The sequence below is a fragment of the Demequina litorisediminis genome, assembly GCF_030161615.1.
GTDB lineage: Bacteria > Actinomycetota > Actinomycetes > Actinomycetales > Demequinaceae > Demequina > Demequina litorisediminis.
The window spans coordinates 2,388,146-2,443,180 of record NZ_BSUN01000001.1; the positions used below are offsets into that span (position 1 = coordinate 2,388,146).

A 55,035-nucleotide genomic window follows, 5' to 3' on the forward strand; every position below is an offset into this window, starting at 1 on the left:
AGGGCATGGAGATGCCCGACGGTGAGGTGCCCACGGACATGCCGACCGCGATGCCCGAGGGTGGCGACATGTCGCAGGGCGGCTTCGGCGGCTCCTTCGTTTCCGGCACCGTCACCGCGGCCGCCGACGGCACTTTGACTGTCGAGGATTCTGACGGCGAGGCCACCGAGGTCGTGACCTCGGACGAAACCACGATCACCGGCACGGAGGAGACCGACACGAGCGCCATCGAGGTGGGGCTGTGCATGACCGCTAACGGCGAGTCGGACTCGTCTGGCGGCTATGACGCGACCACCATCGCCCTGTCCGAGGCGACCGACGAGGGCTGCACCAGCGGCTTCGGTGGCGGCGGCATGGGGATGGGCGGTCCCGGCGGCGGCATGAGCGACGAGCCTCGAGTCCCTCGATACGGCGGGCGAGTGATGGCGCGCTGGGGCTGGCGCATCGCCGTCGTGCCCGTCGCGGTCGGCGCCGTCGTGGGCGGTGTGACGCTCACGGGTGCCACCGACTCGTCCGCGACGTATCGCACCGCATCGGCCGCCACGGGCGACGTGACACAGACCCTGACCACCACCGGCGCTATCGAGTCCGCGAGCCGGTCCGATGTGGGCTTCCAGGTGGATGGCACGGTCGACGCGGTGAACGTGGCCGTGGGGGACACCGTGGAGGCGGGGGACACCCTCGCCACGCTTGACCTTACGGATCTCGAGGAGGCCGTCACCGAGGCGCAGGAAGCGCTCGCGGACGCGGAGGAGGTGTTGGCCGACGACCTTGAGGCTCAGGCCGATGACGACTCCGACGACTCCGCCTCCTCGGTGGCGTACCGCGAGTACGAGTCTGGCGACACCGTGACCGTGATGACGGTCGCCCACACGGTGTCGCAGGAGACCGCCGCGGTGGTCGCGGCGGCGTCGGCATCCGCCTCAACGTCCGTGGAGGACGCCCTTCAGGCGCTGCTCGACGCGCAGCAGGCGTTGCTCGACCAGTACGACATCGCCCAGGCCGCACTCGAGGCAGCCGACGACGCCTCCGCCTCCGCGCAGGAGATCTGTGCGGCCTTCACGGCCGCAACCTCCGACTCTGGTGACGCCGGCGACGGAGAAGACACGGGAGAGGGTGACGGCGAGTCGAGTGACGCAGTCACCACCTCCGCCGACACCGACGTGGCCGATGCTCTCGTTGCCTGCCAGGAGGCGACGGAGGCCGCGCTTGAGGCGTCTCAGACCTCGATCGACGAGCAGGCGACGCTGATGGAGCGTGCCACCGACGTGGATACCGCGCTCGCGGCCTACCAGCAGGCGGTGGCCGATGCCGCCGACTCCGGGGATGGCACCGATGGCACCGACGGTGGCGATGGCACGGACGGCGGCGGCACCGATGCGCCGACGGATGGCGGTGACGGCGGTGACGGCACGGACGATGGCGACCAGGGAACCGACGGCGGCGACATGTCTACTGGCGGTGACCAGGGCAGCGACGGCGGCGATCAGCCCACCGACGGTGATCAGTCCACGGGCGGCGATCAGCCCACCGACGGTGATCAGTCCACGGGTGGCGATCTGCCGGCCGGTGGCGACCAGGGAACCTACGGCGCGGACGCCTCGGGCGAGGTGCCGTCCGGCGGCAGCGCGTCCGGGGGTGCTTCGGGAATGGAGACGTCGGTGCCCACCGCCGCGGACATCCTCGCGGACAAGGCAGACATCACCGCCGCGGAGGCGGACCTCGAGGTCGCTCAGCAGCAGGCTCGAATACGCGTCACTCACCGCTCCCGTCGCGGGTGAGGTCGTGGCCGTTGGCCTCGCCGCGGGAGACAGCGTGACCGCGGGCGATACGGCCGCCGTCATCACACTGGTCGCGGACAACGCCTACGTCGTCAACCTGTCGGTCAGCCTGACCGAGGCTCAGTTGCTCGCCGTGGGACAGGACGCGGAACTGACAATCACCAGCACCGGCGAGGTGGTGGCGGGCTCCGTCGCGAGCGTGTCGAACGTGAACTCGGGCAACGCCTACCAGCAGTCCTACGCAGTGAGCATCGCGATCCCTGACCCCGGCTTCGACATCCGCATCGGCGCCGCGACCAGGATGACCATCACGGTGGCTGCGTCCACCGGTGTGCTCGTGGTGCCTACCTCGGCCATCACCGATGCGGCAGGCGACGCGACGGTGCAGGTGGTGGGCGCGGACGGCGCCGCGACGGAAACCCCGATCGTGACGGGCGCCATCGGCACCGAGTACACCGAAGTCACCTCGGGGATTGAGGAAGGCGCGGACGTGGTGCTCGCCGATCTCACTCAGGAGGTGACGACGGAGGACGAGGAGTCGGAGACGAGCGGCCTGCTCGGCGGGCTCGATTCAGAATCCGAGGACTCGGGCGAGTTCGAAATGCCCGAGGGCTTCAGCCCGCCCAGCGGTGGCGGCGGGGACTTCCAGCCTCCCACCATGAACGGGTAGGCCCCGTCCTTGCGCCCCGAGGTGCCCGGTAGGCTCGTCGACATGATCAACGTCGCCGTACTGGGCGCCTCGGGGCGCATGGGGTCCACCGTCGTCGAGGCGGTGACAGGCGCGGAGGACATGCAGGTGGTCGCTCGCCTGAACGCGGACGATGCCGTCGCTGACGCCGCTCGCGCGCGGGCCACCGTCGCCGTGGACTTCACTGTCCCGGAGGCCTCCGAGGCGAACGTCCACGCGCTCATCGACGCCGGCATTCACGCGGTCGTCGGAACCTCGGGCTGGACCCAGGACGCCGTCGCGCGCGTCGAGTCGCACCTGCGTGAGCGGCCCGAGATCGGCGTCTTGATCGCCCCCAACTTTGCTCTCGGCGCCGTGCTCGCCATGCGGTTCGCCGCGATGGCGGCGCCGTACTTCGAGTCGGTCGAGGTTGTCGAGCTTCACCACCCCGACAAGCCTGGATGCGCCCTCGGGCACCGCACACCACACCGCGGCAGGCATCGCCGCGGCGCGGGCCGCCGCGGGGGTCGGTGCCTCGCCCGACGCGACCCAGCACGACCCCGACGGCGCCCGCGGCGCCCTGGTCGAGGGTGTCCGCGTCCACGCGGTGCGCCTGCGCGGCCTCACCGCGCACGAGGAGGTGTTGCTGGGCAACCCCGGCGAGCAACTCACCGTGCGCCATGACTCCTTTGACCGCACCTCGTTCATGCCCGGCGTCCTGCTCGGCATCCGTGAGATCGACCGCCACCCCGGGCTCACCCTCGGGCTCGACGGGTACCTGAGCCTGTAGATGGGGATCTTCCGCAAGCCGGCGTTCCTCGCGGCCGTCGCGATGACGGTGCTGCTGAGCCTCTATCTGGTCTTCGTGGCGCAGTACGCCTTCGCGTTCCTTGCCGCCGAGTCGTGGGCCGCGAGGGCGCTTGGTGCTGCGCTCCTTGTCCTTCCGGCCATCGGCGCCTGGTACGTCATCGTCGAATGGCGGCTGGGAACCACGGTGCAGCGCATGGCCGACCAGTTGGAGGCCGAGGGCGGGCTGCCGCTGCACGACGGTGAGAGGCTGCCGAACGGGCAGGCTCACGGAGGACGCGGCGCAGGCCATTTTCGACAATGCGCGGGCGCAGGCGGAACTCAATGCGGGGGACTGGCGAGCCTGGTTCACCGTCGCGTGGGCGTACGACGCCAACAAGGACCGGTCGATGGCTCGGCGTTCACTGCGCCACGCTGCGGAACTGTTCCGCGCCCAGCGATAGGGCACGCCCGCTACTGACCGAGGTCGGCGCGCCACATCGGCTCGGCCATCTCGCCACCGGGGCCATCCATGCCGCGGCGAATCCCGCCCTCGGCGAAGCCAGCCGACGTCAGGAACGCCTCGCGCACGGTGTCGCCCTCGATCGCCCAGGTGCGCACGGGCGAGGTGCCGAGGATGCGTAGTGTGTCGACGCACGCGGCGAGCAGGCGGGAGCCGTGCCCGTAGCGACGGTGCTCGGGTGCGACCTCGAGAGCGATGATCTCGCCCTGCGCGAGCGCGGCGAAGCCCACGACGTGAGGGCCGTCTGTCGCCACAAACATGCGGTGCTCGCGCGAGGGGGAGCCTCGATCGCGGAGCCCCACTGCGCGACGATCTGGTCGCGGGGAAGGTCGGCCACCGCATCGACACCCAGGGTGGTGCGCCACGCCGCGAGCCTGGATGTCGGCGATCGCCTCCTCGTCACCGGGGACGGCGGGGCGGGCGGAGACATCGGCGGTAGGCATGGAGTCAAGCGTAGACGCGCCGCGCAGCCCTCAGCCCCAGCCGAGCAGCCGCAGGCCCGCGGCGACCGCGGCCGCAGCGATCACCACGACGATGAAGGGCGCACGCCTCCACAGCAGGACCGCCGCGACTGCCACGGCCGCGACCCGTGCATCGAGCACGATCGCCGAGCCGGAGCCGAATGCCTGTGTCGCGAACAGCGCCGCCAAGAGTCCCACGGTGACGAACCCCGAGACGCGATGCACGCGGGGGTTCTCCAGCCACGCCTCGGGCACCACGTGGCCCGCGTACTTGGTGAGGAAGGCGAGTGCCGCCGCGGCGACGACGGCGACCCACGTCCACGCGTAGGGCGTCACTGGGGCACCTCCTCGCCTGGGGCGCGCCAGCCGGCGGCGATCGCGACGGCCGCCGCGGCGAGGATGGGCAGCCCCGCGGGCAGCAGGGGAGTGAGGGCAAGGGCCACCACGGCCGATGCCGCTGCCACCGCCTGCGCGCGCCTGCTTGCCAGGCGCGGCCACAGCAGGCCAAGGAACGCGGCGGCAGCGGCGGCGTCGAGGCCCCAGTCGGTGGGGTCGCCGATCGCGGAGCCCAGGAGCGCGCCCGCCAGGGTGATGGCGTTCCAGGCGACGAAGACGCCAAGCCCCGTCCACCAGAAGGCGACCCGACGAGCGGCGACGTCTTCGGCGGGCTGGGCGAGTGCGACGGCCGTCGACTCATCGATGGTGACCTGGGCGGCGGCCGCCCGGGTGAGCGGGCGCATCGGCCGCATGAAGGGCGCGAGCGCGATGCCGTAGAAGCCGTTGCGCACTCCCAGGAGGGTCGACGTCGCGACCGCAGCCGCGCCGGAGCCGCCGCCTGCGATCACGCCGATGAACGCGAACTGGGATCCGCCCGAGAACAACAGCAAGCCGAGCGCCATGGTCTGCCACACGTCGAGGCCGGCCGCCACCGACAGGGCGCCGAAGGCGAGGCCGTACGCGCCGGTCGCGAGCGAGACCGACACGGCCTGCTGGCGGGTGGCGTCGAGGCGGGGCATGCTCGGCATTGTGGCAGGCAGTCAGCGTCCCAGGAGGCGTTCAGCGCCCGAATCCACAGACAATTGGGCAGTCAACGACTCGTGGGGCGCGGCCAGGACGCGAGGGGCTCACGCGTGAGGGTCGCGGCATCGGCCACCCACTCGACGGCGGGCGCCATCTCTCCCGCGTCGAAGCACTCCTTGCCGCCGAGGTCGCGCTGCGTGTAGCCGAGTCGGCGCGGGATCGCTGCGCTGCGGGCGTTCGTGGGGGCATGGCCGATGGTCACTACCTCGGCGCCTGCCACCTCGAGCGCGACGAGCGTGAGGGCCGCAGCCGCCTCGGTCGCGAGCCCCGTGTCCTCGTGCGCGGCGTCGATCCAGTACCCGATCTCCAGGCCGTCGGGGTCGGTGCGGGCATGAAACCCCGTGCCGCCCACGAGCGCGCCGGCGGCGTCGAACATGCCCATCGTGAACTCCGTCCCGGCCGCGGTCTTCGCGGCCTCGCCCGCGATCCACTCGCGGCGCTGCTCCACGGTCTGCGGCTCGAAGCGCGTCCACTCCATGTACGGGCTCAGGTGGTCGAGGTTGCGAGGGATGACGTCGACGAGTTGCTCGGCATCGGCCGCCACGTACGGCCGCAGCACCAGGCGCGCGGTCTCGACGCGGGAGGGGACGCGCCAGGAAGTCATCGCCGTGACTTCCGCGCGTAGGTGAGGAAGCGGTGGCGGGGGCCGGTGGCGGAGTCGCGCCAGCCGGAGTCCTTGACTTGCTCCCACATCGCAGGGTCCACGGCGGGGGCAAACGTGTCGCCGTCCACCTTGAGATCGATCTCGGTAACTTCGAGCCGGTCCACTGCCTCGAGCGCGGCGCCGTAGATGCGGCCGCCGCCGATCACCCACACCTCGCCGTTCGGCGTCAGGCGAGCGGCGGTCTCAAGGGCCGCCGCGAGCGAGCCGACCACGGCATCGGCCCCTGGCAGTGACGAGGCGGACGTGACGACTACGTTGACGCGGCCGGGCAGCGGCCTGAACTTCTCGGGGAATGACTCCCATGTGCGCCTGCCCATGACCACGGCCCCGCCGCGGGTGAGCGACGAGAAGCGCCCCAGGTCCTCCGGGAGGTGCCAGGGCATGTCGCCGCCGGCGCCGATCACAGGGCGGCCGTCGCCGTCGCGTGCCTGCGCCCAGATCGCGGTGATCGCCATCAGACGGCGACCGGCGCCTTGATGCCGGGGTGGTGCTGGTAGCCCTCGATCACCACGTCGTCGATGTCGTAGTCGAACAGCGAGTCCTTGGCCGGAAGCCGCAGCGTCGGGTACGGGTACGGCTCGCGGCTGGTGCAGGCTCGACCTGCTCGAGGTGGTTGCCGTAGATGTGGCAGTCGCCGCCGGTCCACACGAAGTCGCCCACCTCGAGCCCCGTCTGCGTGGCGATCATGTGGGTGAGCAGCGCGTACGACGCGATGTTGAACGGTACGCCGAGGAACAGGTCGGCGGAGCGTTGATAGAGCCTGGCACGAGAGCTTGCCGTCGGCCACATAAAACTGGAACATCGCGTGGCATGGAGGCAGTGCCATCTCGTCCACCAGCGCGGGGTTCCAGGCGGAGACGATGTGGCGTCGGGAGTCGGGGTTGGTCCTGATCGACTCGATGACCTGCGCGATCTGGTCGACGTGCGTACCGTCCGGCGCAGGCCACGACCGCCACTGGTAGCCGTAGACGGGGCCCAGGCTCGCCGTCGGCGTCGGCCCACTCGTCCCAGATCGAGATGCCGCGCTCCTGCAGCCACCGCACGTTGGTGTCGCCGCGCAGGAACCACAGCAGGCTCACCCACGACCGACCTCACGTGCACGCGCTTGGTGGTGATGAGAGGGAACCCCTGCGAGAGGTCGTAGCGCAACTGGCGGCCGAACACGGACAGGGTCCCCGTTCCCGTGCGGTCGTCCTTGCGGGTGCCGGTGGCGAGCACGTCGCGCAGCAGGTCCTCGTACGGGGTGGGGATCGCGGCCATGGCCACAGGGTACGCCGGGCCGATGCCGGGGCAGGGACGCCTGGCGGGCGCGGCTCTGGTGCGGTTGACTGGCTGCACGGCACCGATGCGCGAGGGAGAGTGGACATGTTCAAGGTGGTTGACCTGGAGACGCTCGTCGACGAGCAGGCGGCTCTCGCGTACGAGGCCTCGAGCGGGCGGCACTCCGTGACGTTGAAGGGCGACCACCACGAAGACCTGCGCCAGACCCTCATCGCCATCGCGGGCGGCAACGCGCTCCATGAGCACGACAGCCCCGGGGAGGCCACCCTTCAGGTGCTGCGCGGCGAGATCACCTTCACCGTGGGGGAGGGGCAGATGGCGCTCGGGGCGGGCGATCTACTCGTGATTCCGCCCGCGCGCCACGGCGTTCAGGCGGTCACCGACTGCGCGCTGCTGCTGACCGTCGCCACCCGCGGAGAGCGCTGACGCACACCCCGGCATCGGCCGTCTGGGAGCGCCGGACACGATAGGTTTGGCCCCATGACGACCTCGCGCCCGTTCGGGACGGTGCTCACCGCCATGGTGACGCCCATGCATGCCGATGGAACCCTCGACATCGACGGCGCGGTCACCCTGGCGAAGCACCTCGTGGAGCACGGGTCGGACGGCCTGGTGATCTCCGGCACCACGGGCGAGGCGCCCACGACTCACGCCCCCGAGAAGGCCGAGTTGACGGCCGCGCTCGTCGAGGCCGTGGGTGGCAGGGCCACCCTCATCGCCGGTGCGGGCTCCAATGACACCGCGCACGCGGTGATGATGGCCGAGCAGGCCGCGGAGGCCGGCGTCAACGGTGTCCTCGCGCTCGTGCCGTACTACTCGAAGCCCTCTCAGAAGGGCATCGTCGCGCACCTCTCTGCCATCGCAGGCGCGACGGACCTCCCGGTGATGTTGTACGACATCCCGGGCCGCACGGGCGTCGCCCTGAGCGATGAGTCGTTCGACTCACTTGCGCAAATTGAGACGATCGTCGCCAACAAGGACGCCACCGGTGACGTCGCCGCCGCGAAGGACCGCATTGCCCGCACCGGCCTCGCCTGGTACTCGGGCGATGACCCGCTGACCCTTGAGTTCCTGCGTGAGGGCGCCGCGGGCGTCGTCTCCGTGAGCGCACACGTCGCGGGCGAGCGGATCGCCGCCATGATCGCCGCGCATGACGCGGGTGACACCGCGACCGCCGACCGTCTCCACGAGGAGCCTGCTCCCCGTGCACGACGCCATCTTTTCCGGCCCCGGGGCCGCCAACGCCAAGGCTGCGATGCAGTTGCTCGGCGTCATCCCGGGGCGCCACATGCGCCTGCCGCTGCTGCCGCTTGACGACGACGAGTACGCCTCGCTCGGGTCCGCGCTGCGCGCCGCAGGCGTGCCCATCCCCTAAGGAGTGACGTGACTTTCCACCCCGAGCCTGACCGAGCCCCCGCCCTCGAACCCGGGACCCTGCGCATCGTGCCGCTGGGCGGCCTGGGCGAGGTGGGCCGCAACATGACGGTCTTCGAGATCGATGGCCGTCTTCTCATCGTCGACTGCGGCGTGCTGTTCCCCGAGGACCACCAGCCCGGCGTCGACCTGATCCTTCCGGACTTCGCCTACATCGAGGACCGCGTCGACGACATCGAGGGCATCGTCCTCACCCACGGCCACGAGGACCACATCGGTGCCGTGCCCTACCTGCTGCGCCTGCGCCAGGACATCCCGATCATCGGCTCGCAGCTGACCCTCGCGTTCATCGAGGCAAAGTTGCAGGAGCACCGCATCAAGCCGCTCACCCTCGCCGTCAAGGAGGGCCAGGAGGAGCAGGCTCGGGAAGTTCGGCCTCGAGTTCGTCGCCGTGAACCACTCGATCCCGGATGCGCTCGCGGTGTTCATCACCACGTCCGCTGGCACGGTGCTCGGCACGGGCGACTTCAAGATGGACCAGCCTGCCGCTCGACGGGCGCATCACCGACCTACGCGCGTTCGCGAAGCCTAGGCGAGCGAGGCGTGGACCTGTTCATGACGGACTCGACCAACGCCGAGTCGCCCGGCTTCACCGCGTCCGAGGTGGAGATCACCCCGGTCCTGGACCAGACGTTCGCTCAGGCCACCGGCCGGATCGTGGTCGCGAGCTTCTCGAGCCACGTGCACCGCGTCCAGCAGGTCATCAACGCCGCCCACGCACACGGACGTCGGGTGGCCTTTGTGGGCCGCTCGATGGTGCGCAACATGAACATCGCCGCCGACCTCGGCTACCTCAAGGTGCCGGCGAACATCCTCATCGATGCCAAGAAGGCCGATGACCTCCCGCCCGAGAAGATCGTGTACATGTGCACCGGTTCCCAGGGCGAGCCGATGGCGGCGCTCAGCCGCATCGCCAGCCTCGATCACAAGGCTCCGCGTGGGGCCCGGCGACCTCGTGGTGCTCGCCTCGTCGCTCATCCCCGGCAACGAGAATGCCGTGTTCCGCGTCATCAACGGCCTGATGCGCCTGGGCGCGACGGTGGTGCACCAGGGCAGCGCGCGCGTGCACGTGTCCGGCCACGCGAGCGCCGGCGAGCCTGCTGTACTGCTACAACATCGTGCGCCCCAAGAACGTCATGCCCATCCACGGCGAGGTGCGTCACCTGTTGGCCAACGGCAAGCTCGCGATGAAGACCGGCGTGCCCGAGGCGAACGTCATGTTCGCCGAGAACGGCGTGGCGGTGGACCTGAAGGACGGCGTCGCGAAGGTGGTGGGCGCTGTCGAGGTGCACAACGTGTACGTCGATGGCTCGTCGGTGGGTGAGATCACCGACACCGAGCCTGAAGGACCGCCGCATCCTGTCGGAGGAGGGCTTCGTGTCCGTCTTCGCGGTGGTCGACTCGTCCAACGGCACGGTCGTGTCCGGCCCCGAGGTTCATGCCCGCGGCCTCGCGGAAGACGATTCGGTGTTCGACGCGATCCTGCCCAAGATTAAGAGCGCGCTCGAGGAGGCCGCGGCTACCGGCACCGCCGACAACCACCAGTTGCAGCAGGTGATGCGACGCGTGCTCGGCCGCTACGTGGGGACCAAGCCTGCGTCGGCGCCCGATGATCATCCCGATCGTCATCGAGTCCTGAGAGCGATCCGCGCACGCGCGGGGTGGCAACACCCCGCGCGGCGGATGCGGCGGTATGGTCCGGGACCATGGCACCTTCACGCCCTGCGAGCGCCGGCAGTAAGCCTGCGGCCAAGCGTGCCCCCGCAAAGGGCGGCTCGGCCAAGAATGCACCTCAGCAGCCGCCTGCCATTTTGCGTGGCATCGCGGCGCTCGGCAGAGGCGTCTCCGGCGCCGTCGGGTCGGGAGTCAGGTCCATCGGCCATGGAGCGCGTGAAGTGAGCCCCGAGGTGCGCCGCGACGGCCAGGCCATCCTCCTCATCATCGCGTCGATCCTCATCGCCGCTCGCGAATGGTTCGGGATGCCCAGGCCTGGGCCGGGACCGCCATCCACTTCCTTGTCGCCGGTGCCGTGGGCATCGTCGCGATCCTGCTGCCCATCCCGCTCACGGCACTCGCGATTCGCCTGTTCCGTGCGCCCCAGGAGGAACAGGCGAACCACCGCCTGACGCTGGGCGCGTTCATCCTGGTCCTCACCGTGACCGGCCTCATCGCCATCGCCGAGGGCACGCCGAGCCCGTCCGGAGGCTGGGACGCGATGCGCGACGCCGGCGGCCTGCTGGGTTGGATCATCGGCAACGGACTTGCGAACCTGCTCTCGACGCCGCTGGCGGTGATCGTGCTCATCCTGCTCACGCTGTTGGGTGTCCTCGTCGTGGTCGGCATGCCGATCCGTGACCTGGTGGCCCTGGTGCGCGAGCGTTTCGGCTCCCACCACGATGCGCAGGACGACACCCTTGACCTGCCCGAGCATCGGACCCTCGCCCGCGGCCCCGAGCCCAAGGCCCCCAAGAAGCGTCGCAGCCTGCTGCCCGGAAGGCGAGCGGACGACGTCGCGGAACCCGATCTCGACGCCTATGAGGCGGACCACGCCTTCGACACCTCGGTGGACCGTGCCGCTCGCGCCGATGCGCCGACGGCCGTCTACGACGTCGACGGATACGACGACGAGGACGCGCCGCCCACGCAGGCGACGGAGGTCCTCACCACGACCACCGGCCCCGTCTCGCCCTATGCGGACGACGAGGAGCCTCCCCGAGGACGTGCTCGACGGCGAGGACATCGCCACGCAGGAGCATCCCGCGCCCCGCACCACCAGCCTGGTGCCCGCTGGGCAGCAGGGTGAACTCGAGAACTCCCGCCCCTACGTCCTGCCCAGCATGGACGCGCTGGTTCAGGGCGCGCCGCACAAGGCGCGCTCGGCAGCGAACGACCGCGTGGTCGAGGCTTTGACCGCGGTGCTGGACGACTTCGGTGTCGACGCCACGGTCACCGGCTTCACCCGTGGACCGACCGTCACCCGCTACGAGGTAGAGCCTCGGACAGGGCGTGAAAGTTGAGCGCATCACCAACCTGTCGAAGAACATCGCCTACGCCGTGGCGAGCCCCGATGTGCGCATCCTTTCGCCGATTCCTGGCAAGAAGGCGATCGGTATCGAGATCCCCAACGTGGACCGCGAGACGGTCGCGCTGGGCGACGTGCTCCGTTCCACCGCGGCTCAGAAGAACGATCACCCGATGGCGATCGGCATCGGCAAGGACGTCGAGGGTGGCTACGTGCTCGCCAACCTCGCCAAGATGCCTCACCTCCTGGTCGCGGGTGCGACGGGCGCCGGTAAGTCGTCCTTCGTGAACTCCATGATCACGTCCATCCTGATGCGTGCGACGCCCGATGAGGTGCGCATGGTGCTCGTGGACCCCAAGCGCGTCGAGCCTCACCATTTACGAGGGCATCCCGCATCTCATCACCCCCATCATCACCGACCCCAAGAAGGCCGCGCAGGCCCTGGAGTGGGTGGTGAAGGAGATGGACATGCGCTACGACGACCTGGCGATGTTCGGCTTCAAGCACGTGGACGACTTCAACAAGGCGGTGCGCTCGGGCAAGGTGAAGCCCCTGCCCGGTTCCAACCGCGTGCTCACCACCTACCCGTACCTCCTGGTCATCGTTGACGAGTTGGCGGACCTCATGATGGTGGCGCCTCGCGACGTGGACGAGTCGATCCAGCGCATCACGCAGGCGGCGCGCGCGGCGGGCATCCACCTGGTGCTTGCCACGCAGCGTCCGTCGGTGGACATCATCACGGGCACCATCAAGGCCAACGTGCCCAGCCGTCTTGCGTTTGCGACGTCGTCGCTCGCGGACTCGCGCGTGGTGCTCGACATGCCGGGCGCGGAGAAGGCTCATCGGCCAGGGAGACGCCCTGTTCCTGCCGATGGGGGAGTCCAAGCCGATGCGTGTGCAGGGCTCGTGGGTGTCCGAGACGGAGATCCACGCGGCCGTGGAGCACACCAAGCGCCAGGCCGACCCGGAGTATCGCGACGACGTCACCCAGGCGGCAGCGTCCGCCGTTGTCGCGGAGGACATCGGCGACGATCTCGACGACCTCATCGCCGCCGCTGAACTAGTCATCACGACTCAGGCTCGGTTCCACCTCGATGCTGCAGCGCAAGGCTCAAGATGGGCTTCGCCAAGGCCGGCCGCCTGATGGACCTGCTGGAGACCCGCGAGATCGTGGGACCGTCGCAGGGCTCGAAGGCTCGCGACGTCTTGGTGCGTCCTGACGACCTCGCCGGAACTCTCGCTATCCTTCGGGGAGAAGCCCGCGTCCGCGGGCGACCCGGGCATCGACGAGGAGGCTGAGGACGCACCGTGGGAGGACTCGTAGAGCCTGTTCCAGCGGCCAGCCGTGGCCGTGACGGTCACCGTTTTGGTCCTCGTCCTCGCGGCGCTCGCGCTCTACTTCTTCTGGCGTTCTCACCGCGCCCGCCTTGCTCGCGATCAGGTGGTGGCGCGGGAGCGCCGCCTCCAGCGGCAGTTCGAGGCGGTGATGTCCTCCACGCGCGACGGCATTCTCATCGTCACCCAGAGTGATGAGATCGCGTTGCTGTCGGACGTGGCCGCGTCGGTCCTTGGCGTTTCGCGGGCCGATGCCGTGGGACGGCCGCTATCGCGCCTGGCCCTGAAGGCCGTGGACGACCGTGTGGTGCCTATCCTTCTGCGCCAGGCGTTCGGCATCGGGACCAACGACGTGGCGCCTCGCATCGTGGGCGTGCCGGGCAGGCGCGGGGCCGAGGACATCCGGTGGGTGCAGGTGCGCGCCCGGCTGGTGCCCGAGGGTCTCGACGACGGCCCCGTGACCGTGGTGACCATCATGGACACCTCCGGCCTGCGGGAGGCCGCGGAGGCGATCAGCCGCTCGGATGCCCAGTTCCGCAAGGCGATGGAGAACGCGCCGGTGGGGATGGCGCTGGTCGATCTTGAGTGGCGCCTCATGGAGGTCAACCGCGCGTTCGCCGAAATGATGGGCTCGACAGTTGCCTCGCTGCGCGGCACGCCGTTCAGTGCCCTCAGCCACCCCCAGGACCTCCGTGCTGAGGCCGATCACCTCCAGCGTCTATATGAGGGACACCAGAACCGGTTCAGCGTCGAGAAGCGCTACGTGCGTGCCGACGGCAATGTGGTGTGGGCCGTCCTCGACGTGGGTCTCGTGCGGTACGCCGGTGGGGCTCCGGACCACTACGTGGTGCAGGTGCGCGACTCGACCGACGACCGCATGCACACCGAGCCTGATGGCTCACCGCGCGATGCACGATCCGCTGACGGGACTCGCGAACCGCACGCTGCTGCACGAGGTGCTGCAGGAAGTGCTGGACCAGCCCGACCCTGACAAGCGCGTGGGGGCCATGGCGGTGGACCTCGACGGCTTCAAGGCGCTCAACGACCGCTTCGGACACGCCACGGGCGACAGCGCGCTCGCGCATGTGGCGGGCGTGCTGCGCGCCGCCACGGGTGGGCATGGCACCGTGGCCCGCATCGGCGGGGACGAGTTCGTCATCGTGGTGCAGGACGCGGACTGTTCCAAGACCATGTATTCGATCGCGTCGGCCATCCACGACGGACTCAAGCGGCCGATGCCGGTCAAGCGTCACCAGTTGACGCTGCACGCGTCGATCGGCATCGCGTTGGCCGATGAGGAGACGGTCGCGGGCGGCGCCTCGACGCTGCTGAGCGCCGCCGATGCCGCGATGTACCGGGCCAAGCAGACCGGCAAGTCGCGGACCGAGGTGTTCGATTCGTCGATGCACACGGCGTCGGACACGTCGACCGCGATCATGGCCGAGCTCGCCGATGGCATCGAGCGCGGCGAGCCTGGTGCTCCACTATCAGCCGATTCTCGAGCCTCGCGACCAGGACGGTCGTGGGCTACGAGGCCCTGGTGCGGTGGCAGCACCCGACGCGCGGCATGCTCCTGCCGGGGGCGTTCCTGCCGCACCTGAACGACCGCTCGCTGTCGACGCGGCTCGGCGCCGCGCTCGTGGATCAGGCCGCACGGTTCCTTGCGGAGGGGCCGAGCCAGCACACGTGGGTCTCGCTGAACGTGTCTGCCGATCAGTTGGGCGACTCCGAGTTCGCGGACCGGGTCCTGTCCGCCATCGGGAGGCATCACCTGAGCCCGCAGCGGCTCGTGGTCGAACTCACCGAGGCATCCCTCGTCGCTCCGAACACACGTATCCGTCACGAATTGACCGAGCTTCGCAACGCGGGCGTCCCCATCCTGCTCGACGATTTCGGCACGGGCGTCTCGCCGCTGAGTTACCTGCGCGATCTTCCCGTCTCGGGGGTGAAACTCGACATGTCGTTCGTCGCGGGCATCCCCGAGGACCCTGCGGGCGCGCGCGTGTCGAGGGCTCTTGGTGCCCTCGCCCGTGAACTTGGGTTGGCGACCATTGCCGAGGGCATCGAAACCGAGGCGCAGGCCGAGTTTTTGGCGCAGTGTGGGTGGCGCTATGGCCAGGGCTGGCTGTTTGGTGTCGCGCAGCACGCGCAGGCGATCATCGACCACGGCACGCCCGTGGTGTCCAGCCTGATCGATCCGCGCCCCTACGACGCGGCGACGCCGCTCGACTTCGGGGCCACCGAGCCCACGCCCTGACAGTCGGCGCCGCGCCTCGGCGTTGCAGCAGGTAGGGCGTCGGGGTGGCAGAAGCCGATGCCGACTCAGCGAGGGCATCGGCCGTCCGTGCCCGCACGGTGACGGTGTCGGCGAGCGCGGTCGGCACGGCATCGAGCCGGGGGCGTCGTCACCCACGGCCTCGGCGACCCTGGCGTGACGGACCTTGGCCTCCTCGGCGCTCAGCGTGCCCGCGCCGTCGTCCAGGATGTCGCCGAGGACATACATCCGGTGGCCGCCGAGGCGATCGACGGTGACCCCTGCCCACGAGGCGTCCACGCTGACGTCGCCATCGGGGTCGACGGCGAAGGTGGCCTCGAGGAGCACGCCGGAGTTGGTGTTGGCCACGCAACACTGCGAGTCCTGGTTTGAGACGAAATTGCCCAGGCCAAACGCGGTCCACATCCCGTCCCCGCCGGGTCCGCCGTCGAGCAGTTCGATGGGCTGCGGCACGTGGGCGTGGTGGCCGATGTACAGATCGACCTCGCCCGAGTCCGCGATCTGCTGAGCGATGGAGCGTTGCGCCTCGGTGGGTTCCGTCATGTATTCGACACAGCAGTGGACGGAGGCGAGCACCACGTCCGCGCCCTGGTCGCGCGCCGTCTCGGCCGCGTCAATGATGGGGGCGACGTCGGTGGCGTTCGCGTCAAAGGTGTTGACCGACCACGGCTTGCCCTCGGGCACGGGAAGCCCGTTCAGGCCATACGTGTACGAGATGTGCGCCACCGTGACGGTGCGGTCGGACGCCGTGACGTCGTACAGCCTGAGTCACGGCCGCTTCGTCCTCGGTACGGGCGGTGCCCGCGAAGCCCATACCCGCCGCTTCGAGGCCGTCGTCGGTCACGACCAGGCCGTCGAAGCCGCGGTCGACCGAATGGTTGGACGCCGTCGAGCAGCCGTCAAAGCCCGCGTCATCGAGGTCGCCGACGAGTTCCTCAGGGGCGGCGAACACGGGATAGCCCGAGGCCACGCCGTCAGGCGAGATCGGCGTCTCGAGGTGGCACAGCCCGAGATCCGCACCCGCGATCCACGGCGAGATCCCCTCAAAGAGCGGCGAAAAGTCGATGCCGCTGTCCGTGGTTGCCGAGCGCACCACCGGCATATGGGGCAGCACGTCTCCGCCGGCCACCAGGCTGAAGGTGACGGTGGGTGCCGTGGTCGGGGTGGGGCTCGGAGAGGCGGCCGATGCGCTGGGCACTGGGCTCGGCGAGGGGGACTCGGTCGCGACGCTGGGGGCAGCCGCGGGAGCATCATCTGGCCTGGTGGAGCCGCCCGCCACGGTGCCGACGGCCACGCCAAGGATGGCGCACAGGGCGATCGCGACGGAGGGCAGGAGGAGCGAGCGGTGAGTGCTATGGGACGGGCGCGAACGCATGCGGGCCATTATGGTGCCCGCGTCGACATGGTGTGAGGGACGCCCCGCTGCGACTAGGGTGGGGCGGGTGACCGCCAGCCTCCCCAACGCGATCACCGCGCTGCGTCTGCTCGTGGTGCCGATCGCCGTGGTGCTCCTCGTCGCCGATGACGGCGCTGAGGGAGCCGCGCGTTGGTGGGCCCTGGTGCTGGTGGCGTTCGCCGCCGCCACCGACTGGCTCGATGGTTACCTTGCCCGTCGTTGGGAAGTGGTGTCGCCCTTCGGGAAGCCTGGCCGACCCGATCGCGGACAAGGCGCTTGTCCTTGGCGTGCTTGCCTGCCTCGTCGTCGTCGACGGGATCCCGTGGTGGCCGCTGGCGATTCTCGTCGTCCGCGAGGTGGGGGTGACGGTGGGAAGGCTCGCCGTCGCGTCCGAAGTCGTCATTCCGGCATCGCGCGGCGGCAAGATCAAGACCACTCTTCAGTTGGTCTCGCTGCTGATGTTCCTGGTACCCGGTGCGCCGGCGTGGTTCGACGCCATCGCCTGGTGGGTGCTGGTCGCCGCAGCGATCGTCGCGGTGGTGACGGGCATCGACTACGCGCGCACCATTGCCGCTGCGGTGAAGGCGCACCGTAGGCACACCGATGCCCGCGCCTGACGCGGCATCGGTCCTCGACGCCGCGCGCGCCGCGGGCGCGACGCTCGCCTGTGCGGAATCCCTGACAGGTGGAGCATTGTGCGCCGCGCTGGTGGAGGTTCCCGGAGCCTCGGACACGGTGCGGGGCGGGGTCGTCGCGTATGCCATCGACGTGAAGCGCGCCGTTCTCGGTGTGCCGCAGACGCTCCTTGACGAACAGGGCCCCGTGAGTGAGGCCGTGGCGGTCGCGATGGCGCGAGGCGTGCGGGACGCTCTCTCGGCGACCCTCGGGGTCGCCACCACCGGCGTGGCGGGCCCCGAAGGGCACGGTGGGCGCGAGCCCGGCACGGTGTGCCTTGCGGTGGCGTGGGACGAGGGCGCACGCGCGCTGACGGTCCGCCTCCCGGGGGACAGGACACGCGTGAGGTCCGGTGCGGTGGTCGCGGGGCTGGCGCTCCTGCACGCGGTGCTTGAGGGCCGCGCTGACGAGGGCTCCTGGAATCGGGGAACACAACTGAGGTAGTCTGCGTTGAATCGGCGTGACCACCCATGTCATTGCTGCATCGACCACGAGGAGGGGACGCATGCCCGTGCTGCGCACCGAGATCGGAGATGTCCTTCGCGACGCTCGCCTGACCCAGGGCAAGACGCTGCGCGACATCTCGTCGGGTGCCCGGGTGTCCCTTGGCTACCTGTCGGAAGTGGAGCGCGGCCAGAAGGAAGCGTCCTCCGAACTGCTTGCCTCCATCTGCGAGGCGCTCGACGTGCCCATGTCCGCGATTCTTCGCGAGGTGTCCGACCGCTTCGAGACAGCCGAGGCCCTCGAGGGTGTCGCGGTCATGCCGTCGATTCCGGACACCGTTCCCGAGGCTCCTCGGCGAGCCTGCGCTCCCGCTAAGTGCGCCTCAGCGAGTTCTGGGCCCTCGCGGATGACGTGTTCGGGCCCACCTATGCCCGAAGCCTTGCCCGCGATCTCGCGCTGGACCGCTTTCACTCGCGCACCGTCACCGAGGTGCTCGAGGACGGAGTGCCCGTGCGCGATGTGTGGCACGCCTGGTGTGAGCAGATGGATGTGCCCTCGCGTCTGCGCGACGGGGGAGACCGCACGAGGATGATCCCTCCGCCTCGCTGACGGCGTGTCGCGCGCCATCGAACAGATGTTCGATTACTGTGGTGCACGGGAAACCGCGAGGACGCGCCTGTGCACAGGTGGCATGGCTTGCCCCCGCCCGATGTCACAGGCGCGTCGTAGCGTCTCACTCGTACCGCACCACACGGCAGCGATGCCACGAAGGACAAGGACAGGACATGGCACAGGCAGCAGACCGCGCGAAGGCACTTGAGGCTGCGCTCGGACAGATCGACCGTCAGTTCGGCAAGGGATCCGCGATGCGCCTGGGCGAGCGCAAGGCGGTCGCCATCGAGGCGATCCCCACCAGTTCCATCGCCCTCGACATCGCCTTGGGTATCGGCGGCCTCCCGCGTGGCCGCATTGTCGAGATCTATGGCCCCGAGTCCTCCGGTAAGACCACCGTTGCACTCCACGCGGTCGCGAACATGCAGCGCCAGGGTGGCACCGCGGCGTTCATCGACGCCGAGCACGCGCTTGATCCCGAGTACGCCAGGAAGCTTGGCGTGGACACCGACAACCTGATCATCTCGCAGCCCGACACGGGTGAGCAGGCGCTCGAGATTGCGGACATCCTGGTGCGTTCCGGCGGTGTCGACATCCTCGTGATCGACTCCGTCGCGGCGCTCGTGCCGAAGGCGGAGATCGAGGGCGAGATGGGAGACAGCCATGTCGGCCTCCAGGCCCGCCTCATGTCGCAGGCCCTGCGCAAGATCACCGGTGCCCTGAACAACACGGGTACCACCGCCATCTTCATCAACCAGCCTGCGCGAGAAGATCGGCGTCTTCTTCGGTTCGCCCGAGACCACCACCGGTGGAAAGGCGCTGAAGTTCTACGCCTCGGTGCGACTCGACGTGCGACGCATCGAGACCCTCAAGGAGGGCACCAACCCCGTGGGCAACCGCACCCGCGTCAAGGTGGTCAAGAACAAGATGGCTCCGCCCTTCAAGCAGGCCGAGTTCGACATTCTCTACGGCCAGGGCATCTCCAAGGAGGGTGGCATCATCGACCTCGGCGTGGAGCACGGCTTCGTTAAGAAGTCCGGTGCCTGGTACACCTACGAGGGCGATCAGGCTCGGTCAGGGCAAGGAGAACTCACGTAACTTCCTGAAGGACAACCCGCAGGCTCGCCGACGAGATTGAGCTCAAGATCAAGCGCAAGCCTGGTGTCGGATCCACTCCCGAGGAGATCGCCGCGGAGGCGGCCGCTGACGCCGAGCAGGAGAGCCTCGACCTTCTGATGCCGCGAGGCGAGCGCCGTGCTCCCGAGCCCACCGATCCCGCGGAGCGTGCCCGCGAGATCGCCCTTCGCCTGCTGACGCACTCGGCTCGTTCCAGTGCCCGCCTGCGTGAGGGGATGATCTCGCGGGACGTTCCCGAGGATGTCGCCGACCAGGTGGTCGCGCGCTACATCGAGGTGGGCCTTCTGGACGACGCGGCGCTTGCCTCGACCATCGCCCGCACCCGTCACGCGGAACGCGGCCGCTCCCGCCGTGCGATCCAGCAAGAACTGGCGCGCAAGGGCTTCGACGCCACCGATGTGGGAGAGGCGCTCGAGCAGATCTCGGATGATGACGAACGCGAGGCGGCAGCCTCGCTGGCGCGTCGCCGCTGGGACCAGGCTCGCCGCCGTTGACACGGACGCGCGCGTGCGGCGCGTCGTGGCGATGCTCGGCAGGCGTGGGTATGCGCCATCGTTGGCCTTCGCGCTCGTGAAAGAATTGCAACGTGCCGATGAAGTGGGCACGTAGTGTGTTCTGACCGACCGTGAGAGGGGTGGCCGCGTGCCGCAGGCGATTGCCACCGTTGCCACCCTCGTGTTGCTGCTGGCGTCCTTGTTGCTCGTGTTCTATGCGCGTCGCGAGGCCGAGGCGATCCGCAAGTCGGTGTCGGAGGAGACGCGAGGCATGCGCGAAGAGGCCCGGGACATGGTGTCCGAGGCTCAGCGGCGTGAGGAGCGGGTCGCGCAGCGGGAGAAGGAACTCTCCGCTGACCAGCGCTCCGCACAGACCTACTCCCGCGCCCTCGAAGAGCGCTCCGCGGTGGTGGCGCGGGACGAGCGTCGTCTCGCGGGCGCCCGCGATGAGGTGGCCGCGGAGAAGCGTCGTGCCGTCGCCGAAGCGGCGGGACTGAGCGCCGAGGATGCCAAAGCCCGCCTACGCGCGGAGCCTCCTCATCGAAGCCAAGGACGACGCGCGCGCCGAAACGCGTCGCATCGAACGCCAAGCCAAGAGTTCGTCCGAGCGGCGGGTACGGGAGATTCTCGTCAGCGCGATGCAGCGGCAGGCCGCGCGCACGTCCGCGGATGCCGCCGCCACCTGGGTCGATCTCCCCAGCGACGACATGAAGGGCCGCATCATCGGCCGCGAGGGGCGCAACATTCGCGCCTTCGAGTCGATCACCGGCGTGAACGTCATCGTCGAGGAAGGCGTGAACGCCGTCCAGCCTGTCCTCATTCGACGTCGAGCGCCGCGAGGTGGCCGAGGTGATGCTCCGTGACCTGGTCGAGGACGGCCGTATTCACCCCCACCGCATCGAGTCCGCGTATCACGAGGCGGTGTCTGCGACCGAGTCGAGGCACCTCGAGGCGGGACTCGACGCGGTCGAGGCCGCGGGCGTCAGGGGAGTGCCCGAGGAGATGGTGGTCACGCTCGGCCGCCTGCGGCTACGTACGTCCTACGGACAGAATGTGCTCGCGCACCTCGTGGAAGCCGCGCAGATCGCCGCGGACATCGCACGCGAACTCGGCGCGGACGTGGACCTTGCGCGGCGCGGGACGTTTCTGCATGACATCGGCAAGGCGTTCACGCACGAGCGCCCGGGCACCCACGCCACTCTTGGCGCCGCATACGCGCGTGAGATGGGCGAGGCGGACGAGGTGGTGAATGCGATCGCCGCGCACCATGACGAAGTGGCGCCCGAGACCCTCGAGGCGCTCATCGTGCAGGTGGCGGACGCCATCTCGGCCTCCCGCCCTGGTGCGCGCCGTGACGACGCGGATGCGTACATCGAACGCATGGGCAACCTGGAGCACCTCGTCGCAGAGCACCACGGCGTCTCGAAGGTGCTGGCGATGGCCGCGGGTCGTGAGGTACGTGTGGTCGTGGAGCCCGACGAGGTTGACGACGCGGGCGTCGCGGAGCCTGGCGCGTACAATTGCCGAGCACATCAGCAAGGACTTCGCCTTCGCTGGAGAGATCAGAGTGACCGTGGTCCGTGAACTTCGCGCGGACGCCGTCGCAGGGTAGGCATGACTGACACCATCACCGCACCGACGTACCTCGTTCGTACGCTCGGGTGCCAAATGAACGCTCACGACTCGGAGCACATGGCCGGTCTCCTCGAGGGTGCCGGCTACACGTCCGCGCCCCAGGGGGCCGAGGTCGCGGACGTCGTGGTCATCAACACGTGCGCGGTGCGAGAGAACGCCGCCACGCGTCTGTATGGCAACCTCGGACAGGCTCGCGTCGGTCAAGGCGAAGCGTCCAGGGATGCAGATCGCCGTCGGCGGCTGCCTTGCACAGAAGGACCGCGGCGAGATCGTCGAGAAGGCGCCGTGGGTCGACGTGGTCTTCGGCACGCACAACCTCGACGTCCTCCCCGCCCTGCTCGATCGCGCGCGCCACAACGCCGAGGCGCAGGTGGAGATCGAGGAGTCGCTGCAGGTCTTCCCGTCGACGCTGCCCAGCAGGCGAGACGCGATCGCCTCCGGCTGGGTGTCGATCTCGGTGGGCTGCAACAACACGTGCACCTTCTGCATCGTGCCGTCGCTGCGCGGCAAGGAACGCGACCGGCGACCGGGCGAAATCCTCGCCGAGGTTGAGGCGCTTGTCGCCCAAGGCGTCGTCGAGGTCACGCTCCTGGGCCAGAACGTCAACTCCTACGGTGTGGAGTTTGGCGACAGGGGCGCCTTTGCCAGGCTCCTGCGGGCCTGCGGCGAGATCGAGGGACTCGAGCGCGTGCGCTTCACGTCTCCGCACCCCGCGGCGTTCACCGATGACGTCATCGACGCCATGGCGGAGACCCCCAACGTCATGCCCAGCCTGCACATGCCGCTTCAGTCGGGGTCGGACGCCGTCCTGCGTGCCATGCGTCGCTCGTACCGCTCGGCAAAGTTCCTTGGCATTCTCGACAGGGTCCGCGAGCGCATGCCCGATGCCGCCATCACCACCGACATCATCGTCGGCTTCCCCGGCGAGACCGAGGAGGACTTCCTCGAGACGCTGCGGGTCGTCGAGGCGTCGCGCTTCGCCTCGGCCTTCACGTTCCAGTACTCGCCTCGTCCGGGCACGCCTGCGTTCGACCTTGAGCCGTTGCCGAAGGCGGTGGTCCAGGAGCGATTCGAGCGCCTGCACGCGCTCCAGGAGCGCGTCTCGCTCGCCGAGAACGAGGCCCAGGTGGGCCGGAGCGTCGAACTGCTGGTCCTCGATAGCGCGGGCAAGGAGGCAGGCGGCCGCAAGGACGCCGCGACCGCTCGTCTGTCCGGGCGCTCACCCGACAACCGGCTCGTCCACTTCGCCGTTCCGGACGGCGCCGAGCGACCGCGTCCCGGTGACCTCGTCACCGTCGACGTCACGCGTGGCGCGCCGCACTACCTGATTGCCGATTCGGGCATCGATGGTGGCATGTATGCCGTGCGGCGCACCCGCGCTGGCGACGCGTGGGATGCGGTGCAGTCCGGCGAGCACGACCACAGCCACGGCGGCTGCGGCGACTCCTGCGGCACCGGCGCACCGACCGGTGGTCCGGTGGGGCTCGGCATGCCGAGCCTGCGACGCGTCGACGCGTAATCCATGACCCACCAGGCCACCGCAGCATCGGCCGATGGCGCTCCGGGCGTCATCGCCGTCGTCGGCTCCACCGCCACCGGTAAGTCGGCGATCTCACTCGCGCTCGCCGAGGCCTTGGGCGGAGAGATCGTCAACGCCGATGCCATGCAGTTCTACCGGGGGATGGACATCGGGACCGCGAAGGCTCAGCGTGGCTGAGCGTCTCGGGATCCCGCACCATCGGCTCGACACGCTCGCGGTCGACGAGGACGCCTCGGTCGCACGCTTCCAACGCGAGGCACGCGCCGACATCGCCGCGATCACGGCGCGGGGGCTCCACGCCATCGTGGTCGGCGGCTCTGGCCTGTATCACCGGGCCCTGCTGGACCGCTTCGAGTTCCCTCCTACCGATCCTGCGGTGCGGGCGGCGCTGGAGGCGCGCGGCGAAGACGAGGGCCCCGGCGTGCTGTACCGCGAACTTGCCGCGGCGGACCCCGAGGCCGCGTCCAGCATCGGCCCCGCGAACACCAAGCGCCTCGTGCGTGCCCTCGAGGTCATTCACCTGACGGGCAAGCCATTCTCGTCGGGCCTGCCCCGTCACGAGTATGAGGTGCCCGCGATCCAGATCGGGCTCGACGTGGACCACGCCATCCTCGACCCCCGCATCGACGCACGCGTCGAGGCCATGTGGGAGCAGGGCCTCGTGGACGAGGTGCGCACGCTCGAGGGCCACGGACTCCGCGACGGAGTGACCGCGCGCCGCGCGGTGGGCTACGCGGAGACCCTGCGCTACCTCGACGGCGAACTCGACGCTGAAGCGACGCGAGCGCTCATCGCGCAACACACACGGCGGCTGGCCAGGAAGCAACGGCAATGGTTCCGCCCCGATCCCCGGGTTGCGTGGATCGCCGGTCCCGTGGACCCCTCCGACGTGGCGCGCGCCGCCGCCGACGCCATCGCGGTCGCCACGGGGCACGCCCGGTAGCCTGGGCGCATGACGACGCTGCGCTTTACCAAGGGACACGGCACGGAGAACGGCTTCGTGCTGTTGCTGGACGAGCACGGCGACCTCGACCTCACGCCAGAGACGGTGCGGTTCCTCGCCGACAGGCGCGCAGGGCTGGGCGGCGACGGAGTCATCCGTGCGGTGCGTTCCGGCGCGCTCGGCGCGGGCGCGGGCGCGGACCCTCACGCCTGGTTCATGGACTACTGGAACTCGGACGGTTCCACCTCGGAGATGTGCGGTAACGGCGCCCGAGTCTTCGGGGCCTTCCTCGAAGCCGAGGCGGGGGAGGACCTCGCCGGTGGCCTCGAGTTCGCCACGCGCGGCGGCCCCCGCTCGCTCGTGAGTCTCGGCGGAGGCCGCTATGCCATCGGGATGGGCGGCTACATCCTCGGCGAGGGCGGATTCGATTCCGCGGTGGAGGCGCGGGGCCTCACGCCGCCACGCCCCGCGCTGTCGGTGGACGTGGGCAACCCGCACCACGTGGTCGCGCTGGCCTCCGTCGAGGAGTTGGAGGCGCTCGACCTGACGGTGGCGCCTGCGGTCACGCCGCACCCGCGCGCAGGCTCCAATGTCGAGTTCGTGGTGGCGCTTGGCGAGCGAGTGGTCGACGGCGAGCGCCGCGGCCTTGCTCGGATGCGGGTGCATGAGCGTGGCTCGGGTGAGACGCGCTCGTGCGGTACCGGGGCGTGCGCGGTGGCCCTTGCGGTGCGTTCCTGGGCCGGGGATGGTGCCCCCGACGTGTGGGACGTCGAGGTCCCTGGCGGCGTCGTGACGGTGCGCATCGCCCCCGATCACACCGTGCTTGAGGGGCCCGCCGTGCTGGTCGCGACAGGCGAGGTCACCCTTCCCTGAGGGCGGCCGATGCCGCAGGCTACTCGGCCGCGCGGGTGACCTTGAGCACGCGGAAGCCCTTGGCGGAGCCCACCTTCTCGATGTCGCCCCAGCCCTGATCGGCGATCCATCCCGCCAGCGAGTCCGCGCCAAGGTTCTTCTGCACCACGAGGTGCGCCTCACCCTCGGGCTTGAGGCGCGGGAGCCACGCCGTGAGCAGGGCATGCAGTTGCGGCTTGCCGATGCGGATGGGCGGGTTGGACCAGATGGCGTCGAACCGGCGCTTGGCGGGAACCTCGTCCGGCTCGCGCGCCTCGATGGAGGCCGTGGCCCCCAGTCGCGCGGCATTGCGGGCCAGAAGATCCAGCGCACGGCGGTTCACGTCGACCGCCGTGACCTTGACCCCGGGTCGCTGCAGCGCTGCCGTCAGCGCCAACGGACCCCAACCGCACCCCAGGTCGAGCAGGCGTCCGTCCGGTGGCGGTGGGAGGTGGCGCAGCAACACCTGGGTGCCGAGGTCGAGGTGTCCGGGCGAGAACACGCCAGCGGCGGTCTCGAGGTCAACCTCGCGCCCGGCGAGGGCCACGCGAATCAGGCGGCGCTCGTCCGCGGAGGCGGGCTCGGCCGAAAAGTAGTGATCGGTCATATCCCTGCGAGGGTACGCGAAGCCTGTGCTGGCTCGCGTGCGGACCTGGTGAGACAATGGGATGAGAATGAGCGACCCTACCGACGACATCACTGACGAGATCACCCCTTCGCGCGCCGATGCGACCATCGAGCGCGTCCTGTCGCGCGCCGGCACGGCCGTGGCCGAGGAGGCACGGCCCGCACCGACTACGACGGCGACCAGTTCGAACGCGAGGAACGCGCCGCGCTGCGCCGCGTCGACAACCTCTCGACCGAACTCGAGGACATCACCGAGGTCGAGTACCGCCGCCTACGCCTCGAGAAGGTCGTGTTGGCGGGCCAGTTCTCGAGGGGCACGTACGAGGAGGCGGAGATCGGCCTGCGCGAGCTCGCCGCGCTCGCCGAGACGGCAGGATCTGAGGTGCTCGACGGTCTCCTGCAGCGACGCGCCCACCCTGACCCCGCCACCTACCTTGGCCAGGGAAAGGCGAAGGAACTCGCCGACGTCGTCAAGGCGGTGGGAGCCGACACCGTGGTGGTCAACGACGACCTCGCTCCGTCGCAGCGCCGCGCCTTGGAAGACGTCGTCAAGGTCAAGGTGATTGACCGCACCGCGCTGATTCTCGATATTTTCGCCCAGCACGCGAAGTCCCGCGAAGGCAAGGCGCAGGTGGAACTCGCACAGCCTGGAGTACCTCCTGCCGCGCCTTCGTGGCTGGGGTGAGTCGATGTCCCGTCAGGCCGGTGGACGCGTCGCCGCGGGTGCTGGCATCGGCTCGCGTGGACCCGGTGAGACGAAGATCGAGGCTCGATCGTCGTCGCATTCGTACCCGGATGGCGCAGCCTGCGCCGTCAGATCAAGGCCATGGCCCCTGCTCGCGAGGTGCGCCGTGCCAATCGCATTGCGCTGCCCAACGTCGCCATCGTTGGCTATACCAACGCAGGTAAGTCGTCACTCCTCAACAGGGTGACCGGCGCGGGCGTGCTGGTCGAAAACGCCCTCTTCGCGACGCTGGACCCCACGGTGCGACGCTCGGCGACGCCCGATGGCCGTGCCTTCACCGTCTCGGACACCGTCGGGTTCGTCCGCGACCTTCCTCACCAACTGGTGGCTGCCTTCGCGTCCACGCTCGAGGAAGTCGCGCACGCGGACCTGATGCTTCACGTCGTCGACGCCTCGCACCCGGACCCGGAGAGCCAGATCTCCGCCGTGCGCGAGGTGCTCTCCGACGTCCCCGGCGCCGACCAGGTCAAGGAGGTGCTCGTCCTCAACAAGGCCGACATCGCCGAGCCCGAGACGCTGATGCGGTTGCGCGCGCGCCGAGAGCCCACCATCGAGGTGTCCGCGCTGACCGGTGAGGGTATCGACGCCCTGATGGACCTCATCGCACGCGAGCCTGCCGCGTCCCGCGGTGAGAGTCGACGTGATGGTGCCGTACACCCGCGGCGACCTCGTCAGCGAGGCCCACCGCAATGGCGAGATCCTCACCGAGACCCACGAGGCTGAGGGAACTCGCCTCGTCGCGCTCGTCGACGAGGCACTCGCGGCTCGTCTCCAGGCCGCCGCAGCAGCGTGAGTGAGGACTCGGCCCCCGCATCGGCCGACGAGACCGAGGCGGTCCGCTTCCTCGGCCTCGCCGTCGGCGCGCTCGGCGGCTCGCCGCGCGAGGGCCAGGAACGGATGGTCGCCGCCGTCGAGCGGGCGCTCACCAATGGCGAGCATGCCCTGATTCAGGCCGGCACCGGTACCGGTAAGTCGCTCGGCTACCTCGTGCCCGCCATCGTTCATGCGGCACGGGCAGGGGAACGGATCGTGGTGTCGACCGCCACGCTGGCCTTGCAACGCCAGGTCTTCTCTAAAGATCTGCCGATGGTGCTTGATGCACTCGAGGGTGAGCCTCGGCTCGCGTCCGGCGGCGGCGCTGTTCAAGGGCCGCTCCAACTACCTGTGCGTCCACAAGATGGCGGGAGGCTACGGCGAACCCGACGAGGACATGCTGCCCATCTCGACAGGCCCCACGAGCGCGCTCGGCGCCGAGGTGGCCCGCCTCCATGAGTGGGCCGACGAGACGGAGACGGGGGACAGGGACGACCTCGTGCCTGGCGTGTCCCATCGGGCGTGGGCGCAGGTGAGCGTGAGCGGCCGCGAATGCCTCGAGTCCAAGTGTCCGATGCTCAAGGAGTGCTTCTCGCAGCGCGTGCGCGACCATGCGGCCCAATCGAAGATCGTCGTCACGAACCACGCGGTCCTCGGGGTACAGGCGGCGAGCCACGACATGCTCGGCGAGCATCAGGCGCTCATCGTCGACGAGGCCCACGAACTCGTGTCGCGCATCACCGGTGCCGCCACCCACGAACTCACCGTCGCCAGGGTGGATAGGGCAGCATCGGCCGCGCGCCGCGTGGGGGTGTCGAGCGAGGACATCGACCGTGCGGCACGTGCGCTCGACGCCGCACTCGGTGACGAGCGACCCACGCGCCTGCGCTCGGGGCTCGGCGAGGAACTCGCCGCCGCGATCGAACTGGTCCGCGGCGCGGCACGTACCGCGCTCAGCGCCGTGCAGAGGGCCACCAAGACCACGGCCGAACTCAGCGGCCCGGGCGACAGCGCATCGGCCACCGCCAAGGTCGCCTCCGCCGCCTTGCAAGAGATCCACGACGTGTGCGAGGAACTGCAGGGCGAGCACGGGAGGTACGTCATCTGGCTCGCTCCCGCCGACGGCGACTACGACTCTCAGGTGGCCGAACGCATCGTCGCCGCGCCTCTCGACGTCGCGAGCCTTATCCGCGATCGACTCATCGGCGAGCGGGCATCGGTCTTCACGTCGGCAACCCTGGCGCTGGGAGGCAACTTCGACGCGATGGCACGCCACCTCGGCCTCGACGAGCCCGAATGCCTCGACGCCGGAAGCCCCTTCGACTACGGTCGCCAGGGAATTCTTTACGTCGCCAAGCACCTCGACAGGCCAGGGCAGGGCGGCATCTCGGAGGAGGCGCTGGACGAACTCGCGGCGCTGATTGAGGCCGCAGGCGGGCGCACGCTTGGCCTGTTCTCTTCCCACCGCGCAGGCCAGGCTGCCGCGGAGGCCATGCGAGCGCGTCTCGACGTGCCGATCCTGTATCAGGCTCGACGATCAATTGCCGACGCTCGTCGAGCGATTCCGTGAGGATCCTCGCGCGTGCCTGTTCGGCTCCACCTCGCTGTGGCAGGGCATCGACGTTCCTGGGCCCACGGCGTCTCTCGTCGTGATCGACAGGATTCCCTTCCCGCGTCCCGATGAGCCGGTGGCGCAGGCGCGCACGGAGGCTGTCGCCCAACGTGGCGGCAACGGCTTCATGGCGGTGTCCGCGACACACGCCGCGCTGCTCATGGCGCAGGGAGCGGGCCGCCTCATCCGGTCCAAGGACGATCGTGGCGTGGTCGCCGTTCTCGATTCCCGCTTGGCGACCGCCCGCTATGGGGGCTTCCTGGCACGATCCATGCCGGACCTGTGGCCCACCACGGACCGCGCCACGGTACTGGAGGCGCTCAGGCGCCTCGATTCGACCGCCAGTGGCGAGGGCCGCTAACGACGACTGCTAGCGACGGCCGCGCGAAGGGTGTGAGAGGGCGCTCAGCCCTCGCGGCGGAGCCGTCAGATGCGGCGCATCACCGACACGACCTTGCCCATGATTGACGCATGTGTGCCGTCGATCGGCGTGTAGGCCGGATTGTGAGGCATGAGCCACACCTGGCCGTCGCGACGACGGAACGTCTTGACCGTTGCCTCGTCGTCGAGGAGAGCGGCCACGATGTCGCCGTTCTCGGCACTGTTCTGGCGGCGCACCACCACCCAGTCGCCGTCGCAGATCGCGGCGTCGATCATGGAGTCTCCCGTGACGTTGAGCATGAAAAGGCTCACCGTCTCCCGTGAGTTGGCGCGGTAGAGCGAAGACGTCCTCGACGGCCTGGTCGGCAAGCACGGGTCCACCGGCCGCGATGCGACCGACGAGCGGCACCATCGACACGTCCTCGGTGCCATCCGGGTGTTGCGCGTAGCGCGTGACGGAGTCAGTGTCCTGGGCCGCGGGAGTGCTCTCCGGCATGACGACCTCGATCGCGCGCGGGCGGTGCGGGTCCCTGCGCAGGTAGCCCTTGACCTCGAGCGCGGTGAGCCTGGTGCTTGACCGACGATGTCGAGGTGAGCCCCACCGCCTGCCCGATCTCGCGCATCGACGGGGGATAGCCACGCGACTCCACGGAGTCGCGAATGGTGACGAGGATGCTGCGCTGACGCTCGGTGAGGACGTCCGATGCCATGTCGGGGAACTCGTGGATGGTCGCATCCGTCTCGGTCGGCTCGGCCATGTCTCCTCCTTGGCGGGCGCACCGCCCACGGTCAATGTCAGACCCCTGCGATGGACTGACACCCATGACGCTAGAGCAGACAGACGCAGGAATCAAACATATGTTCGAGCGTGTCTTGCCAGTGTTGGTCCACGATGCTAGAAATAGAACATGTGTTCGACGAACACATGTTCGAATGGAGGATGAGATGACCGCCTACGCCGCACCCGTCACCGCTTACCAGCGCGCCTCGTTCGAGCGCCCCGTCGCCCGGCGGGCCTCCCGTCCAGCGCGCCGACTGCACGCCATCGACACTCCCGAGGCCCGCCGCCGCAGGCGCACGCTGGCGGCCGTGATCGTGGCCATCGCCGTGGCGATCGTGGGTCCTCAGGCGGTGGCGGGCGATGAGCCCACGGTGCCCGTCGCGTTCGACACCTACACGGTCGCCGCAGGCGAGACCCTGTGGTCCATCGCCGCCGCGCTGACTCCCACCGGCGACGACGTCAACGAGACCATCGGCGAGATCCAAGCGCTGAATGCCAAGGAGTCGTCGGCACTCCAGGCGGGGGAGCAGATCCTCATCCCGTCCCTCGACTAGGGGTTCCGGGCCGGCGGACCGGCCCGGAGGACAGCGAGACCGCCGTGAGGACGCGTGCTGGCGTGTATGGCGATCCGTGGGAAGGTAGTGCCATGCACTGCCCGTTCTGCAGGAACCCTGACTCGCGTGTTGTGGACTCACGTACGGCCGATGACGGTTCGTCGATTCGCCGGCGCCGTGAATGCCAGGAGTGTGGCCGCCGCTTCTCCACCGTCGAGACGTCGAGCCTCACGGTCCTGAAGCGCAACGGCGTCGCCGAGCCGTTCAGTAGGGAGAAGGTCGCTTCAGGCGTCCGCAAGGCGTGCCAGGGCCGTCCGGTGTCCGACGACGACCTCGCGCTCCTCGCGCAGCGGGTCGAGGAGGCGATTCGCGCCCAGGGTGTCGCGGAGATCGATGCGACCGACATTGGGCTAGAGATCCTGACGCCGTTGCGCGACCTCGACGAGATCGCCTACCTGCGTTTCGCCAGCGTGTACCAGGGCTTCAAGACGCTCGAGGACTTCGAAGCCGCGATCGCGCGCCTGCGTAGCGAGGATGCCGCGGAGACGGACGCCGAGGCCGCGTCGCTCTGACGCGCCTCGACCCCTAGCCCTTCTTCTTGGGCCGCGGCTTTCCCTTGCGTCCACGCGTCGTCAACGACGACCGCTTGGTGCCCTTGGGCTTCTTGCGAGGGTTCGGGTTGTCCTGACGCTGACGCCCGCCTGTGCCAGGAGCCTCGCGAGCCCTCGGGGGCCTCGCGCCGGGTACCGGAAGTCTCTCGTCGGGCTCCTCGGGCATCACGACCGGTGGTCGAGGCGTCGTCCCGTGAGCGCCGTGGGGCACCGTCCTCGCGTTCACGCTTCGCGGCAGCACCCTTGCGCGTCTCCGAGGTGCCACCCTTGCGAGCACCGGTGGCAGCGCCCCGCTCGCGAACGTTCTCATCGCGTTCGCCGCGTCCGCCGCGTCTGCCGTGCTCACCGCGTCCGTCGCGCTCGCCGCCTGGACGGTGACGCGAGGGCCGCTTGCCCTCCGCCCGTCCGCCGTCGCGCGAGGACCTCTCGCCGGAAGCCTTGTGGTGGCGCCCCCGGTCACCGCGCTCGGGAGTGTCACGACCTCCCGCGGTAGCGCGAGGTTCACGAGTGGGAACCCCCGAGGGCTCACGCGAGCCCGTCAGGGCATCCACCATGGCAAGCGTCTCGGCATCGGCCTCGCGCACCTTGCGGAACAAGAGGTCGAGACCCGTGGCGTCCACCACCCTGTCCATCGCCTTGCGCTGATGCGGCAGCGCAAGAGTGACCACCAGGCCTGAGGCGCCAGCACGCGCCGTGCGCCCTGCCCTGTGGGTGTAGTCCTTGGGGTCGGCGGGCGGGTCAGGCGCAGCACCAGGTCCACGTCGTCGACGTGAATGCCGCGCGCCGCGACGTCCGTCGCCACCAGCACAGGCACGCGGCCCGAACGGAAGGCGTCGATCGCGACATTGCGCGCGTTCTGGTCCATGTCTCCGTGGAGTGCCGTGGCCCGGACTCCTGCCGCACGCATCTGCTCCGCGACCCTGTCGCACGCCATCTTGGTGCGGACAAAGACGATGGTGCGTCCCTCACGCGACGCGATGCGGATACTCATGTCGTACTTCAGGTGCGGCGAGATGTTGAGCACCACGTGGCGCATCGCGCTGGCCTCGTCGGCGTCGGTCACGTCGTGAAGCACGGGGGAGTGCATGTGCTCGGTGACGAGCCTGTCGACGTCGCCGTCGAGTGTCGCCGAGAAGAGCAGGTGCTGGGCGTCGCTCGGCACCTCAGCGAGGATCTCCTCGATCTCGGTCATGAAGCCCATCTCGGCCATGTGGTCGGCCTCGTCCAGGACCACCACCTGCACCGCAGACATGTCGGCATGGCCCCTGCGCACCAGGTCGGCGAGCCGTCCGGGAGTCGCCACCACCAGGTGAACGCCGCGTTCGAGTGCGGCGATCTGCTTAGGCATCGAAAGGCCGCCGGCCACGAGGCGCAACGAGACGTCGAGGGTGTGCGCGAGGGGTTCCAGGGCATCGTGCACCTGCATCGCCGGCTCGCGCGTGGGCACGAGCACCACGGCGTGGGGCCGGTGTGCCCGCGGACGGCCGCTGTCGGCGAGGCGTGCCAGCGTGGGCAGGCCAAAGCCCAGGGTCTTGCCCGAACCCGTCCTGGCCTTGCCGAGGACATCGGACCCGGCCAGGGCATCGGCGATGGTGGCCGCCTGGATGGGGAAGGGCGTGGTGATACCTGCCTGCGCCAGGGCGCGCACGAGCGCCGTGGGAAGGCCGAGGTCCTCGAAGGACTCGGCACCGGAGGCAGGGGAAGACGTCAGGAGAGCACCCGCAGTCGCACGGTGCCGTCCATGGCGCCGAGCGCTTCGACGGCTTCGCGAGTGAGACCGGCAGCAATATCCGTCACCACGTAGCCCAGTTCGCCACGGGTCGCGAGCATCTGGCCGTCAATGTTGACGTGGTGCTCCGCAAACACGCGGTTGACGGCCGCGAGGACACCGGGGATGTTGGCGTGCAGGTGCGCGATGCGGTGCGAGCCCGACTGCTGGTCGAGCCTGCAGGTTCGGCAGGTTCACGCTCAGCGACGTCGAGCCCTTGCCCACGTAGTCGCGCAGGCGCGTGGCGACGAAGATACCGATATCGCGCTGCGCCTCCTCGGTAGAGCCACCAATGTGGGGCGTGAGGATGACGTTGGGGACGTTCTGAAGGCCCGACTCGAACGGGTCGCCCTTCTTCTTGGGCTCCTCGGGGAACACGTCTATGGCGGCACCGCCAATCGCGCCGGACTCGAGGCCCTCGCGCAGCGCATCCACGTCGACGATGAAGCCGCGCGAAAGGTTGAGGAAGTGTGCGCCGTGCTTCATGGCCTCGAACTGCTCGCGGCCAAAGAACCCCTGGTTGCCCGCGCGGCCGTCGACGTGAAGCGTGACGACATCGGCCTCGGCAAGCAGCGCCTCAAGGGTGGGCATGCGCGTGGCATTGCCCAGGGCGAGCTTCTCGGCGCTGTCGTAAAAGATGACGTTCATGCCGAGAGCCTCGGCCACGACGGACAAGCTGCGAACCGATGTTGCCGTAGCCCACGATGCCGAGCGTGCGGCCACGGATTTCGTGGGCGCCGTCCGCGGACTTGTTCCACACGCCCTCGTGCATGAGCCTGGTGCACGGGAAGGCGGCGGGTCAGCGAGATCATCTCGGACACTGCCATCTCCACGACCGAGCGCGTGTTCGAGAAGGGAGCGTTGAACGCGGCGATACCGCGCTTGGCGGCGGCCTCGAGGTCGATCTGGTTAGTGCCGATCGAGAAGGCGCCCACGGCGATCAGCGACGGCGACGCGTCCATGACGCGCTCGGTGAGCATCGTCTTCGAGCGGATGCCGAGCAGTTCGACGCCCTGGAGCGCCTCGATCAGGCTCGTCCTCGTCCATGGCGCCGCCATGGTTGATGACCTCAATGCCCGCGGCTTCGAGGATCTCGGTGGCGGTGTGGGACAGGTTCTCAAGAAGGAGTGCTCGCACGGCGCCCATCTTGGCGCAACCGGGGCCGTGTTACCAACTCCACACGCGTGATCGCTCCGCGAGCAGGGCATCCGTCGCGGCGCCGTGGGAGGCTGTCCGCCATGACTCTGACGGCGCGACTCGCGCTCCTGTGCGGCGCGGGCGTCGTCGCTGTCGGGGTGATGGCCTGGAGCTCGGGGCTGGGGTGGGACGAAATCACCCACCTGGGACAGCCGCGGAACGTCGTAGAGGTTGCGGGCGTGGACGTGCGTGTGCCCGCCTCCAACAGTGACGGCGAGCGGCTGGCCGCGCAGATCCCGGTGAGCACCTCGGGGGAGCACTCATTCCTCTTCGAGGACAACGGGGAGCCCGTTCGTCTGGATCCGTGCCGGCCCGTGTCGTGGGTGCTGAATCCCGAGGGAATGCCGGCAGGGGCCGAGGACCTCATCCATGCCGCGACCGCCGACGTGGGGACGTACTCCGGGCTCGACTTCGCGTACGAGGGCGAGACCGACGAGGTTGCCGCCTTCGACCGTGCCATCGTGCAGGCGCGGTACGGAGACAGGCTTGCCCCGGTCGTCATCGGATGGTCCGATGCGACGGCGACGCCAGATCTCGAGGGCTCCACGGCGGGCCTGGGCGGATCTACCTCGATCACTGGCGCATTCGGCGACCAGCGCTTCCTCGCGGCTGGTGTGGTGGTGCTCGACGGGGAGGACTTCACTGACCTGCTCGACAGCACAGCGGGCACGGCGCTCGCCGAGGCCGTCATCCGTCACGAGCTCGCGCACGTGCTGGGGCTCGGCCACGTCGCCGAGCCGACTGAACTCATGCACGGCGAGAACACCGCCATCACGACCTGGGGCCCCGGCGATCGCGAGGGCCTCGCGATCGCCGGGGCCGGTCCGTGCGAGGACTGACCGCGCTCAGACCGAACGCAGGTGCTCGAGTCCTGCAGGCAACGGCCCCGCGTGCACGATGTCGAGGCGCCGGGTGGGTCGGGTGAGGGCCACGTACAGGTCGCCAGGGCGCTCGCCGATGGCGGCAGGGTCCACGACGATCGCCACGTCGAATTCCAGGCCCTTCGACTGACGCGCGGTCATCACGCTCAGCCCTTCGACGCCAGACCCGACCTCGCGCGCGATGTCTCTGGCAAGTGCCGGGGGAGCGATCACGGCGACGAGCCCGCCGTCGGCATCGGCCATGCGGTGCGCGTGGTCGAGCGCCAGCCTCGCCGCAGCGGCCACGAGGTCGTGCCCGGCCACGGCCGTCGCATCGACCGCATCGTCGAGCCTCGCGCGCCGCCGAGAGGTCACTGACGGGCGCCTGCACCGCCTTCGCATAGGACTGGGCCGCGTGCGCCACGGCCGAGGGGATGCGGTACGACACGGTGAGCCTCGCGCAGCCAGGAGGATCCAAAGATCGGGTCCATCGCCTCCGGCCACCAGCGGGTCCCTGCGGCCGAGGCGACCTGCGCCACGTCACCCACGATCGTGAACGAGCGGGTGGGGCACCGTCGCAACAGCATCCGCCAGGCCATCGGCGACAACTCCTGTGCCTCGTCGACCACCACGTGACCGTAGGTCCAGCGCCGGTCCGCGGCCGCCCGTTCGGCGACGGACATGCGAGACGTGCCTCCCCGCATGCGGGCGGCGAGGTCCTCGGCGGACACCATGCCGTCTCCGCCAAACGTCTCGAGCACCTCGCGGGCGTAGTCGAGTTCTTCCTCGGTGGCCTCCTGGGCTGCACGCGGTGCGCCGCCTGGCATGTCTCCCAGGAGCCTCCGCGGCCTCATCGAGCAGTGGAACGTCCGCCTCCGTGAAGGGCGCGGTGGTGGGGCGCAACAGCAGGTCCCTGTCGGCGCGGGAGAATCCGCGCGCCGCGTGATCGAGCAGGTGCGCCTTGGAGAAAAGGTCCCTCAGCAGCCTGCACGGGCGTGACCGGGAGCCAACAGAGGTTGAGCGCAATGCGGATGGTCTTCGAGTCGCGCACGTCGCGCTCGAGCTCGACCCTGTCGTCCGCATCGAGGTGCGTCTCGAGCCTGCTCAAGGAGCCTGCGTCGTGAGGCGACTGATCATGTCCTTGGCGAAGCCTGCCCGCGCCTCATTGTGGGGCCGTCCGTCGCGCCGCGCGCGCGCCTGAGCGTCCCGGATATCGGCACGCCGAATCACGACCGTGCGGCCGTCGATGCGCACCTCCTGGTCGCGCCGGGGAAGGCGCTGGCGCTCGCGGACCGCTGACGCGATCACGTCGGCCATCTCGGTGCGTCCCTTGATGGCGGCGACCGCATCGGCCTCGACCGTGGACGTGTCGACGCCGCGCACCAGGCCACCCAGCGTCGTGGAGACGGCGCCCGTCTCACCCAGCGACGGGAGCACATGGTCGATGTAGCGCAGGAACTGGCCCGAGGGGCCGATGAGCAGGACACCGCGTCGCTCGAGTCGCTCGCGGTGGTGGTACAGCAGGAAGGCGGCGCGGTGTAGCGCGACGGCGGTCTTGCCGGTGCCGGGGCCGCCCTGAACCACCAGCGCGCCGTCGAGTTCCGCGCGGATCACCGCATCCTGCTCGGCCTGAATGGTGGCGACGATGTCGCCCATGCGCCCCGTGCGGCGCGCGTCGAGCGCGGCGAGCAGGGCGCCTTCGCCGGCGAGCGAGCCGTCGAGGCCCGCCTCGCGGAGCGCCTCCACGTCGAGGACGTCGTCCTCGATCGCCGCGACGGTGCGTCCGCGCGTGGTGAGGTGACGACGGCTCATGACGCCGCCGGGATCGGCGGCGGTCGCGGAGTAGAAGGCGCGAGCCGCGGGGGCGCGCCAGTCGGTCAGCAGGGGAGCGTGCTCGGCATCGGACAAGCCGATGCGTCCCACGTACAGGCGGTCGCCGTCGCGCATGTCGAGGCGGCCGAAACACAGCCGGTCCTCGACGGCGTCGAGTTGCGCGATGCGGTCCTCGTACAGCGTGGCAAACGCGTCGCGCTCCGAGCGGTTCTGTGGCGACCCGGAGGGGCCATCACGGCGCACGTGAGCGAGCCTCTGCTCGGTTTCCCCCGCAGTTCGTCGAGACGTGCGTACAGCCCGTCCACGACCTTCTGCTCGGCATCCAGGCCCTCCTTGAGAGCGGTCCGGGTGCTGTCGTCCTGCATGCGCCTGCCCTTCATCGCCTCGCGCCGGGTATGCCGAGGCAGTCGTCCATTATCCCCATAGCGCGACCGTTGCGCTACTGCCTGAGCCGAGGGAATACGGCGGGCTCTGCGCCCGTTGACGCCCGGAGCGCATCGGCCGATGCGTGGTAGTGGGACAATGACAGGACTATGACTTCTCCTCTGATCGCCTGGGACGCCGAGGGCGTTCAGGCGTGGGCCGCAGTCGCGCCGCAGGAAGGCGCCGTCCTGGTGCACTCCCTGCGCGGTTTTATCGACGCGGGCAAGGCCGGCGCGCTTGTGGCGCAGCAGATTCTGGACGCCGGCGACGCGCAGCGTGTCGCCACCTTCGACATCGACCAACTTCTTGACTACCGCTCGCGGCGCCCGGAGATGACGTTCTCCGTCAACGAGTGGACCGACTACGACGAGCCTCACCTGCACCTTGACCTGGTGCACGACAAGGAATCGACGCCCTTCCTGCTCCTCCACGGTTTCGAACCAGACATCCGCTGGGAGCAGTACATTCGTACCGTCAAGGAGATCGTCACGCGCACCGGCGTGGGTCTCACCCTCGGCGCGTACGGCATCCCGATGGCGGCGCCACACACTCGGCCCCTGACGGCGACGGTCCATGGCACCCCGCAGGACCTGCTGCCCGACGCGCAGGCGTTCTTTGGCACCGTAACGGTGCCCGCCAGTGCGCAAAACCTCATGGAGTACCGCTTTAGTCAGTGGGACCTGCCTGCGATCAACATCGCCGTGCACGTGCCTCACTACCTTGCGCAGAGCCTCCTACCCGCAGGCCGCCGAGCGCGCGATCCAGAGCATCGAGGACATCTCGGGACTGTTGATCGACACGTCGGGGCTCGACGCTGAGGCGGAGCGCGCGAGCGAGGAGATCGCTCGTCAGGCGGCCGAGTCGGAAGAGGTGCAGGCACTCGTGACGGGCCTGGAACGCCAATACGACGCCTACATGGAGTCCCGTGAGGAGGGCCTGGATCTGCAGGGCCCGCTGCCCTCGGCCGACGAACTTGGTGCCGAATTCGAGCGTTTCCTGCAGCAACAGCGAGGAGACACTCCCCCTCACGGGTAATTCATGGCATGCTGGTAGTGGTTGCAAGAACGTAGTGCGCAAGAACCGGCCTTTCCTAGTCCGGAGCAAGCCATTGCGGCGACAGCCGGGGGCAGGTCGTCCTCGGCTCCCGTCTGCGGGCAGTGATAGACAAGGAAAGATGCATGGCACAGGGTTCTGTGAAGTGGTTCAACGCTGAGAAGGGCTACGGCTTCATCGCTCAGGACGGCGGCGGCGCCGACGTCTTCGTGCACTACTCGGCAATCGAGTCGGACGGCTACAAGTCGCTCGAAGAGGCGCAGCGCGTCGAGTTCGAGGTGACCGATGGCCCCAAGGGTCCGCAGGCCGCTCAGGTCCGCCCCCTCTAAGGCTTCTCCGATCGCATGATCGGATCGGGCCGTCGTCCTCCTTCTGGGGGACGGCGGCCCTTCTTTGCCCCGGTGGCCGATGTGGCGGCCGGGTCACGCTCCCCAGTGCGGGTCGACCCCGGTGGGCAAGGGCGCCGACGCGGCGTAGCGGCGGAGGGCGTCCACGTCGACGGCGCCCGCGACCAACACCACATTCCCGCGCCGCCGACCCTTCATGACGGCGTGCTCGCCCACCGCGACCACGGAGTCAAACGCGCCACGTGCGGCCGCCGCGTCGGCGAGATGGGTCGTGGTGCCAGGGACGGTTCCCACATTGGCCACGACCAGTCCGCCGCCGCGCGTCACTCGCCGGGCATGACTCCACCACGTCGCATCTGCGAGCGAGGAGGGAGTGAGAGCCTCGGAGAATGCGTCCCTGAGCACCAGGTCGAGGCTGTCGTCGTGGCGCTGCGCGACAGCATCGAGTCCGTCCTGGGCGCGAATGCGCAACTGTGGAGCGCGGGGGAGATCCCACCACTGGCGCGCGAGCTCGGGCAGGGTGGCGTCGATGTCGACGGCGATGTGACGCGAGGAGGGGTAGCGGTGCACCAGATGGCGAGCCATGGTGCACACCCCCGCTCCGACGTGCAGTGCGAGCATGCGCTCGGGTGGGTTCCACGCGTCGACGGCCGCCGAGAAGTGGCGCATGTACTCGAAGTCAAGGACCGCTGGGTCGACTCTCATCGAGGAACTGGGAACACCACGCACCCACACAGTCGTTGAACCATCAGGCTCGTCCGTGAGCCGCACAGCACCGGTAGCGATAGGCATATCGACGCCGCGAGGTACTCCCGCCGCGATCCCGTCAGGGGAGTGGATCGGCGTGCCACAGGCGTCCTCGTTTCGTGTAGTGGTGCAAGCGGGCGGTGCTGACTAGACTAGGTGTCTACTGCGCACCCGCACGTAAGGAGGGCATGATGCCGCTGTCGGAGTACGAGCAGCGCGTGCTGGACCAGGCTCGAGCACGATCTCGGGCAGGACGCCTCCCTGCACCGCGCCATGAATCGGGGCCCCAAGACCCCCGCACGGATCGTTGCCGGCGCCGCCGGCGTGGTCATCGGTCTCGGTGTGGTCGTGCTGGGCGTGGCCACTCAACTCCCGGTTCTTGGTGTCTTCGGCTTCCTCATCATGGCCGGAGTGGCCATGTGGGCCCTGCTGACCCCGAAGCAGGACAAGAAGGGCGCCTCCCCGGCTGCCAAGCCCGCGTCGGGCCCGCAGGCCCCGAAGCAGCGCAAGGACTTCATGCAGACCTTCGAAGAGCGCTTCGACCGTCGTCGCGAGAGCGGCGACCTGTAACTCTCAGCGTCGCTCGCTGACTCGGCTGGCCGCCTCGGCCACCGATCGCGACCAGGCGTCGAGCGTCGTCGGCGCTGTGGTGCACCCTTGAGGCGCATACCGGTGATCGGCGACCGCGTCGCCTAGCGCCCTCAGGTCTGTCGTCCCGTCGCGTCCCAGCGGCGTCCCGAGTTCCGTGAGCGCTCGCTCCACGGACGAGGTTGCCTCGTGCGGGGTGAGCGAGTCGGGCCAGCGCGCCTCGAGGGGCAGCGCCTCACGCAGCCCGAGCCACGCCGCCTCTGCAGGGGCGAGCGTGGCAGTGTCGGAGCTCCGGCGCTTGCGCCACACCGCGAGGATCACCGCGGCGATCACGACCAAGGCGACGCCGACCGCGACCCACCACCACCAGGCGCTGCCGCCCGCGACGTCTCCCGCACCTGCAGTTTCGGGAGCGTCGCCCGTGTCGGGGCGCTCCGGTTGCTGCGGTGCGGCGGTGGGGAACTGGGCCTGGCTTTCTGGGATCGCGGGAGTCACATTGGTGCCGTTTCCCGCGTAGCGAGGGGCGGATCCCGTCTGGACCGACGGCGTCGGCTCGAACCGCACCCAGCCCACCTCGGGGAACCACAACTCCGGCCAGGCGTGCGCGTCGCCGCCTTGCACGATGTAGGTGTCGCCGTCTCCCGCATTTCCGGGCAGGAAGCCCACAGCGAGGCGAGCCGGAATGCCGAGGGTGCGCGACATCATGACCATCGTGGTCGCGAACTGCACGCAGTACCCCGCGCGCGAGTCGAGGAACGCACTGACCGCATCTCCGCTGGTGGGGCTGACGGAGGTGTCGTAGTCAAACTCTGACGGATCGCGCAGGTAGTCCTGGATCAGGACCGCCTGACCGAACCGGGTGGTCGCCTCCGTGGTCAGGCTCGTCGCGAGATCGGCAACGCGAGCCGCGTCCATCGCAGGCGGAATCTCCAGGTACTGGGCGCCCACGGCGGCATCGGCCTCGCTGCCGGCCTCCGCGGGGAGGCGGCGAGCCGTTCCGCCGTCAGGTACCCGGTGTCAGCCGTCACGGTGTAGGTGAGTCCGAGGGTCGATTCGTCGTCGCCGACCACCTCATCGACGGAGGGGTCGTAGGACCACGCGCCCTCGGCCTCCACCGTGCGCGGTGCGGCGGGCACCGGGAGATTCGTCTCCGCCAGGCCGACGGTCTCGATGGTGTACGTCGCCGAGGTGCTTGACGGCTCGCCCGAATCCACGGGCCAGAGCACCCCGTCGGTCGGCTCGAGCGCATCCACGTCGGTCTCGGCACGCGCCCAGGCTCACACCGTCGAACTCGCCGAGCGCATAGAGGCGGAACACCTCGGGCCGCGCGCCGTCGGCCGAGTAGACGATGGCCGGCGCCGTCGAGTTTGTCGTCAGCGAGGTGCGCAGGTCGAGGTCGAGGTTCAGCCTGGTGGTCGAGTCGAGGGAGGACGGCGCGTTGAACCGGGGAATCATTCCCCAGCCATTGCCGCCGAGGGCGCTGGGGACCACGAGGAGGGCAAGGCCGAGAGTTGCGGTGGTCGCCGCCACCGCACCCATCGTGGAGCCTCGGCGGAGCAGAAGGCTCGCCGCGGCGGCTCACCGCGAGGGACAGGAGCCATGCGCCGAGCGCGACGAAGAGCCAAACGATGGGCACGCGCTGCTGGAAGATCGCGGCGGGTAGCCAAGGCAGCATCAGCACCAGTCCGGCGCTCGCGGCGGCACGCCACGAGGCGGCGATGTGTTCGGTGACCAGGAACATCAGCAGCAGGCACGCGCAGATGATGCTCAGCAGCGCCTCAGTCACCTCCGCGGGCGCCACGGTGGTGGCCGCGTAGTCGACACCCGCGCGCAGGGTGGAGCCGAGGTCCGCAAGCGCTCGCGGCGTCGGCAGCAGGTGGCGCGCGCCCGACGCGTCGCGAGAGAACAGCGCGACCATGCCCAGGAGCGCGGCGACGAGACCCACGACGGTGGGCAGAAAACGTGAACGGCTGAGCAGCCGCGCCGCGACGACGACGGCGCACACGCCTGCGAGCACGGCGGCGAGCGTCCACAGCCACGATCCGGTGACCACCATCGGCTCGAGCGCAAAGACGCCGGCATAGGTGGCGACGGCGACGATGGGCGTCACCGCCCACGGCGTGGGCCCAGCCTGGCGGCTCACGCGACGTCCTGCATGGCGAGAAGGGTGTCCCACACGGCGGGGATGTCGTCCCCGGCGCGGACCACCGTGGCGCGCCAACCCGCGCGGCTGAGCCGTGCCGCGGTGGCGGCTGCCTCGTCGGCCGTGCGGTCGTCGGCGCGGACGATCGCCCACGCGCGGCCCGTGGCGCCGATGGGCGCGAGCGCCTCGAGCACGTCGTCGGTGGCGGGATCGATGATGGCCACGGTGACCTCACCCTCGAGCGCGCCCTCGGCGGCGGCCGCGGCGCTGCGGCGCAGGTGGGCATCGCCCGCGGCGCGCGTGACGGGCGAGGCGAGGTCCACGGTCAGGTCCAGCAGTTCGGCGCGCGCGATGTCTCCGCCGCGCTGGCCGAGGTGTGAGGCGACCGCAGGGTCGGCGCCGTCGAGCAGACGCACCGGGTGGCCCGTGTCGAGCACGGAGACCGCGATCGATGCGGCGGCGGAGATCGACCACTCGAGCGCCTGGCGCCCGAGCGGGAGGTCGAGGATCACGGTCGCGGGCCGCCGCCCCGCGTGCTCGTCCGAACGCACCAGCATGGTCCCGCGGCGTGCGGAACTCGCCCAGTGCACCCGCCGCAGGTCGTCGCCCTCGCGGTACTCGCGCAGGGCGGCATCGTCCGCGGAGGGCGTCCTGGCGCCCAGCACCACCCGATCCGCCTGGCCCATCATGGCGCCCGCGGTGCCCGTGAGGTCGTGCACGCGTGGCCACACGGAGACCTTCTCGGCGGAGCCAAACGACGTGTCGGAAAGCAGCATGCCGAAGGGGTCCGAGGTGTGGAGCAGGGCAGGGCCCACGTCCCAGCGACCGCGTTGCACGGGCGTCAGCGCGTATTCCAGGCTCAACTCGTCGGCGGTGCGGGTGACGGCGGCGCGGGTGGTCGCCCCGCCCGTGAGTTCGTTGGCGGCCTGCTCACGCACCTGAAGGCGGGCGAGGAGTCCGCGGGCGTGCCCGTGGCGGCTATGCCTGGCGCGGATGGACACGCGCACGGTGCCGGGAGCGCCCACCGTGAGCGGACGCGGCTGGATGGTGCGTTCCGCGTACGGGAATCGTCGCAGAAAGTTGCCCAGTGCGAGGGTCATCCAGACCCAGGCCAGCACCACGGCGCAAGTCATCGCGACGCCCACGTAGACCATGACCGGTGCGGACAGGCCGACGCCTAAGGCGCCGATGACGATTCCGCACGCCAGTACTCCCACGCCACGAGCCGTCAGGCTCATGCGCGCCGTGGCGCCCCCGCTCGCCTCCATGCGTTAGGCGCCGGCGGCCGATGCCCCCGCGGTCGCCATCCGCGGTGCGGCGTCGCGCGCCTCGGTGGGGACCGCGGTGCGCTCGACGATGGTACGGACGACGTCCTGGGTGGAGCGACCGGCGAGGCGCGCCTCGGTGGAGGGCACCAGCCGATGCGACAAGACGGCGCCTGCCAGCGCCTTGACGTCGTCGGGAAGCACGTGGTTCCTGCCCGCCATGGCGGCACGAGCCTTCGCCGCGGCGAGCAGGCGCAGGGAGGCGCGGGGCGAGGCGCCCAGGCGCAGCGACGAGTCGGAGCGCGTCTGGGTGACGAGGTCGACGATGTGCTGCTTCACCGCGGGAGCCGCGTAGATCCGCCGGGCTGTGTCGATGAGTCTGGCAAGCGTCGCGGTGTCCGTGACGGCGCGGACGGCCTCGAGAGGATCGACGCCGTCGTGGCTGTCGAGCATCGCCATCTCGTCGCGCGGCTGCGGGTATCCCACGGAGACCTGCGCCATGAAGCGGTCGCGCTGGGCCTCGGGCAGGGGATAGGTGCCCTCCATGTCGATGGGGTTCTGGGTGGCAACAACAAGGAACGGCTCGGGCAGCGGTCGCGTCACGCCGTCCACGGTGACGGCGCGCTCCTGCATCGCCTCCAGCAACGCGGACTGGGTCTTGGGGGAGGCGCGGTTGATCTCGTCGGCGATGACGACCTGAGCGAAGATCGGCCCCGGCCGGAACTCGAACCGGTGATCGTCCGAGCGGAAGATGCTGACGCCGGTGACGTCGGCGGGCATGAGGTCGGGCGTGAACTGGATGCGGCCAACGGAGCAGTCCACGGACGCCGCGAACGCCCGCGCCAGCGTGGTCTTGCCGACGCCGGGGACGTCCTCCATGAGCAGGTGCCCGCCGGCGAGCACCGTCGCCAGCGTTGCCGTGATGGCCGAGTCGAGACCGGACAGGACCGAGCCGATCGACTCGCGGATGGCGGCGGTGACCTCCGCCACCTCGGCCAGGTCATCGGGAGACGGCAGGGAATGCGTCATGGGTGCTCCTTCGCGCTTAGGAGCCGAGCCTAGGCGATCGGCGTCCGACGGAACAGGCCTCAGTGGGCCGATGCGGTCACGGTACCGTGAAATCCCTCCACTTGAATGAACGGCAAGTTACCTGGAACTTTAGGGATCAACTTGGCAGAAACTCGCTCGAAAGCCTCGCTTGGTGGTGGGAAGTGGAGTAAAGTGGGGGCATCGGGCGGGTCGTGGCGCACGGGAGGTGATCGAGTGTCGGATGTACTGACGCACGGTCTTGGCCCCACAGGGGTCTTCCTGGGTACGTTCACGCCCCGACTCGACGACAAGGGCCGGCTGATCCTTCCCGCGAAGTTCCGCGGCAGGTTGGCATCGGGCCTTGTGGCCACGCGCGGGCTGGACCGCTGCGTGTTCCTGTTCCCCCTGGACGAGTTCGCGGTCATCCACGACCGACTGCGCCGCGCGCCCCTGGAGAACAAGAACGCCCGCGACTACCTGCGCAACTTCCTCGGCCATGCCTCGGACGACATCCCGGACAAGCAGGGGCGCATCCTCATCAGCGCGCCGCTGCGCAAGTACGCGGGGCTCGAACGGGATGTGGCCGTGGTCGGTATGGGCTCCCGGGTGGAGATCTGGGACGCCCAGGCGTGGGAGGACTACCTCGAACGCGGCGAGGACGACTACGCGGCCACGGCCGCGGAGGTCTTCGACGCCATGTGATGTGCCCCTGCCTCGCGGCCTCCTCCCGTGCGGCTCTGACGGACTTCCCCCGCCAGAGAGCCGGAGGGAGACCGGGACGCAGGGGCAAAGCGAACGCAGGACAGCAGAAGGGAGCAGGACATGACGGATGCGGCCTCGCGTCACCAGCCGGTGATGCTCGACCGTTGCGTCGACCTGCTTGCTCCCGCGCTCAACCACGAGGGCGCCCTGGTGGTGGACGGCACCCTCGGCATGGGCGGTCACACGGAGGCGATCCTCGAGCGGTGCCAGCTCGCCACCGTGGTGGGGATCGACCGCGACCCCCAGGCCATCGCCTTGGCCTCCGCTCGCCTCGCCCGCTTCGGCGACCGGTTCATCGCTCACCACGCCGAGTACGACGACATCGCCGGCGCCGTGGCGGCGGCTGGCGCCGACCTGGCCGACGGAGTGCTGCTCGATCTCGGCGTGAGCTCGCTGCAGATCGACGAGGCCGACCGCGGCTTCTCCTATGCGCAGGACGCGCCGCTGGACATGCGGATGAACCCCGAGGACCCGGTCACCGCCGCCGACTTGTTGCGCGATGCCGACCAGCGCGAACTGGCGCGGATCCTCAGGGTGTACGGCGAGGAGAGGTTCGCCTCGCGGATCGCGGAGTCGATCGTGAAGAGGCGAGAGACCGCGCCGTTGACACGCTCGGCAGAGCCTCGTCGACCTGGTGCGCGCGTGTATCCCCGCCGCCAGCAGGACGCCCGGCTCGAACCCCGCCAAGCGGACCTTCCAGGCTCTGCGCATCGCGGTGAACCGCGAGGCTCGAGGTCCTCGAGGACGCCCTGCCTGCCGCGATCGAGGGCGTACGGGTCGGCGGACGCGTGGTCGTGGAGTCGTATCACTCGCTCGAGGACAAGCTCGTCAAGGCAGCCTTCGCCGCGGGCACCACGTCGTCGGCGCCTCCTGGACTGCCCGTAGTTCCCGAGGAGCACCAGCCGTATCTGCGCGCGCTCACTCGCGGCGCAGAGAAGGCCTCGGCCGAAGAGGCCGAGGTCAACCCCCGTTCCAAGCCGGTCCGCTTGCGGGCCGTGGAACGGATCCGCGTCACCCCGCCGTCGCGCCTGAGGAGGCCCGCATGAGCGCCGCTCCCGTCCGCCAGCACCGTCCCGTCGCTGTGGGAGCGACCGCCCGTCGCGCAAACGCCTCGAGCCCGGCCCCGGAGCCGCGGCGCCACCTGCACGCCGTTGCGGCGCCCGAGCAGGCGCGCTCGATTGCTCCGTTCGCGTGGACGTGTATCGCGATCGTGCTCACCTCGCTGCTCGCCGTCCTTCTGATCAACACCCAGATGACGAAGGGTGCGTACGAGCGGCGCGACCTCAAGATCGAGATCGCGTCGCTGCACCAGCAGTCGGCGACCCTGACGGACCAGTTGGAGCGCAACGACTCGCCCACTTATCTCGCGCAGCGCGCCTCCGACCTCGGGATGGAGCCCGCGTCTACCCTCGGCTCAGTGTCCATCGCCGACGGGGCGGTGCTGGAGCAGGGGGAATGATGGACGAGCGTCGCAACGCCCGGCCCACCTCGCCGCGCAGCGCGCCTCAGGGCGCACGCCGGGTTCCTGGCGCGGCTGGTGGCCCGCGACCCGGCAAGGGCCGCGCGGCACGGGCGCGGGGTATGCGCATCGGCCGCCCGCAGATGCGTCAGCAGGTCATCACGCTCGGCGCCCTGGGCATCCTGACCCTGTTCGCCGGCCGGCTGGTGATGATCCAGGTGGTCGACCCCGACGACCTGGCCACGCAGGCGCTCCAAAGCAGGCTCGCGACCACCACGGTGACCACCGAGCGCGCCGACATCGTCGATCGCAACGGTGAGGTGCTTGCCACGTCGGTGAGCCGGTATCACGTGTTCGTGAACCAGACCAAGATCGCAGACTTCAAGCGCGTCGAGAACGGCGAGACGGTCGCCGAGGGGCGCTCGACGCCGCCGAGATCCTCGCGCCCATCCTGGACATGGACGAGGACGAGCCTCGCGGCCAGCCTAGTGGGAGACGACACCTTCGTCTACCTTGCGAAGTACGTCACGCCCGAGACGTGGGACCTCATCAACGACGAGAAGATCACGGGTATCGAGGCCGAGGCCGTCTCCGAGCGGGTCTATCCCAACGGAGACCTCGCCGGCAACATCGTGGGCTTCGTGGGCGGTGTCGACGACAAGCAGGGCGTCAACTGGGGCCTCGCGGGCATCGAGAAGTCCCAGGAAGAGACCCTGCTGGGCACCGATGGCTCGTACACCTATGAGCGTGGCGGCAACGGCACGGCGATCCCCACCGGCGAGTTCGATGAGACGCCGGCGGAGCCCGGCCAGGACGTGGTCCTCACCATCGATCGCGACATCCAGTACTACGCACAGAACCGCCTCGAGGAGGCCCTCGACGAGACCGGTGCCACGCACGGCTTCATCACCGTCCAGGACCCCACCACGGGCGAGATTCTGGCGATGGCGGACTCCGGCACCGTCGACCCCAACGACCCCGGGGCGACGGACGGCTCGAGCCGAACGTCGCGCGCCATCGAGGACGTCTTCGAGCCCGGCTCGACGGCGAAGGCCATCACCATGGCCGCCGCGATCGAGGAGGGTGTGATCACGCCCACCAGCCGGTTCGAGGTGCCGTACAAGTACACGACCTCCAATGGCCAGGAGTTCAAGGACTCCCACGAACACGGCCTGGAGAAGTTCACCGCGGCAGGCATCCTGACGGAGTCCTCCAACACGGGCACCGTGATGATCGGTGAAAAGCTCACCGAGGAACAGCGCTACGAGTACCTCACGAAGTTTGGCTTCGGCACGGCCACCGGCGTCGGGATGCCCGTCGAGTCGGCGGGTCTGCTGGCGAACTGGGACGACTGGGACGGCCGCACCAAGTACGCGGTCCTCTACGGCCAGGGCGTCGCCGTGACGGCGCTGCAGACGACGCAGGTGTACCAGACTCTCGCCAACGGTGGCGAGCGGCTGTCGCCCACGCTCATCAAGGGCTATCGCAACGAGGACGGCACTATCACCGACGCGGAGGCCTCCGAGCCCGTCCGCGTGGTCTCGGAGGACACCGCCGACCAGGTCATGCTGATGCTGGAGGACGTCACCGAGGGTGGCACGGGAACCCTGGCACAGGTGGACGGGTATCGTGTAGCGGGTAAGACGGGCACAGCGCAGGCCGTCGGCTCGGACGGCAAGCTCGGCTCGATCGTCGCGTCCTTCGTGGGCGTCGCCCCGGCCGATGACCCGGCCGTCGTGGTGTCCGTCAGCCTCTTCGACCCGCAGACGAGCATCTATGGCGGTGTGGTGGCGGCGCCCGTGTTCTCGGACGTCACCGCGTTCGCACTGCAGACGCTCCGCGTCGCGCCGTCGGGAGAGGCCGAGGAGCCTGTACCCGACCACCTGGGAGTGACCCGTGACCCATATGGAACTTCGGCCCGACCACGCTCGGACCGCCACGCTGGCGGCCGTCGCGGCACGCATCGGCGCTCCGACCCCCGACGTTGACCTCACCCTGACGGGTGCGACGGTCGACTCGCGCGACGTGCGCGCAGGCGACCTGTTCGGCGCCTTCGCGGGCTTCACGGTCCACGGCGCCCGGTTCGCGGCCGATGCCGTGGCAGCCGGGGCATCGGCCCTCCTCACCGATGGCGAGGGTGAGGCCATGGCCCGCGAGGCTGGCCTGACGGTGCCGATCCTCGTCGTCGAGGAGCCGCGCGCCGCCATGGGTGAGGCGGCCGCGGAGATCTACGGTGACCCCAGCCGCGACCTGGTGTTTGTCGGCGTGACCGGCACCAACGGCAAGACCACCACGAGTTACTTCATCGAGAACGCGCTGGCCAGCGTGCACGCCCACACGGGCATCATGGGCACCGTCGAACTGCGCCTTGGCGCCGACACCATCGAGTCGCCGCGCACCACCGTCGAGTCGCCCGTGCTGCACGGGTTGCTCGCCCGCATGCTCGAACAGCGCGTGACGGCAGCCGTGACCGAGGTCGCCTCCCACGCCGCATCGCTGGACCGGATCTCGGGTGTCGACTTCGCCGTCGCCGTCTTCACCAACCTGCAGTGGGACCACCTCGACTTCCACGGCACCATGGAGGCCTACCTCGACGCGAAGGCACGGCTGTTCGAGCCCGGCCGGGCCCGGTTCGGCGTCATCAACGTCGACGACCAGTGGGGCCGCCTGCTCGCCTCGCGCGTCGAGATCCCCGCCTGGACCGTGTCCACGCACGCAGACGACCCCCACGAGGCCGACTGGACCGTGACGGAGGCCGAGATCGGCCTCGACGGCGTGGGCTCCACCTTTACCTTTGCGGGCCCCGACGGTGCCGCGCACCGCGCCACGTCGCCGCTTCCTGGGCTCGTCAACGTCTCCAACGCCGTAGTAGCGATCGTCACGGCGCACGCCGCTGGCCTCACGCTTAAGCAGGCCATCGAGGGAGTCGCCACGGCGCACGGCGTGCCCGGCCGCATGGAGCGCGTCATCGAACGCTCCGAGGCGGACCCGCTGGCGATCGTGGATTACGCCCACACCCCCGATGCGCTCACGCTCGCGCTCGAGGGCGTGCGGCCCATCACTCCCGGTCGCCTCATCTTGATCTTCGGCTCGGACGGTGACCGCGATCAGGGCAAGCGCCCCGTGATGGGGGAGATCGCCGCGAACCTCGCCGACGTCATCGTCCTCACCGACGAGAACCCGCGCTCGGAGGAGCCTGCGGCGGTGCGCGCCATGATCCGCGAGGGCATCCAGAAGGTGCGACCGGATCTGGCAGACGTCCACGAGGTGGAGCCCCGCGTGTTTGCGGTCGAGACTGCGCTGCGTCTGGCGCGCCCGGACGACACCGTGATCGTCACCGGCAAGGGCCACGAGCCCACGCAGGAGATCGCGGGCGTGTTCCACCGGTACAACGACCGTGACGCGTATCTGCAGGCGCACGCGCGCATCGTCGCCGAGCGCGCCGCGGGGGAGAACGCATGAGAACTCTGACCGCCCAATGGATCGCCAACGCCGTCGGCGGCGACCTCGCCGCCGACGTGCACGCGCAGGTCACGTCCGTCGAGAAGGACTCGCGCGCCGTCCAGCCGGGAGCGCTCTACCTGGCCTTCATCGGGGAGCACGTCGACGGCCACGACTACGTCCCGCAAGCCTTCGAGGCCGGTGCCGCGCTGGCGCTCGTGAGCCAGCCGGTCGCCGGTCCCCACGTGCTCGTGGACGATGTGGTGGCCGCGCTGGGGCGGCTCGCTCGCGCGTACCTGGCATTGCTGCGCACCGAGGGTGAGCTCACCGTCATCGGCATCACTGGCTCGAACGGCAAGACCACCACGAAGGATCTGCTGGCGCAGGTCCTGCCGGACGTGGTGGCTCCCGTGGGCGCCTTCAACAACGAGATCGGCCTACCGTTGACGGTGCTGAGGGCCGATGCGTCGACGCGTCACCTGGTGCTTGAGATGGGTGCGTCCGCGCCCGGCGACCTTGCGTACCTCACCGGGATCGCACCGCTCGACGTGGCGGTGGTCCTGACCGTCGGGTCGGCTCACCTGGGCGGCTACGGCTCCTCGGATGCTCTCGCCGAGGAAAAGGCGTCCCTCATCGATGGCCTCGTGCCCGGCGGTGTGGCGGTGCTCAACACCGACGACCCGCGCGTCGCCGCCATGGCCCGCCGCGCCATCCTCGCCGAGGACGGAAGGCGCCTGAGCCTGTTCGGCGTGGGGGATAGGCACGACGTCGACGTCGCGGCCAGCGCCGTCGCCAACGATCGCGGCCGCGCGTCCTTCGTCCCCGTCACCGACGGCGAGGCGGGCGAACGCGTCACGCTCACGCTGGTGGGTGAACACCACGTCACCAACGCGCTCGCCGCGATCGCGACGGCGCTCGAGTGCGGCATCGGCCCGTCGCAGGCCGCGGCCGCCGTGGCCGCCGCAGGGCCCGTGAGCGCGCACCGCATGGCGCTGACAGAGCGAGCCGACGGCGTGTGGATCCTCGATGACTCGTACAACGCGTCGCCCGAATCGATGCGCGCCGCGCTGCGCGCTCTCAAGGACGTGGCGGTCGAGGGCCGCTCGTTCGCCGTGATCGGCGAGATGCTGGAGATGGGCGAGGCCGCGCTCGCCGCCCACGAGGAGGTGGGGCTTGACGCCGTGCGTCTTAGGATCGACCACCTGCTGGTGGTCGGCGCCGGGGCGCGAGCCGCGTACGTCTCCGCCGTCCGCGAGGGCTCGTGGGGCGACGAGGCCGCCTTCGTCGCTACCATTGACGAGGCCCGCGCGTTCCTTGACGGGCGCCTCACGCGCGGCGACACCGTGCTCATCAAGGCGTCCCACGGCTCCGGGCTGTGGAAGCTTGCCGACGACCTGCTGGGAGAGACTGCATGAAGGCCGTGGTGTTCGCGGGAGGTATTTCCCTAGTCATCGCGCTGCTGGGCACACCGCTGTTCATCCGCTACCTCACCCGCCACCAGTACGGTCAGTTCATCCGTCAGGATGGCCCGGCTTCGCACCTCGTCAAGCGTGGCACCCCCACGATGGGTGGCGTCGTCATCATCCTCGCGTTGGTGCTGGGCTGGCTGGGCGGCAACCTGCTCACGGGCCGCACGCCGTACGCCTCGTCGATGCTGGTGGTCTTCCTCATCGTGGGCCTTGGCTTCGTCGGCTTCCTCGATGACTACATCAAGATCCGCCAGGAGAGATCGCTCGGCCTGAGGGCCAGGTACAAGATTCTCGGCCAGGCGGTCGTGGGCATCGCGTTCGCGGTGCTGGTGCTGCAGTTCCCGAATGCGCACGGCGAGACGCCCGCCTCGACGTCTATCTCGTTCCTGCGCGACACGGTGCTCGACCTCGCTTACTGGGGCCCCGCCGTGGGCCTGATCCTGTTCATCATCTGGTCGAACTTCCTCATCACCGCGTGGTCCAACGCGGTGAACCTCACGGACGGCCTCGATGGTCTCGCCACGGGTGCCTCGCTGGTCTTCTTCGGCGCGTACACGCTGATCTGCATCTGGCAGTACAACCAGTGGTGCGGCTTCACGTCGGGTGCCTCGCAGTGCTACGAGGTGCGCGATCCGCGCGACCTCGCGATCCTCGCCGCGGCGATCGCGGGCGCATGCTTCGGGTTCCTGTGGTGGAACGCGTCGCCCGCGAAGATCTTCATGGGCGACACGGGCTCGCTCGCGCTCGGCGGCGCGATCGCGGGCATCACGATCATGTCGCGCACGGAGCCTGCTGGGCGTGATCATCGGCGGCCTGTTCGTCGTGATCGTCGCCTCGTCCGTCATCCAGATCGGTTGGTTCAAGATCTCGGGGGTAAACGCGTCTTCAAGATGGCGCCCCTGCATCATCACTTCGAGCCTCATGGGCTGGGGTGAGGTCACCATCGTGATCCGTTTCTGGATCATCGCCGGCCTGTGTGCCGCGGTCGGTGGCGGCGTGTTCTATACGGAGTGGGTCGCCTCGCTCCCGTCCGGCGCATGAGTGGTCGGCTCGAGGGCTTAGCGGTCCTGATCCTCGGCCTCGGCGTCGCGGGCAGGTCGGCACGCGAGGCCGCGGTGGCCGAAGGCGCGACGGCGACCGTCGTGGACCCCCAGGCTGCCGATGCGGACGCCTCCTCGCTCGACGGCCTCTCGCTCGCGGGCTTCGACCTTTGTATGTCCTCGCCGGGGTTTGCCCCGCACCACCCGTGGCTCGCCGCGGTGGCCGAGGCGGGTGTGGAGATCGTCTCCGAGATGGAGTTCGCGTGGCGCGTGCGGCGAGAGGGCATCCCGTGGGTGCTCATCACGGGCACCAACGGTAAGACCACCACCACGCAGATGGTGGGGGCCATCGCCGAGGCAGGCGGACTCGACGTCGCGGTGTGCGGCAACATGGGCATCCCCGTGATCGGCGCCGCGCGTGAGCAGCACGATCTGGTTGCGGTCGAGATCGCGTCTCTCCAACTGCATTTCACCACCACGGTGTCGCCGCACGCCGCGGTCTGCCTCAATGCCGACGAGGATCACCTCGATTGGCACGGCTCCGTGGAGGCCTACCGCGCGGACAAGGCACGGGTCTACCGGCACGTTCAGGTCGCCGCGGTGTACGGTGCCCACGACTCTCTGGTGGAGTCGATGGTGGCCGACGCCGATGTGGTCGACGGCGCGCGTGCGGTGGGCATCACTCTGGGAAGCCCCGCGGTGAGCCGCCTGGGCATCGTCGAGGGTGTGCTGGTGGACAGGGCGTTCCATGACGCCCGCCGGCGCGAGGCACTCGAGCCTGGGCCACGTCGATGACCTCGCTCACCTTGTGGCAGGGGACGTGCCTCCGTACCTGGCACTCAACGCCCTGGCAGCGGCGGCGCTGTGCCGCGCCGTCGGGGTCGAGGCCGATGCCGTGGGTCGTGGCCTCGCGTCCTTCGCGCTTGACGCGCATCGCACGGCGTTCGTGGCTCGCGTCGACGCCGTGGACTACGTCGACGACTCGAAGGCGACCAACGCGCACGCCACCATCGCCGCGTTTGGCGGCCGTGTGGACGCCTCCGTGGTGTGGGTGGCGGGTGGCCAGGCGAAGGGTCAGGAGTTCGATGACCTGGTGCGCACCATCGGAGCGCGTCTGCGCCACGTGGTGCTGATCGGCGAGGACCCGGCGCCGCTGGCCGCCCCACTCGCGGGACACGCGCCCGATATCCCGGTGACCCGTATCGAGCCGGGAGAGACTGTCATGGAACGGGCCGTCGCAGCGGCCCGTGCGGCTGCGAAGGCTGGGGACACCGTGTTGTTGTCGCCGGCGTGCGCATCGTTCGACCAGTTCCGCGCCTATGCGGACCGAGGAGAGGCCTTCGCTCGCGCGGTGGGGAGGCTCAAGGAGTGAAGGAGGCGTCATGACGGCCACGGCCCCGCGACGCTCCTCGACCCCGGCTGAACCGTCAGGCTCGCCCGTCACCACGTACTACCTGCTCATCGCGGGCACGTCGATCCTGGTGCTGGTGGGGCTCGCGCTGGTGCTGTCGACCACGTCGAACTACGCGCTGCGCGCCGATTCGGGCGCCTCGCCGTACCGACTGTTCTTGACGCAGGCCATCGCTCTCGTGATCGGACTCATCGGGCTCGTGGTGGGCTCCCACCTGTCCCTGGCGTGGTGGAAGAAACTCGCACCGTTTGTCCTTGGGGTGTCGATCCTGATGCTCGCGCTCGTGCCCTTCGTCGGTAAGGACGTGGGCGGAAACAAGAACTGGATCATCCTGCCCGGCGGTATGAGCCTTCCAGCCTTCGGAGCTCGCGAAGCCTGGGCCTCGCGTTGTTCCTCGGCGTGGTGCTCTCCACCTTTAGGCGGGAACTGACGACGCTGAAGGGGATCATCGTGCCCGGTGGCATCGCCGCGGTGATTGTCCTCGGGCTGGTGTTGGTGGGCGGAGACCTCGGCACCGCGATCGTGATCTGCCTCCTCGTGGCCGGCGCCTACTGGGTCGCGGGGGTGCCGCTCAGATACTTCGCCGTCGTCGGTGCGGCGGGTGTGGTCATGGTGCTCTACATGCTGAACCAGGGCACCACTCGCAATGTGCGCATCCAGACGTGGCTTGATCCCTCCACCTGCGACCCGCAGGGCACCTGTATGCAGGCCATCCACGGACTGTGGGCGTTGGCGTCCGGAGGCCTCTGGGGTCTCGGGCCAGGCATGAGCCGCGAGAAGTGGGCGGGGCTGCCCGCCGCGGACAACGACTTCATCTTCGCCGTGATCGGCGAGGAGTTTGGCCTCATCGGCACGGGCCTGGTGCTCGTCGCGTTCGGAATGATCGCGGTCGCCATCAACCGTCTGGTGCGCCGCCACCGCGATCCCTTTGTGCAGATCGCCTCGGGCGCCATCGGAGCATGGCTCGTGGGCCAGGCTCTCATCAACATCGCCGTCGTCA

54 protein-coding genes and 17 pseudogenes (2 of these 71 only partly in view) are annotated in these 55,035 nt (G+C 69.5%); 49 read left to right on the forward strand and 22 right to left on the reverse strand.

Features of this window, described 5'->3' with window-relative positions; translation table 11 throughout:
• The 4 genes and pseudogenes from QQK48_RS14655 to QQK48_RS14670 all read left to right on the forward strand — a co-directional run.
• On the forward strand, positions 1-1,781 hold the 3' portion of the coding sequence (locus QQK48_RS14655; protein ID WP_284329417.1) for an efflux RND transporter periplasmic adaptor subunit. The gene continues 502 nt to the left of window position 1, outside the view; only the last 1,781 of its 2,283 coding nucleotides appear in the window; the start codon falls outside the window, past its left edge; it ends in the stop codon at positions 1,779-1,781.
• Positions 1,782-1,815: 34 nt separating this feature from the next.
• Positions 1,816-2,451: an efflux RND transporter periplasmic adaptor subunit gene (locus tag QQK48_RS14660; protein ID WP_284328943.1), complete on the forward strand. Its 636-nt coding sequence runs from the start codon at positions 1,816-1,818 to the stop codon at positions 2,449-2,451.
• 42 nt (positions 2,452-2,493) lie between these two features.
• A pseudogene (dapB, locus tag QQK48_RS14665) lies at positions 2,494-3,238 on the forward strand (4-hydroxy-tetrahydrodipicolinate reductase).
• On the forward strand, positions 3,239-3,715 hold the full coding sequence (locus QQK48_RS14670; protein ID WP_284328944.1) for a hypothetical protein: 477 nt from the start codon (positions 3,239-3,241) through the stop codon (positions 3,713-3,715). It begins immediately after the preceding pseudogene.
• On the opposite strand, the gene QQK48_RS14675 is transcribed toward QQK48_RS14670, so the two are convergent.
• The 6 genes and pseudogenes from QQK48_RS14675 to QQK48_RS14700 all read right to left on the reverse strand — a co-directional run bounded on the left by QQK48_RS14675 (position 3,709) and on the right by QQK48_RS14700 (position 7,222).
• A complete protein-coding gene (locus QQK48_RS14675) occupies positions 3,709-4,200 on the reverse strand; it encodes a GNAT family N-acetyltransferase (protein WP_284328945.1) in 492 nt (163 codons plus the stop codon). The genes QQK48_RS14670 and QQK48_RS14675 overlap by 7 nt on opposite strands.
• Before the next feature lie 30 nt (positions 4,201-4,230).
• The gene (locus QQK48_RS14680) at positions 4,231-4,554 is read right to left on the reverse strand and encodes an AzlD domain-containing protein (RefSeq protein WP_284328946.1); all 324 of its coding nucleotides are present in this window, start codon (positions 4,552-4,554) and stop codon (positions 4,231-4,233) included.
• The gene (locus QQK48_RS14685; protein ID WP_284328947.1) at positions 4,551-5,234 is read right to left on the reverse strand and encodes an AzlC family ABC transporter permease; all 684 of its coding nucleotides are present in this window, start codon (positions 5,232-5,234) and stop codon (positions 4,551-4,553) included. Before QQK48_RS14685 ends, QQK48_RS14680 begins: the two co-directional genes overlap by 4 nt.
• A 71-nt stretch (positions 5,235-5,305) precedes the next feature.
• The gene (locus QQK48_RS14690) at positions 5,306-5,902 is read right to left on the reverse strand and encodes a GNAT family N-acetyltransferase (protein WP_284328948.1); all 597 of its coding nucleotides are present in this window, start codon (positions 5,900-5,902) and stop codon (positions 5,306-5,308) included.
• A complete protein-coding gene (locus tag QQK48_RS14695) occupies positions 5,899-6,417 on the reverse strand; it encodes a dihydrofolate reductase (protein WP_284328949.1) in 519 nt (172 codons plus the stop codon). Before QQK48_RS14695 ends, QQK48_RS14690 begins: the two co-directional genes overlap by 4 nt.
• Positions 6,417-7,222 (reverse strand): annotated as a pseudogene (locus tag QQK48_RS14700) (thymidylate synthase). Before QQK48_RS14700 ends, QQK48_RS14695 begins: the two are co-directional and overlap by 1 nt.
• A gap of 105 nt (positions 7,223-7,327) precedes the next feature.
• Here QQK48_RS14700 and QQK48_RS14705 point away from each other — a divergent pair.
• The 10 genes and pseudogenes from QQK48_RS14705 to QQK48_RS14740 all read left to right on the forward strand — a co-directional run bounded on the left by QQK48_RS14705 (position 7,328) and on the right by QQK48_RS14740 (position 15,681).
• Positions 7,328-7,669 (forward strand): cupin domain-containing protein, encoded by a 342-nt coding sequence (locus tag QQK48_RS14705; RefSeq protein WP_284328950.1) that lies wholly within the window; start codon positions 7,328-7,330, stop codon positions 7,667-7,669.
• A 105-nt stretch (positions 7,670-7,774) separates the two neighbouring features.
• Positions 7,775-8,377, forward strand: a pseudogene (locus QQK48_RS14710) (dihydrodipicolinate synthase family protein); the annotation flags it as partial.
• Positions 8,378-8,393: 16 nt separating this feature from the next.
• On the forward strand, positions 8,394-8,618 hold the full coding sequence (locus QQK48_RS20425; RefSeq protein WP_348523655.1) for a dihydrodipicolinate synthase family protein: 225 nt from the start codon (positions 8,394-8,396) through the stop codon (positions 8,616-8,618).
• 104 nt (positions 8,619-8,722) lie between these two features.
• Positions 8,723-10,316: pseudogene (locus QQK48_RS14715) on the forward strand (ribonuclease J).
• Between the two features lie 330 nt (positions 10,317-10,646).
• The gene (locus tag QQK48_RS22120; protein WP_431308360.1) at positions 10,647-11,480 is read left to right on the forward strand and encodes a DNA translocase FtsK 4TM domain-containing protein; all 834 of its coding nucleotides are present in this window, start codon (positions 10,647-10,649) and stop codon (positions 11,478-11,480) included.
• A gap of 49 nt (positions 11,481-11,529) precedes the next feature.
• Positions 11,530-12,956, forward strand: a pseudogene (locus tag QQK48_RS22125) (DNA translocase FtsK); the annotation flags it as partial.
• Between the two features lie 94 nt (positions 12,957-13,050).
• Entirely contained in the window at positions 13,051-14,025 is a 975-nt protein-coding gene (locus QQK48_RS14725) for a PAS domain S-box protein (RefSeq protein WP_284328951.1), read from the forward strand.
• Positions 13,991-14,635: a GGDEF domain-containing protein gene (locus QQK48_RS14730; RefSeq protein ID WP_284328952.1), complete on the forward strand. Its 645-nt coding sequence runs from the start codon at positions 13,991-13,993 to the stop codon at positions 14,633-14,635. Before QQK48_RS14725 ends, QQK48_RS14730 begins: the two co-directional genes overlap by 35 nt.
• Complete coding sequence (locus QQK48_RS14735; protein ID WP_284328953.1) at positions 14,575-15,291, forward strand: EAL domain-containing protein; 717 nt, start codon at positions 14,575-14,577, stop codon at positions 15,289-15,291. The genes QQK48_RS14730 and QQK48_RS14735 overlap by 61 nt, the downstream gene beginning before the upstream one ends.
• A 174-nt stretch (positions 15,292-15,465) precedes the next feature.
• Complete coding sequence (locus QQK48_RS14740) at positions 15,466-15,681, forward strand: hypothetical protein (protein WP_284328954.1); 216 nt, start codon at positions 15,466-15,468, stop codon at positions 15,679-15,681.
• Between the two features lie 51 nt (positions 15,682-15,732).
• Here QQK48_RS14740 and QQK48_RS22130 read toward each other — a convergent pair.
• Positions 15,733-16,035, reverse strand: a pseudogene (locus QQK48_RS22130) (CapA family protein); the annotation flags it as partial.
• Positions 15,956-16,684, reverse strand: coding sequence for a CapA family protein (locus tag QQK48_RS14745; RefSeq protein ID WP_284328955.1), 729 nt, complete (start codon positions 16,682-16,684; stop codon positions 15,956-15,958). The gene QQK48_RS14745 and the pseudogene QQK48_RS22130, both read right to left, overlap by 80 nt.
• 10 nt (positions 16,685-16,694) lie before the next feature.
• On the opposite strand from QQK48_RS14745, the pseudogene QQK48_RS22135 reads away from it, so the two are divergent.
• The 13 genes and pseudogenes from QQK48_RS22135 to dapF form a co-directional block, all read left to right on the forward strand.
• Positions 16,695-16,886, forward strand: a pseudogene (locus QQK48_RS22135) (CDP-alcohol phosphatidyltransferase family protein); the annotation flags it as partial.
• A gap of 28 nt (positions 16,887-16,914) precedes the next feature.
• On the forward strand, positions 16,915-17,322 hold the full coding sequence (locus QQK48_RS14750; RefSeq protein ID WP_284328956.1) for a CDP-alcohol phosphatidyltransferase family protein: 408 nt from the start codon (positions 16,915-16,917) through the stop codon (positions 17,320-17,322).
• Positions 17,309-17,824 (forward strand): CinA family protein, encoded by a 516-nt coding sequence (locus tag QQK48_RS14755; protein WP_284328957.1) that lies wholly within the window; start codon positions 17,309-17,311, stop codon positions 17,822-17,824. The genes QQK48_RS14750 and QQK48_RS14755 overlap by 14 nt, the downstream gene beginning before the upstream one ends.
• 61 nt (positions 17,825-17,885) lie before the next feature.
• A pseudogene (locus QQK48_RS14760) lies at positions 17,886-18,170 on the forward strand (helix-turn-helix domain-containing protein); the annotation flags it as partial.
• A gap of 65 nt (positions 18,171-18,235) precedes the next feature.
• Positions 18,236-18,433 carry a DUF3046 domain-containing protein gene (locus QQK48_RS14765; protein ID WP_284328958.1) on the forward strand — a complete coding sequence of 66 codons (198 nt, stop codon included), beginning with the start codon at positions 18,236-18,238 and terminating at the stop codon, positions 18,431-18,433.
• 176 nt (positions 18,434-18,609) lie between these two features.
• Positions 18,610-19,251, forward strand: a pseudogene (gene recA, locus QQK48_RS14770) (recombinase RecA); the annotation flags it as partial.
• Positions 19,252-19,255: 4 nt separating this feature from the next.
• Positions 19,256-19,534: a recombinase RecA family protein gene (locus QQK48_RS14775; protein ID WP_284329418.1), complete on the forward strand. Its 279-nt coding sequence runs from the start codon at positions 19,256-19,258 to the stop codon at positions 19,532-19,534.
• Between the two features lie 137 nt (positions 19,535-19,671).
• Entirely contained in the window at positions 19,672-20,067 is a 396-nt protein-coding gene (locus QQK48_RS14780; protein ID WP_284328959.1) for a regulatory protein RecX, read from the forward strand.
• A 707-nt stretch (positions 20,068-20,774) separates the two neighbouring features.
• Complete coding sequence (locus QQK48_RS14785) at positions 20,775-20,930, forward strand: KH domain-containing protein (protein WP_284329419.1); 156 nt, start codon at positions 20,775-20,777, stop codon at positions 20,928-20,930.
• Positions 20,920-21,651 carry an HDIG domain-containing metalloprotein gene (locus QQK48_RS14790; RefSeq protein ID WP_284329420.1) on the forward strand — a complete coding sequence of 244 codons (732 nt, stop codon included), beginning with the start codon at positions 20,920-20,922 and terminating at the stop codon, positions 21,649-21,651. Before QQK48_RS14785 ends, QQK48_RS14790 begins: the two co-directional genes overlap by 11 nt.
• A 30-nt stretch (positions 21,652-21,681) precedes the next feature.
• Positions 21,682-23,221, forward strand: a pseudogene (gene miaB, locus QQK48_RS14795) (tRNA (N6-isopentenyl adenosine(37)-C2)-methylthiotransferase MiaB).
• Between the two features lie 3 nt (positions 23,222-23,224).
• A pseudogene (gene miaA, locus QQK48_RS14800) lies at positions 23,225-24,185 on the forward strand (tRNA (adenosine(37)-N6)-dimethylallyltransferase MiaA).
• Positions 24,186-24,194: 9 nt separating this feature from the next.
• Positions 24,195-25,058 (forward strand): diaminopimelate epimerase, encoded by an 864-nt coding sequence (gene dapF, locus QQK48_RS14805; RefSeq protein WP_284328960.1) that lies wholly within the window; start codon positions 24,195-24,197, stop codon positions 25,056-25,058.
• Positions 25,059-25,077: 19 nt separating this feature from the next.
• On the opposite strand, the gene QQK48_RS14810 is transcribed toward dapF, so the two are convergent.
• The gene (locus QQK48_RS14810; RefSeq protein WP_284328961.1) at positions 25,078-25,683 is read right to left on the reverse strand and encodes a class I SAM-dependent methyltransferase; all 606 of its coding nucleotides are present in this window, start codon (positions 25,681-25,683) and stop codon (positions 25,078-25,080) included.
• A gap of 67 nt (positions 25,684-25,750) precedes the next feature.
• Here QQK48_RS14810 and hflX point away from each other — a divergent pair.
• The 4 genes and pseudogenes from hflX to QQK48_RS20445 all read left to right on the forward strand — a co-directional run bounded on the left by hflX (position 25,751) and on the right by QQK48_RS20445 (position 29,234).
• Positions 25,751-27,241 (forward strand): annotated as a pseudogene (gene hflX, locus QQK48_RS14815) (GTPase HflX).
• The gene (locus QQK48_RS20435; RefSeq protein WP_348523658.1) at positions 27,238-27,720 is read left to right on the forward strand and encodes a DEAD/DEAH box helicase; all 483 of its coding nucleotides are present in this window, start codon (positions 27,238-27,240) and stop codon (positions 27,718-27,720) included. The pseudogene hflX and the gene QQK48_RS20435 overlap by 4 nt, the downstream one beginning before the upstream one ends.
• Positions 27,659-28,831: an ATP-dependent DNA helicase gene (locus tag QQK48_RS20440; RefSeq protein ID WP_348523659.1), complete on the forward strand. Its 1,173-nt coding sequence runs from the start codon at positions 27,659-27,661 to the stop codon at positions 28,829-28,831. The genes QQK48_RS20435 and QQK48_RS20440 overlap by 62 nt, the downstream gene beginning before the upstream one ends.
• Positions 28,803-29,234: a helicase C-terminal domain-containing protein gene (locus QQK48_RS20445; RefSeq protein ID WP_348523660.1), complete on the forward strand. Its 432-nt coding sequence runs from the start codon at positions 28,803-28,805 to the stop codon at positions 29,232-29,234. The genes QQK48_RS20440 and QQK48_RS20445 overlap by 29 nt, the downstream gene beginning before the upstream one ends.
• A 65-nt stretch (positions 29,235-29,299) precedes the next feature.
• On the opposite strand, the pseudogene lexA reads toward QQK48_RS20445, so the two are convergent.
• Positions 29,300-29,964, reverse strand: a pseudogene (lexA, locus tag QQK48_RS14825) (transcriptional repressor LexA).
• A 235-nt stretch (positions 29,965-30,199) separates the two neighbouring features.
• On the opposite strand from lexA, the gene QQK48_RS14830 reads away from it, so the two are divergent.
• Both QQK48_RS14830 and nrdR read left to right on the forward strand, forming a co-directional pair.
• Positions 30,200-30,589 (forward strand): LysM peptidoglycan-binding domain-containing protein, encoded by a 390-nt coding sequence (locus QQK48_RS14830; RefSeq protein ID WP_284328962.1) that lies wholly within the window; start codon positions 30,200-30,202, stop codon positions 30,587-30,589.
• Between the two features lie 92 nt (positions 30,590-30,681).
• Positions 30,682-31,161 carry a transcriptional regulator NrdR gene (gene nrdR / locus QQK48_RS14835; RefSeq protein WP_284328963.1) on the forward strand — a complete coding sequence of 160 codons (480 nt, stop codon included), beginning with the start codon at positions 30,682-30,684 and terminating at the stop codon, positions 31,159-31,161.
• Between the two features lie 13 nt (positions 31,162-31,174).
• Here nrdR and QQK48_RS14840 read toward each other — a convergent pair whose 3' ends face one another.
• The 3 genes and pseudogenes from QQK48_RS14840 to serA form a co-directional block, all read right to left on the reverse strand.
• Positions 31,175-31,426 (reverse strand): hypothetical protein, encoded by a 252-nt coding sequence (locus QQK48_RS14840; RefSeq protein ID WP_284328964.1) that lies wholly within the window; start codon positions 31,424-31,426, stop codon positions 31,175-31,177.
• 312 nt (positions 31,427-31,738) lie between these two features.
• Positions 31,739-32,848 (reverse strand): DEAD/DEAH box helicase, encoded by a 1,110-nt coding sequence (locus QQK48_RS14845; RefSeq protein WP_284328965.1) that lies wholly within the window; start codon positions 32,846-32,848, stop codon positions 31,739-31,741.
• A gap of 59 nt (positions 32,849-32,907) precedes the next feature.
• A pseudogene (gene serA / locus QQK48_RS14850) lies at positions 32,908-34,114 on the reverse strand (phosphoglycerate dehydrogenase).
• A 92-nt stretch (positions 34,115-34,206) separates the two neighbouring features.
• Between serA and QQK48_RS14855 the strand changes: the two are divergent.
• The gene (locus QQK48_RS14855) at positions 34,207-35,004 is read left to right on the forward strand and encodes a M10 family metallopeptidase domain-containing protein (RefSeq protein WP_284328966.1); all 798 of its coding nucleotides are present in this window, start codon (positions 34,207-34,209) and stop codon (positions 35,002-35,004) included.
• 6 nt (positions 35,005-35,010) lie between these two features.
• Here QQK48_RS14855 and QQK48_RS22140 read toward each other — a convergent pair whose 3' ends face one another.
• From QQK48_RS22140 to QQK48_RS22155, 4 genes are read right to left on the reverse strand one after another with little or no spacing between them, the layout of a single operon-like run.
• Positions 35,011-35,349 carry a hypothetical protein gene (locus QQK48_RS22140; protein WP_431308361.1) on the reverse strand — a complete coding sequence of 113 codons (339 nt, stop codon included), beginning with the start codon at positions 35,347-35,349 and terminating at the stop codon, positions 35,011-35,013.
• A gap of 47 nt (positions 35,350-35,396) precedes the next feature.
• On the reverse strand, positions 35,397-35,852 hold the full coding sequence (locus tag QQK48_RS22145; protein WP_431308362.1) for a hypothetical protein: 456 nt from the start codon (positions 35,850-35,852) through the stop codon (positions 35,397-35,399).
• Between the two features lie 23 nt (positions 35,853-35,875).
• Positions 35,876-36,133, reverse strand: a complete 258-nt coding sequence (locus QQK48_RS22150; RefSeq protein WP_431308363.1) for a hypothetical protein — start codon at positions 36,131-36,133, stop codon at positions 35,876-35,878.
• On the reverse strand, positions 36,130-37,101 hold the full coding sequence (locus QQK48_RS22155) for a HelD family protein (protein ID WP_431308364.1): 972 nt from the start codon (positions 37,099-37,101) through the stop codon (positions 36,130-36,132). The genes QQK48_RS22150 and QQK48_RS22155 overlap by 4 nt, the downstream gene beginning before the upstream one ends.
• Before the next feature lie 290 nt (positions 37,102-37,391).
• Between QQK48_RS22155 and QQK48_RS14865 the strand changes: the two genes are divergently transcribed.
• The 3 genes from QQK48_RS14865 to QQK48_RS14875 all read left to right on the forward strand — a co-directional run bounded on the left by QQK48_RS14865 (position 37,392) and on the right by QQK48_RS14875 (position 38,663).
• On the forward strand, positions 37,392-38,099 hold the full coding sequence (locus QQK48_RS14865; protein ID WP_284328967.1) for a PAC2 family protein: 708 nt from the start codon (positions 37,392-37,394) through the stop codon (positions 38,097-38,099).
• Positions 38,071-38,316, forward strand: coding sequence for a hypothetical protein (locus QQK48_RS14870; protein ID WP_284328968.1), 246 nt, complete (start codon positions 38,071-38,073; stop codon positions 38,314-38,316). Before QQK48_RS14865 ends, QQK48_RS14870 begins: the two co-directional genes overlap by 29 nt.
• A 143-nt stretch (positions 38,317-38,459) precedes the next feature.
• The gene (locus QQK48_RS14875) at positions 38,460-38,663 is read left to right on the forward strand and encodes a cold-shock protein (protein ID WP_084076749.1); all 204 of its coding nucleotides are present in this window, start codon (positions 38,460-38,462) and stop codon (positions 38,661-38,663) included.
• Between the two features lie 93 nt (positions 38,664-38,756).
• Here the strand turns inward: QQK48_RS14875 and QQK48_RS14880 are convergent, their stop codons facing one another.
• Complete coding sequence (locus QQK48_RS14880; protein WP_284328969.1) at positions 38,757-39,473, reverse strand: spermidine synthase; 717 nt, start codon at positions 39,471-39,473, stop codon at positions 38,757-38,759.
• 198 nt (positions 39,474-39,671) lie between these two features.
• Here QQK48_RS14880 and QQK48_RS14885 point away from each other — a divergent pair.
• A pseudogene (locus QQK48_RS14885) lies at positions 39,672-39,998 on the forward strand (DUF3040 domain-containing protein); the annotation flags it as partial.
• Between the two features lie 3 nt (positions 39,999-40,001).
• Here the strand turns inward: QQK48_RS14885 and QQK48_RS14890 are convergent.
• From QQK48_RS14890 to QQK48_RS14905, 4 genes are all read right to left on the reverse strand, one after another.
• A complete protein-coding gene (locus QQK48_RS14890) occupies positions 40,002-40,964 on the reverse strand; it encodes a transglutaminase-like domain-containing protein (protein WP_284328970.1) in 963 nt (320 codons plus the stop codon).
• A gap of 76 nt (positions 40,965-41,040) precedes the next feature.
• Positions 41,041-42,159, reverse strand: a complete 1,119-nt coding sequence (locus QQK48_RS14895; RefSeq protein ID WP_284328971.1) for a transglutaminaseTgpA domain-containing protein — start codon at positions 42,157-42,159, stop codon at positions 41,041-41,043.
• Positions 42,156-43,427, reverse strand: a complete 1,272-nt coding sequence (locus tag QQK48_RS14900) for a DUF58 domain-containing protein (protein WP_284328972.1) — start codon at positions 43,425-43,427, stop codon at positions 42,156-42,158. The genes QQK48_RS14895 and QQK48_RS14900 overlap by 4 nt, the downstream gene beginning before the upstream one ends.
• Before the next feature lie 3 nt (positions 43,428-43,430).
• Positions 43,431-44,453: an AAA family ATPase gene (locus QQK48_RS14905; protein WP_284328973.1), complete on the reverse strand. Its 1,023-nt coding sequence runs from the start codon at positions 44,451-44,453 to the stop codon at positions 43,431-43,433.
• Between the two features lie 234 nt (positions 44,454-44,687).
• On the opposite strand from QQK48_RS14905, the gene mraZ reads away from it, so the two are divergent.
• From mraZ to QQK48_RS14960, 11 genes and pseudogenes are all read left to right on the forward strand, one after another.
• Entirely contained in the window at positions 44,688-45,155 is a 468-nt protein-coding gene (mraZ, locus tag QQK48_RS14910) for a division/cell wall cluster transcriptional repressor MraZ (RefSeq protein WP_284328974.1), read from the forward strand.
• 120 nt (positions 45,156-45,275) lie between these two features.
• A pseudogene (gene rsmH / locus QQK48_RS14915) lies at positions 45,276-46,261 on the forward strand (16S rRNA (cytosine(1402)-N(4))-methyltransferase RsmH).
• The gene (gene ftsL, locus QQK48_RS14920; protein ID WP_284328975.1) at positions 46,258-46,674 is read left to right on the forward strand and encodes a cell division protein FtsL; all 417 of its coding nucleotides are present in this window, start codon (positions 46,258-46,260) and stop codon (positions 46,672-46,674) included. The pseudogene rsmH and the gene ftsL overlap by 4 nt, the downstream one beginning before the upstream one ends.
• Complete coding sequence (locus QQK48_RS14925; RefSeq protein ID WP_284328976.1) at positions 46,671-48,662, forward strand: peptidoglycan D,D-transpeptidase FtsI family protein; 1,992 nt, start codon at positions 46,671-46,673, stop codon at positions 48,660-48,662. The genes ftsL and QQK48_RS14925 overlap by 4 nt, the downstream gene beginning before the upstream one ends.
• Entirely contained in the window at positions 48,580-50,136 is a 1,557-nt protein-coding gene (locus QQK48_RS14930) for a UDP-N-acetylmuramoyl-L-alanyl-D-glutamate--2,6-diaminopimelate ligase (protein WP_284329421.1), read from the forward strand. Before QQK48_RS14925 ends, QQK48_RS14930 begins: the two co-directional genes overlap by 83 nt.
• Positions 50,133-51,530 (forward strand): UDP-N-acetylmuramoyl-tripeptide--D-alanyl-D-alanine ligase, encoded by a 1,398-nt coding sequence (locus QQK48_RS14935; RefSeq protein ID WP_284328977.1) that lies wholly within the window; start codon positions 50,133-50,135, stop codon positions 51,528-51,530. The genes QQK48_RS14930 and QQK48_RS14935 overlap by 4 nt, the downstream gene beginning before the upstream one ends.
• Positions 51,527-52,625, forward strand: a pseudogene (gene mraY / locus QQK48_RS14940) (phospho-N-acetylmuramoyl-pentapeptide-transferase). Before QQK48_RS14935 ends, mraY begins: the two are co-directional and overlap by 4 nt.
• On the forward strand, positions 52,622-53,419 hold the full coding sequence (locus tag QQK48_RS14945; RefSeq protein WP_284328978.1) for a Mur ligase family protein: 798 nt from the start codon (positions 52,622-52,624) through the stop codon (positions 53,417-53,419). Before mraY ends, QQK48_RS14945 begins: the two are co-directional and overlap by 4 nt.
• Positions 53,420-53,444: 25 nt before the next feature.
• Positions 53,445-53,996: a glutamate ligase domain-containing protein gene (locus QQK48_RS14950; RefSeq protein WP_284328979.1), complete on the forward strand. Its 552-nt coding sequence runs from the start codon at positions 53,445-53,447 to the stop codon at positions 53,994-53,996.
• Positions 53,997-54,006: 10 nt separating this feature from the next.
• Positions 54,007-54,465, forward strand: coding sequence for an FtsW/RodA/SpoVE family cell cycle protein (locus tag QQK48_RS14955; RefSeq protein WP_284328980.1), 459 nt, complete (start codon positions 54,007-54,009; stop codon positions 54,463-54,465).
• A protein-coding gene (locus QQK48_RS14960) for an FtsW/RodA/SpoVE family cell cycle protein (protein ID WP_284328981.1) crosses the window boundary here: on the forward strand, positions 54,435-55,035 show its 5' portion. Its footprint extends 281 nt past the window's final position; 601 of the gene's 882 nt are visible here — the first part of the coding sequence; it begins with the start codon at positions 54,435-54,437; its stop codon lies off the right edge, out of view. Before QQK48_RS14955 ends, QQK48_RS14960 begins: the two co-directional genes overlap by 31 nt.

Excerpts from the sequence above, each read along its gene's own strand:
- QQK48_RS14670 (WP_284328944.1), top strand. The coding sequence starts at position 3,239 with ATGGGGATCTTCCGCAAGCCGGCGTTCCTCGCGGCCGTCGCGATGACG.
- QQK48_RS14675 (WP_284328945.1), bottom strand. The coding sequence starts at position 4,200 with ATGCCTACCGCCGATGTCTCCGCCCGCCCCGCCGTCCCCGGTGACGAG.
- QQK48_RS14685 (WP_284328947.1), bottom strand. The coding sequence starts at position 5,234 with ATGCCCCGCCTCGACGCCACCCGCCAGCAGGCCGTGTCGGTCTCGCTC.
- QQK48_RS14690 (WP_284328948.1), bottom strand. The coding sequence starts at position 5,902 with ATGACTTCCTGGCGCGTCCCCTCCCGCGTCGAGACCGCGCGCCTGGTG.
- QQK48_RS14695 (WP_284328949.1), bottom strand. The coding sequence starts at position 6,417 with ATGGCGATCACCGCGATCTGGGCGCAGGCACGCGACGGCGACGGCCGC.
- QQK48_RS14705 (WP_284328950.1), top strand. The coding sequence starts at position 7,328 with ATGTTCAAGGTGGTTGACCTGGAGACGCTCGTCGACGAGCAGGCGGCT.
- QQK48_RS20425 (WP_348523655.1), top strand. The coding sequence starts at position 8,394 with ATGACGCGGGTGACACCGCGACCGCCGACCGTCTCCACGAGGAGCCTG.
- QQK48_RS22120 (WP_431308360.1), top strand. The coding sequence starts at position 10,647 with ATGGTTCGGGATGCCCAGGCCTGGGCCGGGACCGCCATCCACTTCCTT.
- QQK48_RS14745 (WP_284328955.1), bottom strand. The coding sequence starts at position 16,684 with ATGCGTTCGCGCCCGTCCCATAGCACTCACCGCTCGCTCCTCCTGCCC.
- QQK48_RS14755 (WP_284328957.1), top strand. The coding sequence starts at position 17,309 with ATGCCCGCGCCTGACGCGGCATCGGTCCTCGACGCCGCGCGCGCCGCG.
- QQK48_RS14780 (WP_284328959.1), top strand. The coding sequence starts at position 19,672 with ATGCCGCGAGGCGAGCGCCGTGCTCCCGAGCCCACCGATCCCGCGGAG.
- QQK48_RS14785 (WP_284329419.1), top strand. The coding sequence starts at position 20,775 with ATGAAGGGCCGCATCATCGGCCGCGAGGGGCGCAACATTCGCGCCTTC.
- QQK48_RS14790 (WP_284329420.1), top strand. The coding sequence starts at position 20,920 with ATGCTCCGTGACCTGGTCGAGGACGGCCGTATTCACCCCCACCGCATC.
- dapF (WP_284328960.1), top strand. The coding sequence starts at position 24,195 with ATGACGACGCTGCGCTTTACCAAGGGACACGGCACGGAGAACGGCTTC.
- QQK48_RS14810 (WP_284328961.1), bottom strand. The coding sequence starts at position 25,683 with ATGACCGATCACTACTTTTCGGCCGAGCCCGCCTCCGCGGACGAGCGC.
- QQK48_RS20440 (WP_348523659.1), top strand. The coding sequence starts at position 27,659 with ATGCTGCCCATCTCGACAGGCCCCACGAGCGCGCTCGGCGCCGAGGTG.
- QQK48_RS14830 (WP_284328962.1), top strand. The coding sequence starts at position 30,200 with ATGACCGCCTACGCCGCACCCGTCACCGCTTACCAGCGCGCCTCGTTC.
- nrdR (WP_284328963.1), top strand. The coding sequence starts at position 30,682 with ATGCACTGCCCGTTCTGCAGGAACCCTGACTCGCGTGTTGTGGACTCA.
- QQK48_RS14855 (WP_284328966.1), top strand. The coding sequence starts at position 34,207 with ATGACTCTGACGGCGCGACTCGCGCTCCTGTGCGGCGCGGGCGTCGTC.
- QQK48_RS22145 (WP_431308362.1), bottom strand. The coding sequence starts at position 35,852 with ATGCCAGGCGGCGCACCGCGTGCAGCCCAGGAGGCCACCGAGGAAGAA.
- QQK48_RS14865 (WP_284328967.1), top strand. The coding sequence starts at position 37,392 with ATGACTTCTCCTCTGATCGCCTGGGACGCCGAGGGCGTTCAGGCGTGG.
- QQK48_RS14875 (WP_084076749.1), top strand. The coding sequence starts at position 38,460 with ATGGCACAGGGTTCTGTGAAGTGGTTCAACGCTGAGAAGGGCTACGGC.
- QQK48_RS14880 (WP_284328969.1), bottom strand. The coding sequence starts at position 39,473 with ATGCCTATCGCTACCGGTGCTGTGCGGCTCACGGACGAGCCTGATGGT.
- QQK48_RS14900 (WP_284328972.1), bottom strand. The coding sequence starts at position 43,427 with ATGGAGGCGAGCGGGGGCGCCACGGCGCGCATGAGCCTGACGGCTCGT.
- QQK48_RS14905 (WP_284328973.1), bottom strand. The coding sequence starts at position 44,453 with ATGACGCATTCCCTGCCGTCTCCCGATGACCTGGCCGAGGTGGCGGAG.
- ftsL (WP_284328975.1), top strand. The coding sequence starts at position 46,258 with ATGAGCGCCGCTCCCGTCCGCCAGCACCGTCCCGTCGCTGTGGGAGCG.
- QQK48_RS14925 (WP_284328976.1), top strand. The coding sequence starts at position 46,671 with ATGATGGACGAGCGTCGCAACGCCCGGCCCACCTCGCCGCGCAGCGCG.
- QQK48_RS14930 (WP_284329421.1), top strand. The coding sequence starts at position 48,580 with ATGGAACTTCGGCCCGACCACGCTCGGACCGCCACGCTGGCGGCCGTC.
- QQK48_RS14935 (WP_284328977.1), top strand. The coding sequence starts at position 50,133 with ATGAGAACTCTGACCGCCCAATGGATCGCCAACGCCGTCGGCGGCGAC.
- QQK48_RS14945 (WP_284328978.1), top strand. The coding sequence starts at position 52,622 with ATGAGTGGTCGGCTCGAGGGCTTAGCGGTCCTGATCCTCGGCCTCGGC.
- QQK48_RS14955 (WP_284328980.1), top strand. The coding sequence starts at position 54,007 with ATGACGGCCACGGCCCCGCGACGCTCCTCGACCCCGGCTGAACCGTCA.